Source organism: Pseudomonas sp. B34(2017), from assembly GCF_002112915.1.
GTDB classification, from domain to species: Bacteria; Pseudomonadota; Gammaproteobacteria; order Pseudomonadales; family Pseudomonadaceae; genus Aquipseudomonas; species Aquipseudomonas pharyngis.
In genome coordinates this window covers 56,245-113,042 of sequence record NZ_NEJA01000008.1, presented here as the reverse complement: position 1 = coordinate 113,042, position 56,798 = coordinate 56,245, and the positions used below count along the sequence as shown (strand labels likewise).

General features: G+C 60.6%; 52 protein-coding genes (2 of these 52 only partly in view). 31 read left to right on the top strand and 21 right to left on the bottom strand.

Annotated elements, in window-relative coordinates; genetic code table 11:
• Positions 1-125, bottom strand: partial view of a large-conductance mechanosensitive channel protein MscL gene (gene mscL, locus CAF80_RS24560; RefSeq protein ID WP_039771752.1) — the start only. 289 nt of this gene lie to the left of the window's left edge; 125 of the gene's 414 nt are visible here — the first part of the coding sequence; its start codon is at positions 123-125; its stop codon lies beyond the left edge, outside the window.
• A 285-nt stretch (positions 126-410) separates the two neighbouring features.
• Between mscL and katB the strand changes: the two genes are divergently transcribed.
• Positions 411-1,952: a catalase KatB gene (katB, locus tag CAF80_RS24555; protein ID WP_085668051.1), complete on the top strand. Its 1,542-nt coding sequence runs from the start codon at positions 411-413 to the stop codon at positions 1,950-1,952.
• Between the two features lie 143 nt (positions 1,953-2,095).
• Entirely contained in the window at positions 2,096-3,463 is a 1,368-nt protein-coding gene (radA, locus tag CAF80_RS24550; protein ID WP_007950985.1) for a DNA repair protein RadA, read from the top strand.
• On the opposite strand, the gene CAF80_RS24545 is transcribed toward radA, so the two are convergent.
• The gene (locus CAF80_RS24545) at positions 3,464-3,832 is read right to left on the bottom strand and encodes a PilZ domain-containing protein (RefSeq protein ID WP_064599557.1); all 369 of its coding nucleotides are present in this window, start codon (positions 3,830-3,832) and stop codon (positions 3,464-3,466) included.
• Between the two features lie 159 nt (positions 3,833-3,991).
• Here CAF80_RS24545 and CAF80_RS24540 point away from each other — a divergent pair, with 159 nt between their 5' ends.
• From CAF80_RS24540 to yjiA, 3 genes are all read left to right on the top strand, one after another.
• Positions 3,992-6,058: a carbon starvation CstA family protein gene (locus tag CAF80_RS24540; protein WP_039771745.1), complete on the top strand. Its 2,067-nt coding sequence runs from the start codon at positions 3,992-3,994 to the stop codon at positions 6,056-6,058.
• 15 nt (positions 6,059-6,073) lie between these two features.
• Positions 6,074-6,271: a YbdD/YjiX family protein gene (locus CAF80_RS24535; RefSeq protein ID WP_003228401.1), complete on the top strand. Its 198-nt coding sequence runs from the start codon at positions 6,074-6,076 to the stop codon at positions 6,269-6,271.
• Between the two features lie 161 nt (positions 6,272-6,432).
• The gene (yjiA, locus tag CAF80_RS24530) at positions 6,433-7,407 is read left to right on the top strand and encodes a GTPase (protein ID WP_166742305.1); all 975 of its coding nucleotides are present in this window, start codon (positions 6,433-6,435) and stop codon (positions 7,405-7,407) included.
• A gap of 13 nt (positions 7,408-7,420) precedes the next feature.
• Here yjiA and CAF80_RS24525 read toward each other — a convergent pair whose 3' ends face one another.
• The 5 genes from CAF80_RS24525 to CAF80_RS24505 all read right to left on the bottom strand — a co-directional run bounded on the left by CAF80_RS24525 (position 7,421) and on the right by CAF80_RS24505 (position 15,827).
• Positions 7,421-8,116 (bottom strand): GntR family transcriptional regulator, encoded by a 696-nt coding sequence (locus CAF80_RS24525; protein ID WP_039771743.1) that lies wholly within the window; start codon positions 8,114-8,116, stop codon positions 7,421-7,423.
• 24 nt (positions 8,117-8,140) lie between these two features.
• Positions 8,141-8,845, bottom strand: a complete 705-nt coding sequence (locus CAF80_RS24520; protein ID WP_074691500.1) for a FadR/GntR family transcriptional regulator — start codon at positions 8,843-8,845, stop codon at positions 8,141-8,143.
• A gap of 49 nt (positions 8,846-8,894) precedes the next feature.
• Positions 8,895-10,208, bottom strand: a complete 1,314-nt coding sequence (locus CAF80_RS24515; protein WP_011336023.1) for a C4-dicarboxylate transporter DctA — start codon at positions 10,206-10,208, stop codon at positions 8,895-8,897.
• A gap of 275 nt (positions 10,209-10,483) precedes the next feature.
• The gene (gene glyA, locus CAF80_RS24510; protein ID WP_085655048.1) at positions 10,484-11,737 is read right to left on the bottom strand and encodes a serine hydroxymethyltransferase; all 1,254 of its coding nucleotides are present in this window, start codon (positions 11,735-11,737) and stop codon (positions 10,484-10,486) included.
• Positions 11,738-11,978: 241 nt separating this feature from the next.
• Positions 11,979-15,827 carry an EAL domain-containing protein gene (locus CAF80_RS24505; protein WP_039771736.1) on the bottom strand — a complete coding sequence of 1,283 codons (3,849 nt, stop codon included), beginning with the start codon at positions 15,825-15,827 and terminating at the stop codon, positions 11,979-11,981.
• A gap of 286 nt (positions 15,828-16,113) precedes the next feature.
• Here CAF80_RS24505 and ettA point away from each other — a divergent pair, with 286 nt between their 5' ends.
• Both ettA and gdhA read left to right on the top strand, forming a co-directional pair.
• Positions 16,114-17,778 carry an energy-dependent translational throttle protein EttA gene (gene ettA / locus CAF80_RS24500; RefSeq protein ID WP_007950976.1) on the top strand — a complete coding sequence of 555 codons (1,665 nt, stop codon included), beginning with the start codon at positions 16,114-16,116 and terminating at the stop codon, positions 17,776-17,778.
• Positions 17,779-17,971: 193 nt separating this feature from the next.
• Positions 17,972-19,309 (top strand): NADP-specific glutamate dehydrogenase, encoded by a 1,338-nt coding sequence (gdhA, locus tag CAF80_RS24495; protein ID WP_085668050.1) that lies wholly within the window; start codon positions 17,972-17,974, stop codon positions 19,307-19,309.
• On the opposite strand, the gene CAF80_RS24490 is transcribed toward gdhA, so the two are convergent.
• The 4 genes from CAF80_RS24490 to CAF80_RS24475 form a co-directional block, all read right to left on the bottom strand.
• Positions 19,306-19,800 carry a GreA/GreB family elongation factor gene (locus tag CAF80_RS24490; protein ID WP_085668049.1) on the bottom strand — a complete coding sequence of 165 codons (495 nt, stop codon included), beginning with the start codon at positions 19,798-19,800 and terminating at the stop codon, positions 19,306-19,308. The two genes, gdhA and CAF80_RS24490, sit on opposite strands and share 4 nt — an antisense overlap.
• Positions 19,801-19,870: 70 nt before the next feature.
• The gene (locus CAF80_RS24485) at positions 19,871-20,227 is read right to left on the bottom strand and encodes a hypothetical protein (protein ID WP_039771731.1); all 357 of its coding nucleotides are present in this window, start codon (positions 20,225-20,227) and stop codon (positions 19,871-19,873) included.
• An 84-nt stretch (positions 20,228-20,311) separates the two neighbouring features.
• Complete coding sequence (locus CAF80_RS24480; protein ID WP_085668048.1) at positions 20,312-22,165, bottom strand: DUF4105 domain-containing protein; 1,854 nt, start codon at positions 22,163-22,165, stop codon at positions 20,312-20,314.
• A gap of 92 nt (positions 22,166-22,257) precedes the next feature.
• Positions 22,258-22,746 carry a DUF3015 domain-containing protein gene (locus CAF80_RS24475; protein ID WP_007950971.1) on the bottom strand — a complete coding sequence of 163 codons (489 nt, stop codon included), beginning with the start codon at positions 22,744-22,746 and terminating at the stop codon, positions 22,258-22,260.
• Positions 22,747-23,162: 416 nt separating this feature from the next.
• On the opposite strand from CAF80_RS24475, the gene CAF80_RS24470 reads away from it, so the two are divergent.
• Positions 23,163-25,601 (top strand): Lon protease family protein, encoded by a 2,439-nt coding sequence (locus CAF80_RS24470; RefSeq protein WP_074691492.1) that lies wholly within the window; start codon positions 23,163-23,165, stop codon positions 25,599-25,601.
• A 243-nt stretch (positions 25,602-25,844) separates the two neighbouring features.
• Entirely contained in the window at positions 25,845-26,174 is a 330-nt protein-coding gene (locus CAF80_RS24465; RefSeq protein ID WP_007950969.1) for a hypothetical protein, read from the top strand.
• Positions 26,175-26,193: 19 nt separating this feature from the next.
• On the opposite strand, the gene CAF80_RS24460 is transcribed toward CAF80_RS24465, so the two are convergent.
• The gene (locus tag CAF80_RS24460; protein ID WP_085668047.1) at positions 26,194-28,023 is read right to left on the bottom strand and encodes a hypothetical protein; all 1,830 of its coding nucleotides are present in this window, start codon (positions 28,021-28,023) and stop codon (positions 26,194-26,196) included.
• Positions 28,024-28,185: 162 nt separating this feature from the next.
• Between CAF80_RS24460 and CAF80_RS24455 the strand changes: the two genes are divergently transcribed.
• From CAF80_RS24455 to CAF80_RS24445, 3 genes are all read left to right on the top strand, one after another.
• Positions 28,186-28,674, top strand: a complete 489-nt coding sequence (locus CAF80_RS24455; protein ID WP_007950967.1) for a TIGR00645 family protein — start codon at positions 28,186-28,188, stop codon at positions 28,672-28,674.
• Between the two features lie 135 nt (positions 28,675-28,809).
• Positions 28,810-29,115 (top strand): DUF6482 family protein, encoded by a 306-nt coding sequence (locus CAF80_RS24450; RefSeq protein WP_085668046.1) that lies wholly within the window; start codon positions 28,810-28,812, stop codon positions 29,113-29,115.
• Positions 29,116-29,241: 126 nt separating this feature from the next.
• Positions 29,242-29,859: an FKBP-type peptidyl-prolyl cis-trans isomerase gene (locus CAF80_RS24445; protein WP_007950965.1), complete on the top strand. Its 618-nt coding sequence runs from the start codon at positions 29,242-29,244 to the stop codon at positions 29,857-29,859.
• Between the two features lie 49 nt (positions 29,860-29,908).
• On the opposite strand, the gene CAF80_RS24440 is transcribed toward CAF80_RS24445, so the two are convergent.
• The 3 genes from CAF80_RS24440 to CAF80_RS24430 all read right to left on the bottom strand — a co-directional run bounded on the left by CAF80_RS24440 (position 29,909) and on the right by CAF80_RS24430 (position 31,808).
• A complete protein-coding gene (locus tag CAF80_RS24440) occupies positions 29,909-30,166 on the bottom strand; it encodes a hypothetical protein (protein WP_007950964.1) in 258 nt (85 codons plus the stop codon).
• 206 nt (positions 30,167-30,372) lie between these two features.
• Positions 30,373-30,714, bottom strand: a complete 342-nt coding sequence (locus CAF80_RS24435) for a zinc ribbon domain-containing protein YjdM (RefSeq protein ID WP_007950963.1) — start codon at positions 30,712-30,714, stop codon at positions 30,373-30,375.
• A gap of 125 nt (positions 30,715-30,839) precedes the next feature.
• On the bottom strand, positions 30,840-31,808 hold the full coding sequence (locus CAF80_RS24430; protein ID WP_007950962.1) for a polyprenyl synthetase family protein: 969 nt from the start codon (positions 31,806-31,808) through the stop codon (positions 30,840-30,842).
• A 241-nt stretch (positions 31,809-32,049) separates the two neighbouring features.
• On the opposite strand from CAF80_RS24430, the gene rplU reads away from it, so the two are divergent.
• The 5 genes from rplU (at position 32,050) to CAF80_RS24405 (ending at position 35,803) form a co-directional block, all read left to right on the top strand.
• Positions 32,050-32,361: a 50S ribosomal protein L21 gene (gene rplU / locus CAF80_RS24425; protein WP_003228361.1), complete on the top strand. Its 312-nt coding sequence runs from the start codon at positions 32,050-32,052 to the stop codon at positions 32,359-32,361.
• Between the two features lie 35 nt (positions 32,362-32,396).
• On the top strand, positions 32,397-32,654 hold the full coding sequence (rpmA, locus tag CAF80_RS24420; RefSeq protein WP_003228360.1) for a 50S ribosomal protein L27: 258 nt from the start codon (positions 32,397-32,399) through the stop codon (positions 32,652-32,654).
• A 193-nt stretch (positions 32,655-32,847) separates the two neighbouring features.
• Positions 32,848-34,071 (top strand): Obg family GTPase CgtA, encoded by a 1,224-nt coding sequence (gene cgtA, locus CAF80_RS24415; protein ID WP_039771717.1) that lies wholly within the window; start codon positions 32,848-32,850, stop codon positions 34,069-34,071.
• A 137-nt stretch (positions 34,072-34,208) separates the two neighbouring features.
• Positions 34,209-35,327 carry a glutamate 5-kinase gene (gene proB, locus CAF80_RS24410; RefSeq protein ID WP_039771715.1) on the top strand — a complete coding sequence of 373 codons (1,119 nt, stop codon included), beginning with the start codon at positions 34,209-34,211 and terminating at the stop codon, positions 35,325-35,327.
• Positions 35,328-35,338: 11 nt separating this feature from the next.
• Complete coding sequence (locus CAF80_RS24405; protein WP_085612612.1) at positions 35,339-35,803, top strand: CreA family protein; 465 nt, start codon at positions 35,339-35,341, stop codon at positions 35,801-35,803.
• Positions 35,804-35,916: 113 nt separating this feature from the next.
• Here CAF80_RS24405 and rpsT read toward each other — a convergent pair whose 3' ends face one another.
• Entirely contained in the window at positions 35,917-36,189 is a 273-nt protein-coding gene (gene rpsT, locus CAF80_RS24400) for a 30S ribosomal protein S20 (protein ID WP_003228351.1), read from the bottom strand.
• 252 nt (positions 36,190-36,441) lie between these two features.
• On the opposite strand from rpsT, the gene murJ reads away from it, so the two are divergent.
• From murJ to ispH, 6 genes are all read left to right on the top strand, one after another.
• Complete coding sequence (murJ, locus tag CAF80_RS24390; RefSeq protein ID WP_085668045.1) at positions 36,442-37,980, top strand: murein biosynthesis integral membrane protein MurJ; 1,539 nt, start codon at positions 36,442-36,444, stop codon at positions 37,978-37,980.
• 129 nt (positions 37,981-38,109) lie between these two features.
• Complete coding sequence (gene ribF, locus CAF80_RS24385; protein ID WP_007959537.1) at positions 38,110-39,048, top strand: bifunctional riboflavin kinase/FAD synthetase; 939 nt, start codon at positions 38,110-38,112, stop codon at positions 39,046-39,048.
• 13 nt (positions 39,049-39,061) lie between these two features.
• Positions 39,062-41,893 carry an isoleucine--tRNA ligase gene (gene ileS, locus CAF80_RS24380; protein WP_064599527.1) on the top strand — a complete coding sequence of 944 codons (2,832 nt, stop codon included), beginning with the start codon at positions 39,062-39,064 and terminating at the stop codon, positions 41,891-41,893.
• Positions 41,886-42,398 (top strand): signal peptidase II, encoded by a 513-nt coding sequence (gene lspA, locus CAF80_RS24375; protein WP_085668044.1) that lies wholly within the window; start codon positions 41,886-41,888, stop codon positions 42,396-42,398. The genes ileS and lspA overlap by 8 nt, the downstream gene beginning before the upstream one ends.
• A 7-nt stretch (positions 42,399-42,405) precedes the next feature.
• Positions 42,406-42,843 (top strand): FKBP-type peptidyl-prolyl cis-trans isomerase, encoded by a 438-nt coding sequence (fkpB, locus tag CAF80_RS24370; protein WP_170928297.1) that lies wholly within the window; start codon positions 42,406-42,408, stop codon positions 42,841-42,843.
• Between the two features lie 155 nt (positions 42,844-42,998).
• Positions 42,999-43,943, top strand: a complete 945-nt coding sequence (ispH, locus tag CAF80_RS24365) for a 4-hydroxy-3-methylbut-2-enyl diphosphate reductase (RefSeq protein WP_064599525.1) — start codon at positions 42,999-43,001, stop codon at positions 43,941-43,943.
• Here the strand turns inward: ispH and CAF80_RS24360 are convergent.
• Positions 43,915-44,469, bottom strand: a complete 555-nt coding sequence (locus CAF80_RS24360; RefSeq protein WP_085668043.1) for a GspH/FimT family protein — start codon at positions 44,467-44,469, stop codon at positions 43,915-43,917. The genes ispH and CAF80_RS24360 overlap by 29 nt on opposite strands.
• Positions 44,470-44,596: 127 nt before the next feature.
• Here CAF80_RS24360 and CAF80_RS24355 point away from each other — a divergent pair, with 127 nt between their 5' ends.
• From CAF80_RS24355 to thiO, 7 genes are read left to right on the top strand one after another with little or no spacing between them, the layout of a single operon-like run.
• The gene (locus CAF80_RS24355; RefSeq protein WP_039771701.1) at positions 44,597-45,070 is read left to right on the top strand and encodes a GspH/FimT family pseudopilin; all 474 of its coding nucleotides are present in this window, start codon (positions 44,597-44,599) and stop codon (positions 45,068-45,070) included.
• Positions 45,067-45,516, top strand: coding sequence for a type IV pilus modification protein PilV (gene pilV, locus CAF80_RS24350; protein ID WP_039771699.1), 450 nt, complete (start codon positions 45,067-45,069; stop codon positions 45,514-45,516). Before CAF80_RS24355 ends, pilV begins: the two co-directional genes overlap by 4 nt.
• Entirely contained in the window at positions 45,513-46,226 is a 714-nt protein-coding gene (locus CAF80_RS24345) for a PilW family protein (RefSeq protein ID WP_085668042.1), read from the top strand. Before pilV ends, CAF80_RS24345 begins: the two co-directional genes overlap by 4 nt.
• Before the next feature lie 10 nt (positions 46,227-46,236).
• Positions 46,237-46,716 carry a PilX N-terminal domain-containing pilus assembly protein gene (locus CAF80_RS24340; RefSeq protein ID WP_085668041.1) on the top strand — a complete coding sequence of 160 codons (480 nt, stop codon included), beginning with the start codon at positions 46,237-46,239 and terminating at the stop codon, positions 46,714-46,716.
• Positions 46,703-49,795 (top strand): pilus assembly protein, encoded by a 3,093-nt coding sequence (locus CAF80_RS24335; RefSeq protein ID WP_085668040.1) that lies wholly within the window; start codon positions 46,703-46,705, stop codon positions 49,793-49,795. Before CAF80_RS24340 ends, CAF80_RS24335 begins: the two co-directional genes overlap by 14 nt.
• A gap of 15 nt (positions 49,796-49,810) precedes the next feature.
• Positions 49,811-50,212: a type IV pilin protein gene (locus CAF80_RS24330; RefSeq protein WP_085668039.1), complete on the top strand. Its 402-nt coding sequence runs from the start codon at positions 49,811-49,813 to the stop codon at positions 50,210-50,212.
• Positions 50,213-50,269: 57 nt separating this feature from the next.
• Entirely contained in the window at positions 50,270-51,370 is a 1,101-nt protein-coding gene (gene thiO / locus CAF80_RS24325) for a glycine oxidase ThiO (RefSeq protein WP_085668038.1), read from the top strand.
• Positions 51,371-51,429: 59 nt separating this feature from the next.
• Here thiO and CAF80_RS24320 read toward each other — a convergent pair whose 3' ends face one another.
• The 4 genes from CAF80_RS24320 to CAF80_RS24305 form a co-directional block, all read right to left on the bottom strand.
• On the bottom strand, positions 51,430-52,776 hold the full coding sequence (locus tag CAF80_RS24320; RefSeq protein WP_039771687.1) for a sigma-54 dependent transcriptional regulator: 1,347 nt from the start codon (positions 52,774-52,776) through the stop codon (positions 51,430-51,432).
• The gene (locus CAF80_RS24315; RefSeq protein WP_039771685.1) at positions 52,773-54,362 is read right to left on the bottom strand and encodes an ATP-binding protein; all 1,590 of its coding nucleotides are present in this window, start codon (positions 54,360-54,362) and stop codon (positions 52,773-52,775) included. Before CAF80_RS24315 ends, CAF80_RS24320 begins: the two co-directional genes overlap by 4 nt.
• On the bottom strand, positions 54,352-54,585 hold the full coding sequence (locus CAF80_RS24310) for a PP0621 family protein (RefSeq protein WP_039771683.1): 234 nt from the start codon (positions 54,583-54,585) through the stop codon (positions 54,352-54,354). The genes CAF80_RS24315 and CAF80_RS24310 overlap by 11 nt, the downstream gene beginning before the upstream one ends.
• A 125-nt stretch (positions 54,586-54,710) precedes the next feature.
• Entirely contained in the window at positions 54,711-55,727 is a 1,017-nt protein-coding gene (locus CAF80_RS24305) for an outer membrane protein assembly factor BamD (protein WP_007959566.1), read from the bottom strand.
• A gap of 152 nt (positions 55,728-55,879) precedes the next feature.
• Between CAF80_RS24305 and rluD the strand changes: the two genes are divergently transcribed.
• On the top strand, positions 55,880-56,798 hold the 5' portion of the coding sequence (gene rluD, locus CAF80_RS24300) for a 23S rRNA pseudouridine(1911/1915/1917) synthase RluD (protein WP_011335991.1). 44 nt of this gene lie beyond the right edge of the window; the window shows 919 of its 963 coding nt (coding positions 1-919); its start codon is at positions 55,880-55,882; its stop codon lies off the right edge, out of view.

Here is a 56,798-nt window from a genome sequence, read left to right as displayed (position 1 = left end):
ATGATCACATCGCCGACAAACGATGAAACGATCTTGCCGAAGGCCGCGCCGATGATGATACCGACGGCCATGTCGACCACATTGCCTTTGACCGCGAAGGCCTTGAACTCGCTGAGCACGCCCATAGTTATTTCCTTGTTACAGATGAGTTTGGTGTACGCAGTGTAAATCAGCATAACGCGTCCTGCGCGAAACACCTTCTTACAAAGCCCGCTTTTATCGACACACCATTTCGCAATTAGTTTGCAAAGTGCCACTAATCGCGCGCGAAATACGCTGCAACGTCCTGATCTTCAAGAAAAAACGCTCAATCATCGCGTTACGAACTTTCTATTTATGTTTGGCAAGCCGAGCTTCTAGCCTCTGTCTGGCGCACCTGGATGCGCCTCAAAAAAACAGAGGAGCCTGAAATGAATTCCATGCCTGGCCTGGGGGGCTTTCCCCTTCGTCGTACCTTCGGTTTATTGACTGCCGGCCTACTGACCCTTTCTGCGAATGCGGCGCCCTTGACCCGAGATAACGGTGCCGCGGTCGGCGACAACCAGAACTCGCAAACCGCCGGCGCCAACGGTCCGGTGCTGTTGCAGGACGTGCAACTGATCCAGAAGCTGCAACGCTTCGACCGCGAACGCATTCCCGAACGCGTCGTGCATGCCCGAGGCACCGGTGCCCATGGCACGTTCACCGCGACCAACGATCTGAGCGATCTGAGCAAGGCCAAGGTATTCGCTGTCGGCCAGGTCACGCCGGTGTTCGTGCGTTTCTCGGCGGTCGTTCACGGCAATCACTCTCCGGAAACCCTGCGTGACCCACGGGGTTTCGCGACCAAGTTCTACACCGCCGATGGCAACTGGGATCTGGTGGGCAACAACTTCCCGACGTTCTTCATCCGCGATGCGATCAAGTTCCCGGACATGGTGCATGCCTTCAAGCCCGATCCACGTACCAACCTCGACGATGATTCACGTCGCTTCGACTTCTTCTCCCATGTACCGGAAGCTACCCGCACATTGACCGAGTTGTATTCCAACTCGGGAACTCCGGCCAGTTATCGGGAGATGGACGGTAATAGTGTGCATGCCTATAAGTTGGTCAATGCCAAAGGCGAAATCCACTATGTGAAGTTTCATTGGAAAAGTTTGCAGGGGATAAAAAATCTCGATCCAAAACAGGTCGTGCAAGTTCAGGGCCGTGACTACAGTCATATGACCAATGACTTGGTAACAAATATTTACAATGGCAACTTTCCAAAGTGGGACTTGTACATTCAGGTCTTGAATCCGCAAGACTTGTCCAAGTTTGATTTCGATCCTCTTGATGCAACCAAGATCTGGCCAGGTATTCCAGAGCGAAAAGTTGGACAAATGGTCTTGAATCGCAATCCTGCGAATGTCTTCCAGGAAACCGAACAAGTGGCCATGGCTCCCTCAAATGTTGTTCCGGGCATCGAGCCCTCGGAAGACCGTCTGCTGCAAGGCCGGATATTTGCCTATGCCGATACGCAAATGTATCGACTCGGCGCCAATGCCCTGCAATTGCCGATCAATGCTGCCAAAACTGCAGTCAACAATGGCAATCAGGATGGCGCGATGAATGCCGGTGCGAGCACCTCGGGGGTCAACTATCAGCCAAGCCGTCTGCAACCGCGTGAAGAGACGCCGGGTGCGCGATACAGCCAGACCGCACTGCAGGGCAGTACGCAACAGGCGAAGATCCAGCGCGAGCAGAACTTCAAGCAGGCCGGTGATCTGTATCGCTCGTTCAGCAAGAAGGAGCGCCAGGATCTGATCGAGAGCTTCGGCGGTTCGCTGGCCGGCGCCGATGACGAGAGCAAGCACATCATGCTGTCCTTCCTCTATAAGGCGGATCCGGAATACGGCGCCGGTGTGACCAAAGTGGCCAAGGGTGACCTGGATCGGGTCAAGGTCCTGGCGGCCAAACTGGTCGACTGACAGCGGCCCTCTCAAGCCCCGGCAACTGTCGGGGATTGACCGGCAGCAGCGCCGCGCGTCCGGCCAGCGGAGAAATCCGTCCCGGCGCGGCGCGCTGATCGACGATGGCTGCGTTATCATCGCGGTTTTTGCCGGGGGTTCAGATGGCCAAGGCCAAGCGCATGTACGGCTGCACCGAGTGCGGCGCAACCTTTCCCAAGTGGGCCGGGCAATGCGGCGAATGCGGCGCCTGGAACACCCTGACCGAAACCATGGTCGAGAGCGGCGGTGCCGCCGCCCCGAGCGGGCGCACTGGCTGGGCCGGACAGCAGGCCCAGATCAAGACCCTGGCCGAAGTCAGCATCGAAGAGATTCCACGTTTCTCCACAGCCTCCGGCGAACTGGACCGAGTGCTCGGCGGTGGTCTGGTGGACGGCTCGGTGGTACTGATCGGTGGCGACCCCGGCATCGGCAAATCAACGATCCTTTTGCAGACCCTGTGCAACCTCGCCAAGAGCATGCCGGCGTTGTACGTCACTGGCGAAGAGTCCCAGCAACAGGTCGCCATGCGCGCGCGCCGCCTGGGCCTGCCGCAGGATCAATTGCGGGTCATGACCGAAACCTGTATCGAAACCATCATTGCCACCGCCCGTCAGGAAAAACCCAAGGTGATGGTGATCGACTCGATCCAGACGATTTTCACCGAACAACTGCAATCGGCACCGGGCGGGGTGTCCCAGGTACGCGAAAGTGCGGCGTTGCTGGTGCGTTACGCCAAGCAAAGCGGCACGGCGATTTTCCTGGTCGGCCACGTGACCAAGGAAGGCGCGCTCGCAGGGCCGCGGGTTCTGGAGCACATGGTCGATACCGTGCTGTATTTCGAAGGCGAGTCCGATGGCCGGTTGCGTTTGCTGCGAGCGGTGAAAAACCGTTTCGGCGCGGTCAACGAGCTGGGCGTGTTCGGCATGACCGACAAGGGCCTGAAAGAAGTCTCCAACCCTTCGGCGATTTTTCTCACACGTGCTCAGGAAGAAGTCCCGGGCAGCGTGGTCATGGCAACGTGGGAAGGCACCCGGCCGATGCTGGTGGAAGTCCAGGCGCTGGTGGATGACAGTCATCTGGCCAACCCGCGTCGGGTCACCCTGGGTCTGGACCAGAATCGTCTGGCGATGCTGTTGGCGGTGCTGCACCGGCATGGCGGCATTCCGACCCACGATCAGGATGTGTTTCTCAACGTGGTCGGCGGGGTGAAGGTGCTGGAAACCGCGTCCGACCTGGCGTTGATGGCCGCTGTCATGTCGAGTCTGCGCAACCGTCCGCTGCCTCATGATCTGCTGGTGTTCGGAGAAGTCGGTCTGTCCGGCGAAGTGCGCCCGGTGCCGAGCGGCCAGGAGCGTTTGAAGGAAGCCGCCAAGCACGGCTTCAAGCGCGCAATCGTGCCCAAGGGCAATGCGCCGAAGGAAGCCCCGCCAGGCTTGCAGATCATTGCGGTGACACGACTGGAGCAGGCGCTGGACTCGTTGTTCGAGTGATCAGACGTCGATCAGCGCCCCGAGCTCGCGTTCCAGTTCGGTTTCGTCGGCCAGATTGAGTTCGATCAAGCGACGCAGGCGCTGAATCGACTCCAGGCTGATGTGCCGGCACACGAAACCGAGCTGGCCGTGATCTTCATGAGCCAGTTGCACATCCATCTCGATGTGCACGTCTTCGCTCAGATGAATGTCGACGAAAAAGTCCTGCTCGGGATTGCCCAGCCAGGGCTCGGGCCGCTCGATCAGCAGCCCCTTGAGCGAGAGGTCGATCAGCTTCACCGGCCAGATGTATTCGCCCTGGCTCAATTCGGTTCTGGCATCGAACGCGATACGTTTGAAGCGGCGACGCTCGGACGGGTGCTCGCTCATGGCGCAATCCTCAGGAAGGTCAGCTGACTATAGACCCGACCGGCGGGGTGATGCCAACGAATGGACTGTCTAGACCAATGTCGGGGTATGGCCTTTGCCGCCAACAGCGCTAAACTCGGGGTGGCTGTCTTTCTTGTCCACCCTGGCTGGAATAATAAAATGAAAAATAATAATAGCCTGCTACGCCACTTACCCTGGCTGCTGCTGGCAATCGTAGGAGCGTGCGCCCTGGGCGTAGTGGCATTGCGCCGAGGCGAGGCGATCAACGCCTTGTGGATTGTGGTCGCCGCCGTGGCCATCTATCTGGTTGCGTACCGTTACTACAGTCTGTTCATCGCTAACAATGTGATGCAACTCGATCCGCGTCGGGCCACCCCCGCCGTGCTCAACAACGACGGTCTGGACTACGTTCCGACCAACAAACACATTCTCTTCGGTCACCACTTCGCGGCTATTGCCGGCGCGGGGCCGCTGGTCGGTCCGGTGCTGGCGGCGCAGATGGGCTATCTGCCCGGTACGCTGTGGCTGATCGCCGGCGTGGTGCTGGCGGGCGCGGTGCAGGACTTCATGGTCCTGTTCATGTCCACCCGCCGCAACGGCCGTTCCTTGGGCGATATGGTGCGTGAAGAAATGGGCCGCATCCCCGGCACCATCGCTCTGTTCGGCTGCTTCCTGATCATGATCATCATCCTCGCGGTGCTGGCGCTGATCGTGGTCAAAGCCCTGGCTGAGAGCCCGTGGGGCATCTTCACCGTGATGGCGACCATCCCGATCGCGATGTTCATGGGCATCTACATGCGCTACATCCGTCCGGGCCGCATCGGCGAGATCTCGGTCATCGGCGTGTTGCTGCTGCTCGGTTCGATCTGGCTGGGCGGGCAGATTGCCGCCGATCCGGTCTGGGCCAAGGCCTTCAGCTTCACCGGTGTGCAAATCACCTGGATGTTGATCGGTTATGGCTTTGTCGCCGCCGTGCTCCCGGTGTGGCTGATCCTTGCACCGCGTGACTACCTCTCCACCTTCCTCAAGATCGGTACCATCGTCGCCCTGGCGATCGGCATCCTGGTGACCATGCCCGAGCTGAAAATGCCGGCCCTGACCCAGTTCGTCGACGGCACCGGCCCGGTGTGGAAGGGCGGTCTGTTCCCGTTCCTGTTCATCACCATCGCCTGCGGTGCGGTATCGGGCTTCCACGCGCTGATCTCCTCCGGCACCACGCCGAAGTTGCTGGATAACGAAACCAACGCCCGTTACATCGGTTACGGCGGCATGCTGATGGAATCGTTCGTGGCCATCATGGCCATGGTCGCTGCCTCGGTGATCGAGCCGGGCGTGTACTTCGCCATGAACAGCCCGGCTGCCGTGGTCGGCGGTGATGTGGTGGCTGTGGCAACCGCGGTCAGCAACTGGGGCTTTGCCATTACCCCGGAAGCCTTGCAAGCCGTGGCGCATGACATCGGCGAAACCACCATCCTGGCCCGTGCCGGTGGTGCGCCGACCCTGGCGGTCGGTATCGCGCAGATCCTGCACAGCGTCCTGCCGGGTGAAAACACCATGGCGTTCTGGTACCACTTCGCGATCCTGTTCGAGGCGCTGTTCATCCTGACCGCTGTGGACGCCGGCACCCGTGCCGGGCGCTTCATGCTGCAGGACCTGCTCGGCTCCTTCGTACCGGCACTGAAACGTACCGAATCCTGGACCGCCAACCTGATCGCTACCGCCGGTTGTGTGGCGATGTGGGGCTGGTTGCTGTATCAGGGCGTGATCGATCCGCTGGGTGGTATCAACACCCTGTGGCCGCTGTTCGGCATCTCCAACCAGATGCTGGCCGGTATCGCACTGATGCTCGGCACCGTGGTCCTGATCAAGATGAAGCGCCAGCGCTACATCTGGGTCACCCTGTTGCCGGCCACCTGGCTGCTGATCTGCACCACGACCGCAGGCTTCATCAAGCTGTTCGACGCCAATCCGGCGATCGGCTTCCTGTCGCTGGCCAAGAAATACAACGACGCACTGGCCGCGGGTCAGGTGCTCGCTCCGGCCAAGAACGTCGAGCAGATGCAGCACGTGATCTTCAACGCCTACACCAACGCCACATTGACCGCGCTGTTCCTGTTCGTGGTATTCAGCATCCTGTTCTATGCGCTCAAGGTCGGCATCGCCGCCTGGGGCAAAAAAGAGCGTACGGACAAAGAATCGCCATTCCAGGCCCTGCCGGACGCGTAACCAGAGGATTGCAGCATGTTCAATGACCTGAGTCGCCTCGGTAAATACCTCGGTCAGGCCGCGCGCCTGATGGTCGGCATGCCCGACTACGACACCTACGTCGAGCATATGCAGACCAAGCACCCGGACAAACCGGTGATGAGCTACGAGATGTTCTTTCGCGAACGTCAGGAAGCCCGTTACGGTGGCAAGGGTGGGCCGAAGTGCTGTTGATCTGACAGCCTTCGGTTGATGCAGTCCCCAGCTGTGGGAGCGGGCTTGCTCGCGAAAGCGGTGTGTCATTGAGCAATGATGTCGACTGACACGACCCCTTCGCGAGCAAGCCCGCTCCCACATTTGTTTTGTGTTGTTCATCAATTTTGCGAAGGGGATCGATGTTGTCTTCTCCAATACCTGTAACGGTACTCAGCGGTTTCCTCGGCGCCGGCAAGACCACCTTGCTGCGCCATCTGTTGAAAGCCGAGCACGGCCTGAAAATCGCCGTGATCGAAAACGAATTCAGCGACGCCGGTATCGATACCCAATTGCTGGGCGACGAGCCGGTGCAAGTCATGACCCTGGCCAACGGCTGCGTCTGCTGCACCATTCACACCGACCTGACCAAGGCCCTGTATCTGCTGCTCGAACGGCTGGACAGCGGCGAAATCGCTTTCGATCGACTGGTCATCGAATGCACCGGTCTGGCCGACCCGGCCCCGGTGGCACAGACCTTTTTCATCGACGAAGAACTGCGCGAGCGTTACCTGCTCGACGGCATCATCACCCTCGTCGACGCGGCCCACGCCGAACAGCACCTGACCCAGACCATCGCCCAGGCGCAGATCGGTTTTGCCGACCGCCTGCTGGTGAGCAAGACCGATCTGGTGGACGAGGCTGCGTTCACGGCGCTCAGCGAGCGCCTGACCCGCATCAACCGCCGTGCACCGATCCGCGTGGTCGAACACGGCAATATCGATCTGGCTGAATTGCTCGATGTGCGCGGTTTCAACCTGAACGCCGATCTCGGTGGCGGGGTGAGTCTGCGGCCGGTGAGCAAGGCGCCATCCATCGACCGGATTTCCAGTCTGGTGCTGCGTACCGACCAGCCGCTGGATATCGATCAGCTCAGCGAGTTCATGAATGAATTGCTGGAAGAGCACGGCAAGCAATTGCTGCGCTACAAAGGCGTGTTGAACATCGCGGGCGAAGACCGGCGGCTGGTGTTCCAGGGCGTGCTGAAACTCTATGGCTTCGACTGGGACACCGAGTGGGCGGAAGGCGAGGCGCGGGAAAGCGTGATCGTGTTTATCGCCGACGATTTGCCGGAAGAGAAAATCCGGTTGGGGTTTGCCAGGGTGGCGGCGAACTGAGTCCGCCGCGCTTTCAGTGCGTGGAACCGCTGAGAATCGTCTGCTCCAGGTGATCCAGATGACGGTTCATCAGCGACACCGCCTCGACGGCGTCATCACGCTCGATCGCCTCGACGATCCGGGCGTGATCCTGCCAGCCGCAACAGCTGTGCGTGGTCTCAGTGCATCGCGCAATCGCCAGTGAGGTCAGCGGCACCAACGTGCCGAGAAAATGCGCCAACGGTGCATTCCGCGCCATTTTCGCCACCTGCAAATGAAACTCCCCGGACAGGCGAATCGCCGCCCCGCGCCGATCTTTATCCACAGCCTGACGCTCCCGTTCGATCAACGCTCGCAGGCGCTTCAGATCTTCAGCCTGTGCGTGCTGGCAAGCCAATCGAACCAGCGTGTTCTCGGCCAGACGCCGGGCGTGCAGGGTCTGACGTGTCTGCTCGGCATCCGGCGCGGCCACTCGTGGTCGATGGTTGGCCCGCAGTACGATGATCTGTTCGTGGGACAGCTGGGTCAGCACCCGACGCACATCGGCGCGGCTGACCCCGAACATCTGCTTGAGACTTTCTTCGGTGAAACGGCTGGCAGCATCGATGCGCTGTTCGAGGATTGCGTCGAACAGGCGCGGATACAGATCCTCCACCGGCGCGTGCAGGCGGGAGAAGGGCAGGGCCGTCGAGATCGGGCGAGGGTGCGACGGCGTGGCAAGACTGTTCATGGCCGGTCTCCAGTGTGAGGCGTTTCAGTGGCTCAGGTTGTCATCCGGAATATTCAGCTCGATGCCCATCCGCTGGCCTTCACGCAGGATGTGCCGACGCATTTCGGCACTGGCCTGGGCGCTGTTCTTGCTGCGGATCGCGCGCACCACGGCTTCGTTTTCTTCAAGGCGTTCGGCCAGGTGCTCCGGCGAATTGCGCAGCACCTCGGCGCTTTGCTTGAGGGCGTTGCTGGTCTGTTGCACCACACTCTGGAAAATCGGATTCGAGGTCAGGGTGAACAGCTCCTCGTGGAACGCGACGTAGGCGCTGACCCCGGCCTCGCTGTCGCCCGCTTCGAGGGCTTCGCGCATGTCCATCAGGGTCAGGCGCAGCTGGCCGACTTCCTTGCTGCTGATCGACTGCGCCACCAGCCCGACGATGAACGGTTCGAGGGTGTAGCGCAGTTGCAGCACGTCTTCGAGGCTGGCGCCGGCCACTGCGCTGTCGTGGCTCTGACTGTCACTGGCCTGGGCGTCGAGCACCACCACGCCTTTGCCGGGCATCGAGCGCACCAGGCCGAGGGTTTCCAGCACGATCACTGCTTCACGCAGGCTCGGGCGGCTGATGCCCAGTTGTTCGGCCAGTTCGCGCTGGCCCGGCAGCATCTCGCCGGAGCGCCACTGACCACGGGCCAGCGCAGCCCGAAGTTTTTCTACCACTGAGTTGACGACGGTTGATGAAGTAATCATGGGTTCGCTCCATGTGCCGTGCCTGCATTGGCGCAGGCACGGCGGTCATTCAGAATTCTTTGGCCGCCGCTTGAGCGACGGTTTTTCTCGGCTGAAAGTTATAGCCCTGCTCGCCGTTGAGCACCTTGTTCGCCCGTTGCACGTCGATGTCCTTTTCCCAACGGGCGATGGCCACGGTGGCAACGCAGTTGCCGATCAGATTGGTCAGTGCCCGGCCGATGCCCATGAACCAGTCCACGGCCAGCACCAGCACCAGACCGACCACCGGAATCGCCGGGATGGCCGTCAGCGTCGCCGCGAGAATCACCAGCGCCGACCCCGGAATGCCGTGGGCACCTTTGGAGGTAATCAGCGATACCAGCAAAATCGTCAGCAGATCGGTCATGGCCAGTGGCGTGCCGGTGGCGTTGGCGATGAACACGATGGCCAGGGTCAGGTAGATCGAAAAACCGTCGAGGTTGAACGAGTAACCGGTAGGAATCACCAGCCCGACGGTCGAGCTGCCGATGCCCAGATGTTCCAGCTTGCGCATGATCTGCGGCAGCACGGCATCGGAAGAGGCGGTGCCCATGACGATCAGCAGTTCTTCACGCAGGTACTTGAGCAGCGGCCACATGCGCAGGCCGGAGAGGCGCATCACCAGACCGAGAATCAGCGCGACGAAGGCGATGCAGGTCAGGTAGAACAAGCCGACGAGGCTGCCCAGATGTTGCAGCGAATCCAGGCCGTATTTGCTGGTGGTGAAGGCGATGGCGCCGAACACGCCGATCGGTGCCAGACGCACGATCATGCCCATGATGCGGAAGATCACGTGGCTCAGTTCGTTGATCAGCCGCGAGATTCCGGAAGCGGCTTCGCCCACCAGATTCAACGCACTGCCGAACAGCACCGAGAACAGCAGCACCTGGAGGATATTGTTATCGGCGAAGGCGCCGAGTACCGAGGTCGGGATCAGGTCCATCAGGAACTGAGTGGTGGTGTGCATATGCTGGCCGCGTTCGGCGATGTCGCCCATGTCGGCGGCGGACAGTTGCTCCAGATGGATGTTGGCGCCGCTGCCGATTCCGGTGGTGAAGGCGAACACGAGACCGATCACCAGGGCGATGGTGGTCAGCACTTCGAAGTAGATCACCGACTTGAGGCCGATGCGCCCGACCTTCTTCAGATCGCCCGCGCCGCTGATGCCGCTGACCACCACGCAGAACACGATCAGGCCGATGAGCATCTTGATCAGTTTGATGAAACCGTCGCCGAGCGGTTTGAGCTGGGCCGAGTATTCGGGAAGGGTCAGCCCGCAGACGATGCCGAGCATCAGTCCGAGAACCACTTGGAGGAAGATTGAACGCGAGCACCATCTGAGCATGGGAGGAATCCTGGTCGGTGTCCTGGCTGCCGTGCGCGGGGCGCATCAGATTCAGGACTTAATTATTGTGGTCTTACCGGTATGTCCAGTGCGGGTGCAGTCTAGGCGCTGTTTTTTACGGATCGCAAGTGAAAAATGACGAATTGGCATTACCGGTCTGACCAGTTGAGCGGCAAGTCCCATTCTTGAGCGATTCAGCTGTTTGAAAAAATCCGGGCGAAAAAAAACCGGCCAATCACTTGGCCGGTTTTCTTGCTGCGGGTTTAACGTCGCAATTAAGCGCCGTATACCGGCAGTTTCTTGCAGATGGCTTTGACTTTCTCACGAACGGCGTCGATCACCGCTTCGTTGTTCAGATCAGCCAGGATGTCGCAGATCCAGCCCGCCAGCTCTTTGCACTCTGCCTCTTTGAAGCCGCGAGTGGTCACGGCCGGAGTACCGAAGCGCAGGCCGGAGGTGACGAACGGGGAGCGTGGGTCGTTTGGCACGGAGTTCTTGTTCACGGTGATGAACGCTTTGCCCAGAGCGGCGTCGGCGTCTTTACCGGAGATTTCCTGCTTGATCAGCGACAGCAGGAACAGGTGGTTTTCAGTACCGCCGGAAACCACGTCGAAACCGCGTTCGATGAACACGCCGGCCATGGCCTGGGCGTTTTTCACCACTTGTTGCTGGTAAGCCTTGAACTCAGGCTGCAGTGCTTCCTTGAAGCAGATCGCTTTGGCGGCGATCACGTGCTCCAGCGGGCCACCCTGGGCACCCGGGAATACGGCGGAGTTCAGCTTCTTCTCGATGTCGGCGTTGGCGCGAGCCAGGATCAGGCCACCCCGTGGACCGCGCAGGGTCTTGTGGGTGGTGGTGGTCACAACGTCAGCGAACGGAACCGGGTTCGGGTAGACGCCAGCGGCGACCAGACCGGCCACGTGAGCCATGTCGACGAACAGGTAGGCGCCAACCTTGTCGGCGATGGCGCGGAAGCGTGGGAAGTCGAGGATCTGCGAGTAGGCAGAGAAACCGGCCACGATCATTTTCGGCTTGTGTTCAACAGCCAGGCGCTCGACTTCGTCGTAGTCGATCAGACCGTTGGCGTCGATGCCGTACTGGATGGCGTTGTACAGCTTGCCGGAGGAGGAAACGCTGGCGCCGTGGGTCAGGTGACCGCCGTGAGCCAGGCTCATGCCCAGGATGGTGTCACCGGCCGACAGCAGGGCCAGGTAAACAGCGGCGTTGGCCTGGGAACCGGCGTGCGGCTGAACGTTGGCGTAGTCGGCGCCGAACAGCTCTTTGGCGCGGTCGATAGCCAGTTGCTCGACAACGTCGACGTACTCGCAACCACCGTAGTAGCGCTTGCCCGGGTAGCCTTCGGCGTACTTGTTGGTCAGTACCGAGCCTTGAGCTTCCATCACCGCTGGGCTGGTGTAGTTCTCCGAAGCGATCAGCTCGATGTGTTCTTCCTGGCGCTGGGCTTCTTGCTCCATGGCGGCAAAAAGATCGGCGTCGTACTTGGCAATAGTCAAATCACGGCTGAACATGGCGGTCCTCAAGGATCGGGGGGCAGAAAAGGGGGGCATTCTAACCCAACGGGTTTTGGATGGCATATGAAACGACATCATGTCGCAGACAAGTGGCGTTCATGACCAGATGTGTGGCGTCCGTGCCGGCCTTTTCGCTGACCAGCCGGTTTGCACAATAACCGAGGCCGCCCCGCGATTTTGTGATCGACATCAATCCCTGTGGAAACGAGCTTGCTCGCGAAGAACGCGCCGCCGATCTTCAGTCGAACATGAACAGCGCATCATTGCTGAACTGCGCTTCGAACCGGCCCGCCGGCATCGGCCGCCCGAACAGATAACCCTGAACCTCGTCGCAGCCATGCTCGCGCAGGAAGTCCAGTTGCTCATGGGTTTCCACGCCCTCGGCGATTACCGCCAGATTCAGGCTGTGGGCCATGGCGATGATTGCCCGGGCGATCTGCGCGTCCTGCTCGCCGGACGGCAGGCCGTCGACGAAGGTGCGGTCGATCTTCAGCACGTCGATCGGGAATTGCTTGAGGTAGTTCAGCGACGAGTAGCCGGTGCCGAAGTCGTCGACTGCAATGCTCAGGCCGAGGTTCTTCAGACCGGCAAGAATTTGCATCGCCTCGCTGACTTCGCGCATCAGGATACTTTCCGTCAGTTCCAGCTCCAGGCAAGCCGGCGGCAGGCCGGTCTCGCGCAGGATCGTGGCGATCCGCGTGCCGAGCTGGCCGTCGGAGAACTGCCGCGCCGAGATGTTCACCGAGACCTTCGGTACGCGCACACGGTTCTGGTGCCAGGTCTTGAGCTGACGGCAAGCCTCGCTGATCACCCAGTCGCCGACGTCCACCACCAGCCCGAGTTCCTCGAGCACCGGTATAAAATCCCCCGGTGGCACCAGCCCGCGACGGGGATGACGCCAGCGCAGCAGGGCTTCGGTGCCGGTCAGGCGTTTGCCGTCGCCGCTGAACTGCGGCTGGTAATAGAGCACGAATTCATTCTGCTCCAGGGCGTGGCGCAGGTCGCTTTCCAGTTCCAGACGTTCCAGCGCACTGGCGTTCATGTCGGCCTGATAGAACTGGAAGTTGTTCTTGCCGCGCTCCTTGGCGTGGTACATCGCGGTGTCGGCGTTTTTCATCAACTGGCTGAGTTCATTGCCGTCCTGCGGGCTCAGGGCGATACCGATACTGGCGGTGACGAAGAACTCGCGCCCCTCCAGCACGAACGGTCGCACCAGACTGCCAAGAATCTGTTCGGCCACGTGGATCGCACGGTTCAGCGCCATTTCGCGGCTGGAGCGGTGTTGCAGCAGCAGGGTGAATTCGTCGCCGCCCATCCGCGCCACGGTGTCGTCATCATCGACGCAGGCCAGCAAGCGCGTGGCCATGTCCTTGAGCATGCGGTCGCCGGCGGCGTGGCCGAGGGAGTCGTTGATCGGTTTGAAACGGTCGAGGTCGAGGAACATCAGCACCACCCACGACTTCTGCCGTTCGGCCGATTGCAGTGCGGTGTGCAGGCGATCCTGGAACAGTGTGCGGTTCGGCAGGTGAGTCAGGGCGTCGTAGTAGGCGAGGCGGTGAATCCGCTGCTCGCTGGCCTTGCGCTCGCTGATGTCGCTGAAGAAGCACACGTAACTGGCGAGGTCACCCTCGTCATCGAGCACGGCGGTGATGCCGACCCATGCCGGGTAGTGCTCGCCGTTGCGACGCTTGAGCCAGACTTCACCTTCCCAGGTGCTGTGCTGGTGCAACTGCTTGAGCACGTAGCGCAGGTGTGCGTCCTGCTGTTCGTCGACGGTCAGCATGTTCGGCAGCTGGTCGAGCACTTCACCCACCGCGTAACCGCTGACCCGGCTGAACGCCTCGTTGGCCTGCACGATGTAACCGGCCGGGTCGGTGATCAGGATTGCCGAGGTCGAGTGTTCGAATACCGTGGCCGCCATGCGCAGGTCTTTCTCGGCGCGGCGCTGCTGACTGATGTCGCGACCGACCCCGAGCACGCCTTCGAAGGCGCCATGCTCGTCCCACACCAGCACCAGACGCAGTTCGATCGGGATCTTGCGGCCGTCGGCGCGTAGGCAGTCGAACAGGAACAGCTGGGTCTGCACCTGGCTGCGCAAAATCACCAGTTGTTCGGGTTTGCCCAGGGCTTTGCTGACGCGATCCATCAGGTGATAGATGCCGCTCAGCTGCTGCGGGTTGGCGATGGTCGATTGCCAGCCGTTCTGGAAAATCCATTCGGCGTCATAGCCCAGCACGGCTTGCACCGACGGGCTGACGTAGTTCAGCGAGAGCTTGCTGTCGGTGGAGAAAATCACGTCGCTGATGCTTTCGGCGAGCATCCGGTAGCGCTGTTCGCTGTCACGCAGGGATTCGCTGGCTTCGATCTGCTCGGTGATGTCCTTGGCCACGCCGATGATCCGCGTGACCTGATCGTGCTTGTCCCGGGCCAGCGCCTGTTCGCGAATGTCGAAGCGCCGCCACTCGCCGTCGCGATGACGGAAGCGCAGCTGACATTGCAACAACTGGCTGTAACCGGCGTGACGCTGCATCTGCCGTGAGCGGTGGTAATAGTCGGCGTCTTCCGGGTGCAGGAGAATTTCCCAGAAGTACTCGCCCATCTGATGCAGTTCGGTGCGGTTGTAACCGAGGGTCTGGCCGAGGTGATGATTGCTGAAGATCATCCGCTGGCTGATCACGTCCTGCACATACAGATGATCCGGCACGGTGCGCACCACGTCCGACCAGAAACCTTCGCGCTCCAGCAGCGACAGTTCGATCAGCTTGCGGCTGGTGATGTCGTTGATGCTCAGGATCACGGCCTTGTAGTCGTGCTGTTCCTGAGGCAGTCGCAGCACCAGCCACAGGTGCTGGTCGCGGCCATTGATGTCCGGCAGTCTGATTTCCAGTTCCAGCTGCTTTTGCTGCTGCAGCACCGCGTCGAGCACCTGATTGCCGATGGCGCACTGACTGTGCGGCTGACCGTCGATCAACAGTTGCCAGGCGTGGTCGCAGGAATTGACGTTGAGCAGTTGCAGCGCGACCTGGTTGACCTCGGTCACCCGCAGTTCGTGGAGCAATTGCTGGCGCTGTGCCGGCTGGTCGAGCCAGGCCTTGAGCTGGTCGCTGGTCTGGATCTGGGCCCTTTCGAAAACCTGTTTGAGCCCCGAAAGATCCAGCACGCACAACGCCACGCCGGTGCCTTCGAAAATATCCTGATAACGCCGACGCCCCTCATGCACCTGACGCTGACGGCGACGCATGTTGAGCAGGGCGATAAACGGCAGCAGCGACAGCGCCAGGCCCAACAGGCATTTGCCGATGAACGCCGGCAGCAGTTGTTCGAGCACATGCTGGCGGTCGAACAGGCCACGCAGTTGCCAGTCGCTGCTGCTCAGCGGCACTGTCAGCACGCTGTTGGCGAGATCGTCCGGGGTCAGGACGCTGGTGCTGCCGACGGGCATCGCTTCGTCGCGGCTGATGATCTGATGGTTGATGCGGTTTTCCACCAGCCACAGAGGACGGATGCCTGTTTCGCCTTGTTTGGTCAGTGCTTTAAAGAAGGTGGGTGTCAGCCGCAGCGCCCAGTAACCGCGAGTGCTGCCACTGGCCTGATGCAGCAGCAGATGCACCACCGAACCGTCTTCGTCGTTGCTGAAGTAATGCGCCTGAGCGCGACTGCGGCGCACCAGATCGCTGAGGTAATCGGCGTCATGGCTGTCGGCGGCGCTGTCGCTGAGGATCTTTCCGGAAGGGCTGAGCAGGGCCAGGCTGCGCAGGTCGGGCAGTGATTTCTGAAGTTTGCGCAGGAGTGCCTGCTGTTCGTCGGCCGACTGCGGTTGTTCGACGATCGGTAGCAGGTTGAGGGCGATCTGCGCGTTCAACGCCATGTTCAGGCTGACCTGAGCGGCGAGGTCGGCGGTGTAGTCGATGGTGTACTGACGCTGGTTTTTCTGGGTTTCACGCAGTTGATCGAGCAGTTGCCAGAACAGCAGCGCCAGCAGCAAAAGCACCAGCGTCGCCAGCGCGCCTTTCAAGGTTCCGCGCAGGGACGAGCCGGGCGCCGGTTGGGTGCTGCTCACAGAGGCTGGCGGAGTGACGTTGGACAAGCTGTAATCCTGCGGTCTGGCTGGGCTGGCGCGACGTGCACTATAAGCCGGACGCCCAAGAGGCGGCTAGCATGCCTTGAGTTGTGGCGAAGTGCCAGCCCCACTCGGCTGGACTGCCTTCCGTCATTAAGGTAGCTTTGCCGGTTACGCGGGAGCGTTCCAGCTCCTAGACTCAGACTTTTTCAGCGCGCACGCATTGATGACCATCAAGTGAACGACGCGCATCGGTCTGGCCGGGCATCGCCTGCGCTCCAATCATTCATCTGTCACTGACCCAAGGTTCTCCATGGCTCAATACGTCTTCACCATGCATCGGCTGGGCAAAGTTGTTCCGCCGAAGCGGGAAATCCTGAAAAACATTTCGCTGTCTTTCTTCCCCGGCGCCAAGATCGGCGTACTCGGCCTCAACGGTTCGGGTAAATCCACGCTGCTGAAAATCATGGCCGGCGTCGACACCGAGTTCGAAGGCGAAGCGCGCCCGATGCCGGAACTGAACATCGGTTACCTGCCGCAAGAGCCGCAACTGGATCCGACCAAGACCGTGCGTGAAGTGGTCGAGGAAGCGGTCAGCGTGATCAAGGATGCGCAAGCGCGTCTGGACGAGGTCTACGCGGCCTACGCCGATCCGGATGCCGACTTCGACAAGCTGGCCGCCGAACAGGCCAAGCTCGAAGCGATTCTGCAGGCCAGCGACGGTCACAACCTGGAGCGCCAGCTGGAAGTCGCCGCCGATGCGCTGCGTCTGCCGGCCTGGGACGCCAAGGTCGAACACCTGTCCGGTGGTGAAAAACGTCGTGTGGCCCTGTGCCGTCTGCTGCTGTCCGCCCCGGACATGCTGCTGCTCGACGAACCGACCAACCACCTGGACGCCGACTCCGTTGCCTGGCTCGAACACTTCCTGCACGATTTCCCGGGCACTGTGGTCGCGATCACGCACGACCGTTACTTCCTGGACAACGTCGCCGGCTGGATTCTGGAACTCGACCGCGGCGCGGGTATTCCTTACGAGGGCAACTACTCGGGCTGGCTGGAAGCCAAGTCCGATCGTCTGGCCCAGGAATCCAAGCAGCAATCGGCCCACGAAAAAGCCATGAAGGAAGAACTGGAGTGGGTGCGCAAAGGCGCCAAGGCCCGCCAGTCGAAATCCAAGGCTCGTCTGCAACGCTTCGAAGAAATGCAGTCGCAGGAATTCCAGAAGCGTTCGGAAACCAACGAGATCTACATCCCGGCCGGTCCGCGCCTGGGTGACAAGGTCATCGAATTCAAGAACGTCACCAAGGGCTACGGCGATCGCGTACTGATCGACAACCTGTCGTTCTCGATGCCCAAAGGCGCCATCGTCGGCGTGATCGGCGGTAACGGTGCCGGTAAGTCGACCCTGTTCCGCATGCTGATGGGCAAGGAAACCCCGGACTCCGGCAGCATCGAGATCGGCGAAACCGTGCAGCTTGCCTGTGTTGACCAGAGCCGCGAAGACCTGGACGGTAGCAAGACCGTGTTCCAGCAGATCTCCGACGGTTCCGACCAGATCCGCATCGGCAACTACGAGATCCCGTCGCGTACCTACGTCGGTCGCTTCAACTTCAAGGGCGGCGATCAGCAGAAGTTCGTCAAGGACCTGTCCGGTGGTGAGCGCGGTCGTCTGCACCTGGCGTTGACCCTGAAGGAGGGCGGCAACGTCCTGCTGCTCGACGAACCGTCCAACGACCTCGACGTTGAAACCCTGCGTTCCCTGGAAGAAGCCCTGCTGGACTTCCCGGGCGCCGCCATTGTGATCTCTCACGATCGGTGGTTCCTTGACCGCGTCGCGACTCACATCCTGGCGTACGAAGACGACTCGCAAGCGGTGTTCTTCGAAGGCAACTACACCGAGTACGAAGCCGATCGCAAAAAGCGCCTCGGCGAAGCAGCGGCCCAGCCACACCGGGTACGCCACAAGAAACTGGCCTGATTACGGGTTGGTTGCATGAAAAAGCGGAGCCTTCGGGCTCCGCTTTTTTTTGCCTGCAATGCAGACTGTTTTATACCTTGTGTACTATTTGTTTTCATAAATGCGACATTTTTGTCTGTTGCTGTGTACATGTCGTTTGTTACAGTCCGGCTCAATCGCTTCCAACGACAACAAATCTGCCGAGACTTTTCCCATGATCGAATCCGTCGAATCCTTCCTCGCCCGTCTGAAAAAACGCGATCCGGATCAACCCGAATTCCACCAGGCCGTCGAAGAAGTCCTGCGCAGCCTGTGGCCGTTTCTCGAAGCCAATCCGCACTATCTGACCTCGGGGATTCTGGAGCGCATCTGCGAGCCGGAGCGGGCGGTGGTGTTCCGGGTGTCGTGGGTCGACGATCAGGGCAAGGTGCAGGTCAATCGCGGTTTCCGCATCCAGATGAACAGCGCTATCGGCCCATACAAGGGCGGTTTGCGCTTCCATCCTTCGGTGAACATGGGCGTACTGAAATTCCTCGCCTTCGAACAGACCTTCAAGAACTCCCTGACCTCATTGCCCATGGGCGGCGGCAAGGGTGGCTCGGACTTCGATCCGAAGGGCAAGAGCGACGCAGAAGTCATGCGTTTCTGCCAGGCATTCATGAGCGAGCTGTACCGGCACATCGGTGCCGACGTGGACGTGCCGGCCGGTGATATCGGTGTCGGCGCACGGGAAATCGGTTTCCTGTTCGGCCAGTACAAGCGCCTGAGCAACCAGTTCACCAGCGTGCTGACCGGCAAGGGCATGACCTACGGCGGCAGCCTGATTCGCCCCGAAGCCACCGGTTTCGGTTGCGTGTACTTCGCCGAGGAAATGCTCAAGCGCCGCGAGCAGAGCGTCGAAGGCAAGCGCGTGGCGATCTCCGGTTCCGGCAACGTCGCGCAATACGCGGCTCGCAAAGTGATGGATCTGGGCGGCAAGGTGATTTCCCTGTCCGACTCCGAAGGCACGCTGTATTGCGAGGCGGGCCTGAGCGAAGAACAGTGGCTGGCGCTGCTGGAACTGAAGAACGTCAAGCGTGGGCGGATCAGCGAATTGGCGGCGGCATTCGGCCTGGAGTTCCGCGCCGGTCAATTGCCATGGTCGTTGCCGTGCGACATCGCGCTGCCATGCGCGACCCAGAACGAGCTCGACGCGGAATCCGCCCGCACCTTGCTGCGCAACGGCTGCATCTGCGTGGCCGAAGGCGCGAACATGCCGACCACCCTCGAGGCTGTGGATATCTTTATCGAGGCCGGCATTCTGTTTGCGCCGGGCAAGGCCTCGAATGCCGGCGGCGTAGCGGTCAGTGGGCTGGAGATGTCGCAGAACGCCATGCGCCTGCTGTGGACCGGGGGCGAAGTGGACAGCAAGTTGCACGGGATCATGCAGTCGATCCACCACGCCTGCGTGCATTACGGTGAGGAAAACGGCCGGATCAACTACGTCAAAGGCGCGAACATCGCCGGCTTCGTCAAAGTCGCCGACGCGATGTTGGCGCAAGGCGTAGTTTAAGAACGCTCTATACGGATCACTTCAATCAGTTGATCGCCGGCCGGGCGCTGCCACAGCACTTCATCGTTGAGCCGCGCGCCAAGCAGCGCACGGCCCAGCGGTGAGGCCCAGTTGATCAGGCCGTTGGCCGCATCGGCCTGGTCTTCACCGACCAGTTGCACCCGGTGCTCGGTGTCGTGTTCGTCGGCGTAGGTCACCCAGCTGCCGATCTGCACTTTGTCGGTAGATGTCGGGGCCGGTGCGACCTGAGCGCTGCCGACCCGTTGATTGAAATATCGCAAATCCCGTTCGAGATCGGCCAGCCGCTGCTTGTCGGCCTGTTCGCCCTTGGCCGACTGCTCGGCATGCAGGGTTTGCAGTTCGGCGACTTTTGCCTGCAATTGGGCAAACCCTTGCGGCGTGACGTAATTGGGCTGGGTGCTGACCTGCCGTTCGACCGGCTGATCGGCTTGCGCAGCGGCATTGTCTTCGTTGACGAAAGCGCGACTCATGGTGGGCTCCTGTTATAGCCGTTGGGCCATGGTCGCAGGCAAAAGGTTTCGCTGGATGTCTGGAAGCGACCTACGGCGAACGATAAGCCCGCGCGGCGCCCTGATCCTTCTCCTGCTGCCAGGCGCGCTCGCGTTCGTCCCAGTGTTCGTTGCGATACTGTTCGCGGTCCTTGTTTTCCAGCATCGCCTGACACTGGCGGAAGCCGTCGCTCCAGCCTTCGGCGTATTGCTTGTCCTTGAGATAACGCGGCACATTCTTGCGAAATTCGCCGCTGATCGAACCGGCGGCCTGACGACCGCTGATGCACCCGTCATCGAAACCGTCGGCGAACGCCGGTGGATAACCCTTGGCAATCAAGTCTTCGTGGGTGCTCTGACAGCCACCCAGCAACAGCAACACGCCCGCAAACACCGCACACCGCCACATCACACTCTCCCGGGCCGTCATACGGCTGATAGGGAAAGTCTAGAAGCGGATTCGTCGATGGGGCGTGAAAGAAAGATCAAAACCTCAGTAGTGATACCACTTCACTTCCAGCATCACTTCGGTCTCCGGTGTTGCCAGATGGCTGAACTCGCGCTGCGCACTCAGGCGCAGGCCGAGGTTGCGCGACAGTTCCCACTGTTGGTTCAGACTCAGGCTACGGCGCACTTCACCGTTGAAGAAGTAATCGCCTTTGGCCTCCAGGCTGAGATTGCCCAACGGGTTTTTCCACAGTACGCCGGTATTGAAACCGCCTGCGGGGGAAACGAACTCGGCGAAATCATTGTTGTGTTCAACGCGCACCGTGCCGAGGGCAAAACCCAGCACATCGTCGCCCAATGCCCAAGTACCGCCACCGCCGCCGTTGACATGGCTGACCAATGTCTCGTCATCGTGCTTGCCCGGCACACGCTCAAGACCGCCGGTGACTTGCCAAGACAGCGGCTGCAACAGCGCATTGCGCGGCGTCAGTGAGCGGATGGTCGCCAGATCCAGTTGCTGGAATTGCCAGTGATTACCTTCGTACTGGCGCAGCTTCATCTGCAGGATTTCGATCTGCGCGCCGAGGGGGAAACTCTCGGCGTTGTCGTTGAGGTCGTGATAGGCCATGCGCAAGCCGTACTCACCGAAAGCACGGTCACCGCGAGTGCCGAGACCGGCCTGCCAGGTGCGCGATTCATGGCCGTCTTCGGGCAGGCCTGGTTGTGGAATTTGCAGCTCTGGCGCCGGGTTCTTGTTGATCGCTCGTAGCAGTTCGAAGCTGCGCTGGGCTCGCTGTGGATCACGTTCCTGGCCGTTGGCGCGGTAGCGCTCCAGCCGATACGCCGCGTCAACAATCAGCGCCTGGCGATCCCGGGGCAGGGCCTGGAAGGCTGGATCCTGCAATTGCTGCTGGTCGGCGCTGACTTTCAGCACCCAGTCCTGTTCTTCGCCGCTCAGGGGCTCGGCGCGGCTGAGCAATTCGCGCTCGCGGGACGGACGGTATTCGATGTGCTCGACCAGTCCGGCCTCCTTCACTGCTTTGACGGTATCGGTCGGGATCGCGGTCAGCGGGAATTGCTCGGTCAGGCGCAGGCTCGGACGGGCGACTTGCAGCAGTTCAAGCAGGCGATAGGAGCAGTTTTCATCGAAGAAAAAATAGTCGAACTGGATCTGCTTCAGCTCCCACACATGCTCGACCATGCGCGCGGTTTCGGCTTGCGTCAGGTTGAGCCGGTACTCCCACAGGTCGCGGTTTTCCAGGCTGCGGTATTCCGAGAGTTTTTCCTGATAAGGCACGAGTGCGAACAGTCCCGGATAACCACCCATCAGGCCTTTCCAGGCGTAAAGAATGCTGTTGTCCGAACCTTCGATGTAGGCGCCGAAGTTGATCGCGTAACTGAGCAGCGAAGTCTTGTCGCTCTGCACGTCGGCCTGGTCGATGCGCAGCAGGGTATGGCCGAACATCGACGACGGGCTGTTGAGGTAGGCCGCCGGGAAAATCATCACCGCGCTGTGGGGCGAGACGTCCTTGAACCATTTCTTGAATTCGGCGCAGTCCGGCGTCGGCAGGTCGGTCAGGTTGAGTTGATCTTTCAACCAGCGGGTGCGTGCCGGGTAAACGCATTGGGCGTGTTGTTCACCGAGACTGGCCGGAGCGTACAACGCCTGCACGGTGGCGGCCAGTTCATGGTCGGGGTGTTCGTTGCCGTCGGGGGCGAGGAAGAATTTTTTGTCGCTGACGTAGCTGCGCCAGCCACCGAGTTTGGCGGTTTCGTAATGACCGAGGGAAATCCAGAAGCGGTCGTTGGCCAGTTGCTGCAAACGTTGAGGGTCGATGTGAGGCGCGGCGGACAGCGGGGCGCAGACACACAGCGCCAGCCAGGCAAGGCGTTTGAGCATAAATGGCAACTTAAGTCGAAAGAAACAAAGACCCAAGGCGGGCGGGCCGAAAAAATAAAACCCGCTTCCCGAAGGAAGCGGGTGGGTCGAGCTTAAGCCTGAGTCGCGTACTTGGCCAGACGTGGGTCTGCCTTCAGAACGGCCAGGGTGTTGGTATGCACGTCTTCAGCGGTCACGTCAGCCTTGCTGAAGATCTGCTGGAAGTGCTCGTGAGTGACGGCGGCGAAGTGCGCACGGTCTTCCGGCGCCACGCCCAGTACCACGGCATAGGTCGTCAGCGCTTCGCCGTTGCCTTTTGCCATGTCTTCGGACAGCTCGTTCATCATGCCATTCATGGCAAACCAGGATTTGCCGCCATAGGTCAGCGAAGCGTTGGTGGAGCAGCCGTTGGTGCCGGACGTCATGCCGAACGTCGCGTTGCCGGAGGTGCCGTTGGTGGTGGATGCCAGGAAGTGTGCCGGGGTGCCACGCTGACCTTCGAACAGCATGTTGCCCCAACCGCAATCCGGGCCGCCTGGAGCTTGCGCCATTGCGTTGATGGATACAGCGGTGAAGAGAGTACCGAGAAGAATCCGTTTCATAGCTTTGTTCTCTTTGTGTGCATACCAATGGACAGGGTTCTGGCCGGCTCTAAACGTAAGCTGCCTGCGCGACGATCATGCTGCGTTGAAAACAGGCTCGGAATGCTCATGTAGGACCCTACACTCCGCTTCCTCGCCTGTTTTCGCCTTGCCTGATCGCCGCTCGGCGAGCTTACGTTCAGAGCCAAACGAAGCCAGTGGGCCGGTATTAGTTCCAGCCGCGCAGTTTGGAGTTTAGGCACGTTCCGAGGGTTCCGTGAGTTTTTGCACAATATTTGGAATAAACCCCGGTTTCACGAGGCGGCGCCGCGTGCAGGGCGGTTGTCTATGCTTTGTCGTGTGGCGCGCCTTGCCAGTGGGGCTCGGGCAGCGCCAGAATGCCGCTATCTGCCCCGCCTGATTGTTAAGGAAGCCCGATGCCTGATCCTGTTGCTGCCAGCTTGCGTCTAGCGCCCGAAGCGCTGACCCGTCCGTTTTCCGCTGAACAGTTCAGCTTCACTACCACCAATGATCTGGAGCCCTTTCGCGGTGTGCTCGGCCAGGAACGTGCGGTCGAAGCCTTGCAGTTCGGTGTGGCCATGCCACGCCCCGGTTACAACGTATTTGTCATGGGCGAGCCCGGCACCGGCCGTTTCTCGTTCGTCAAACGCTACCTGAAGGCCGAAGGCAAACGCCTGCAGACCCCGGCGGACTGGGTCTACGTCAACAATTTCGATGAGCCGCGCGAACCCCGCGCTTTGGAGCTGCCATCGGGCAGCGCCGCTGCTTTCATCGGCGACATCAACGGCCTCATCGACAACCTGCTGGCGACCTTTCCTGCGGTGTTCGAGCACCCGTCCTACCAGCAGAAAAAAAGCGCCATCGACCGCGCCTTCAACCAGCGCTACGACAAGGCGCTGGACGTCATCGAACGTCTGGCCCTTGAAAAAGACGTCGCCCTGTACCGCGACAGCAGCAACATCGCCTTCACCCCGATGCTTGAAGGCAAGGCGCTGGACGAAGCCGAGTTCGCCCAGTTGCCGGAGGCCGAACGCGAGCGTTTTCATGACGACATCTCCGGCCTCGAAGAGCGCCTGAACGAAGAGCTCGCCAGCCTGCCGCAATGGAAGCGCGAGTCGAGCAACCAGCTGCGTCAGCTCAACGAAGAAACCATCACCCTGGCCTTGCAGCCCTTGCTCGCACCGCTGTCGGAAAAGTACGCGGAAAATGCGGCCGTCTGCGGTTACCTGCAAGCGATGCAGGTCTATCTGCTGAAAACCGTGGTCGAGCAACTGGTCGATGACAGCAAGACCGACGCCGTCGCGCGCAAACTGCTGGAAGAGCAATATGCGCCGAGCCTGGTGGTCGGCCATCCGGCCAGCGGCGGTGCGCCGGTGGTGTTCGAACCGCATCCGACCTACGAAAACCTGTTCGGCCGCATCGAGTACACCACCGATCAGGGCGCGCTCTACACCACCTATCGCCAGTTGCGTCCGGGTGCGTTGCACCGCGCCAACGGTGGTTTCCTGATTCTTGAAGCGGAAAAAATGCTCGGCGAGCCGTTCGTATGGGATGCGCTCAAGCGCGCTCTGCAATCGCGCAAGCTGAAGATGGAATCGCCGCTGGGCGAGATGGGCCGTTTCGCCACCGTGACGCTCAACCCGCAGCACATTCCGTTGCAGGTCAAAGTGATCATCATCGGCGCGCGTCAGTTGTATTACACGCTGCAGGACCTTGATCCGGACTTCCAGGAGATGTTCCGTGTTCTGGTGGACTTCGACGAAGACATCCCGATGGTCGACGAAAGCCTGGAACAGTTCGCCCAGTTGCTGAAGACCCGCACTTCGGAAGAAGGCATGGCGCCATTGACCGCCGACGCGGTGGCGCGTCTGGCGACTTACAGTGCGCGTCTGGCCGAACACCAGGGGCGTTTGTCGGCGCGGATCGGCGATCTGTTCCAGTTGGTCAGCGAGGCGGATTTCATCCGGCATCTGGCCAACGATGAAATGACCGACGCCGGCCACATCGAGCGTGCCCTGAAGGCCAAGGCCACCCGCACCGGCCGGGTGTCGGCGCGGATTCTCGACGACATGCTGGCGGGGATCATCCTGATCGACACCGACGGCGCCGCAGTCGGAAAGTGCAACGGCCTGACCGTGCTCGAAGTCGGCGACTCGGCGTTCGGCGTGCCGGCGCGAATTTCCGCCACGGTGTACCCGGGCGGCAGCGGCATCGTCGACATCGAGCGCGAGGTCAATCTCGGTCAGCCAATCCACTCCAAGGGCGTGATGATCCTCACCGGGTATCTGGGCAGCCGTTACGCCCAGGAATTCCCGCTGGCGATTTCCGCGAGCATCGCGCTGGAGCAATCCTACGGCTACGTCGATGGCGACAGTGCGTCGCTGGGCGAGGCGTGCACGCTGATTTCGGCGTTGTCGAAAACCCCGCTCAAGCAGTGCTTCGCGATTACCGGTTCGATCAACCAGTTCGGCGAAGTGCAGGCGGTGGGCGGGGTCAACGAGAAGATCGAAGGCTTCTTCCGTCTCTGCGAAGCGCGCGGGCTGACGGGCGAGCAGGGCGCGATCATTCCCCAGGCCAACGTCGCAACGTTGATGCTCGATGAGAAAGTACTGGCGGCGGTGCGTGCCGGGCAGTTCCACGTTTACGCGGTGCGTCAGGCCGACGAAGCGTTGAGCCTGCTGGTGGGCGAGCCGGCCGGTGAGCCGAACGAAGAGGGCGAATTCCCGGAAGGCAGCGTTAACGCGCGGGTAGTGGAGCGTCTGCGGGTGATTGCCGAGATGATCAGCGAAGAGGATCTGAAAGAAGCCGAGAAGGAACTGGCGCAGGAAGCGCTGGCGGAGGCCAAACCGGCGTAAGCCAGGCAGCCTTCAAAAAACGGGAGCCTAGTGTTCCCGTTTTTGTTTTGTCGCGAACGTCGGCAAAAGTGCCATCACTCTGGCGTCAATATTCACACAATGACCATTCGGCGCCTTCTGGTTCTGTGCGGCTTGCGCGGCGGACTTTTCTTCTATTCTCTGCTCAAGGACATCGACAGTATCACTGGATCGAAACAGCTCTTCAGCAAGGGCTGAACACCGGCTTTACCGAGGGTCGCCGCCATGTCGCGCAACCTCTGCCTCACCCGTCAGTGCCTGGGTCTCGTGACCCGTATCGAATGCGCCATCAAGCCGTTGGCGGGCGATAACGGCATGTGGACGTTGCTCTTCGCCGCCGGCATGGCCGGTGAACAACCTTCCGCCATCAAGGCCCAGGGCCCGTTCCACGGACCGATCGCCGCCGAGTCGATTCTCGACACCATCGTTGAAAGCCTGACGATGCACGGCTATGAGCTGGCCAATGATCCACAGATCTGGTCGTTGCATCTGCAGGCGCAGTTGCGGCAGATCAACGGTGGACGCGGACGCAGCATCGGCACCTTCGACCATTAGCGCCGATCATCAGCGCCGATCAGGGCGCAGCGCCCTGGGTCTGCGGCTTGTCGAGTTTGACCTCAAAGCCGTATTGCACGGTGGCGAGGTCGGTTCGCTGGTAGGTTTCAACGTGCGTCGGACGGCCGTAGAAATAATGCACGCCGAATAACGCCGGCCCTTCCGTGCTCGCGTCGTGGCTGACCGACAGAATCCGCTTCAGATAATGACCGCTGTCGTCCTTGACGAAGAATCGCCATTCGTTGGCGGGGAATCGCTTCAAATCCACCACCAACGCGTTGTTCCTGATTTCCAGACCTTTAGGCAGGGCCTTGGCTTCATAAGCCTGTTTGTCCACCGTGGCCAGGAACAACGGCATCGAGCCGACGGCAATCGCCGGGGTTTCCGGGAACAGGTTCAGGTCATAAGTGATGGTCGCCTGCAGCGGGTCGACCTGATACGCCTCGGGCGGCAGTTCGATCGGCTCGTCGAGTTTGCCATTGTGTTTTTCAGTGAAGAACGTCACCGGGCTTTCGCCGGGGCTGAAGTCGTCGCCGAGCATTTCATCGTTGAAGGTTTTGCGGTGGTCGAACTCGATCCGCGCGGCGCTCGGCTCTTCAACAGACTGGCGGATATGGACGCCGCTTTTCAGCTGTTCTTCAGTCAGGGACGCGCCTTTGAGCCATTCGGGCGCCTGATCGTCGTAGACAGTGATCGGCAGGTCGAGCGGCTGCACGGTTTTTTCCGTGGTGTGCGGATCGAATTCGCGCACGGGCAAGTCCAGCGCCTTGCGGGTGACGGTTGCTTCGGAAAAATCCAGCAGGCTGACTTCGAGGGTGTCGATCGGGCCGTTGAAGTACACCTTGTTGTAGTGGCGCGGATGCTGTTGTTCAAAGGCCTGTTGTTCATCGTCCAGCTTTTTTTCCAGGACGTCGCTCCAGGCTTTTTGCTGTTGCAGGTAGGCCAGCTGCTTTTGATAGAACGCCACCTGCTCGGGGTTTTCATTGATGGCGCCGGCGCGCACCAGAAACTGGCCCGTCGAGTCGCGGGCCTGGACGATCAACGGATTGAGCCGGGTATTGGCGACTTCCGGGGCGAGCGGCAGTTGGTTGCTGAACTCGAGTTCGGCGTAGTGTGTGTCCAGTTTCAGCAAGGTCACGCTGAGGTTGCCATCGGAGCGGGTCTGGCCGACGTCCTTTTTATCCAGATTGAAACTGTGCAGGCGTTTCGGGGCGATGACTTCCACCTGTCCTTGCAGGCTGACCGGGCGCGGCAGGTTCTTCTTGTCGACATTCAACCCTTCGATGAACGGGTAGGTGACGGTCAGGTCGTCGGGGTTGGTGACGTTGGAGCTGGACGGACTCAACTGAATACCCGGATCGGTTTCCGACCATTCCGGCTGATAGGCGATCACCCGTTTGTTGCTCAGGGTCACCGAGTGCCACTCCACGCCATGGGGGAACAGAAAGCCGCCGGGGATGTTGAGATTGAAGGGGAACACCGGTTGCAGATCGGTGAGGTAATCGGAACTGGAATCCTTGTGCAGCACGAACAGGCCATTGATGAAGGTATCGACCAGCGTCTGTGGCGTGGGGTAGTGCCTGAGCACGCCGAGGGCGTCTTCGCCGTATTCGGTAATGGACGGTTTGTTGTCGAGCTTCTGTTGCGCGCGCTCGAGCAACAGCAGCGAACCGCCGAGTTCGGTCACGGCGTCCTTGAGTTTGGGGTCGGTGATGGCGTCCAGCGACTGCTCGAACTGCGCAGTCTTTTCTTCAAGACTGACGGCAGGCTTTTCATCGCCGGGCGAACACCCGCCAAGCAACAGGGCAAAGCAAATTCCGGCAGTCGTTATCGGCAATCGCACATCCATTTCCCGTCTTCCTGTGCACTGTCGCTGGGCTGTCAATGGTTTGGACACTAGCAGAAAAACTTTGACACACACACGCAGGTGGCGGATTTCCGGGCGGTTTCTGGCTGTCATGGGCGGCTGGTATACTCGCCGCCGATTTCAACCCTTCTTGTGTGAGAGTCAATGGAACGCTTTATCGAAAATGCAATGTACGCCACGCGCTGGCTGCTGGCGCCGATCTACATCGGGCTGTCCCTCGGGCTGCTGGCGCTGGCATTGAAATTCTTCCAGGAAGTGTTTCATGTCATTCCCAACGTTTTCTCCATGGCCGAGTCCGAGCTGATTCTGGTGCTGCTGTCGCTGATCGACATGGCGCTGGTCGGCGGCTTGCTGGTGATGGTGATGATTTCCGGCTACGAGAACTTCGTCTCCGAGCTGAACATCGATGAAGGCAAGGAAAAGCTCAGCTGGCTGGGCACCATGGACTCCTCGTCGCTGAAGATGAAAGTGGCGGCGTCGATCGTTGCAATCTCTTCGATCCATCTGCTGCGGATTTTCATGGATGCCAAGAACGTCGATCCCGAGCACCTGATGTGGTACGTGATCATCCACATGACCTTCGTGATCTCGGCGTTTGCCATGGGTTATCTGGACAAGCTCACCAAGCACTGATGAGCTGACGATTGCTGTAACAAAACCGCCCGTCTGTTGCGAAACAGACGGGCGGTGTCGTTTGTGGCTTGTACTTTGATCCGCCGAGGCATATCCCTGTAGGTCTCAAGGCTCGTCACCGCGTGAGGTGCGTTCATGAACCTGCAAGAGTTGAATGCGTTTGCCGTCGCCAGAAAGGTCGACGAACTGAACCTGATCTCCATGGAAGGCGGGATCTATCTGCTTGAAGCCCGGATGCATGGCGCAGCGTACCCGCTGAGCGACCCGCAAGGGAAAATGCTGACGCTGCGTTCGGTCGAGCATGCCCGGGATCTACTGCATAACTTTCCGGTGCTGCCGTTCAACCTGGTACACACCTCGGTGCACGATGAAATGTGCGGTCTTGGCGCCAGTGCCGAAGAGAGCCTGAAGGTGCCGCTGGCCTGGCGATCCGCGCTGTAGGCGCTGGGGCCTGATCACTGCCGGAACATCTGTGCTAGTCTGCTCGCCCTTTTGGTTCCGGGCGCGCCGGGACGCGCTGTGTACGCACGGCAGGTCCTGAGGCCGTCCGCACAGCGGAGCAGTGTCATGTCCGAAGTAAATCTGTCCACCGACGAAACCCGCGTCAGCTACGGTATCGGCCGTCAGCTGGGTGACCAGCTGCGCGACAACCCGCCACCGGGTGTCAGCCTGGACGCCATCCTGGCCGGCCTGACCGACGCATTCGCCGGTAAGGAAAGCCGTGTAAGCCAGGAAGCCATGTCCGCCAGCTTCAAGGTGATCCGCGAGATCATGCAAGCCGAAGCCGCTGCCAAAGCTGAAGCCGCTGCTGGCGAAGGCCTGGCATTCCTGGCTGAAAACGCCAAGAAAGAAGGCATCACCACCCTGGCCTCCGGCCTGCAGTTCGAAGTACTGACTCAAGGTGAAGGCGCCAAGCCATCCCGTGAAGACACCGTGCGTACTCACTACCACGGCACGCTGATCGACGGCACTGTGTTCGACAGCTCCTACGAGCGTGGCCAGCCGGCTGAATTCCCGGTTGGCGGCGTTATCGCTGGCTGGACCGAAGCCCTGCAACTGATGAATGCCGGCAGCAAATGGCGTCTGTACGTGCCGAGCGAACTGGCTTACGGCGCTCAAGGCGTTGGCAGCATCCCGCCGCACAGCGTTCTGGTGTTCGACGTCGAGCTGCTCGACGTTCTGTAATCCCGTTACCCTGCACAAGCGTGGCTTGTGCAGGGTTTCTCCGCCGTTCTCATACTTCGATCTTGTTGTGCAGTTCACTGGTCGGGCGCAAGGCCCGGGCATAGCAGAACAGGAACAGATTGCGCACCAGCTCCTTGAGCACCAATGGCTCGCTGGAACTCAGGCCGCTGACATCCAGATCCCCTTGATCCTGCAGTTCATGCAGGGCTTCTTCTTCCAGTACGGCACAGACTTCACCGGTTTCCCGATGCAGGATCCTGAGGTACGGATGCGGGCGATCCAGCCAGGCGTCGATCAAATAAGTCATGGGTCTCATCTCCATTGAAAGGTTTCAATGAGAATAATTCTTATTCGTCAAATAGCAAGCGCCTATTGGCGGTTTGTGATTTTTTGCGGGTAAAGATTGCGTAAGGTCAAAACGGCTGGCGTTTGGCTATTGCGTGGATTGACTGGGGATTGCGGGGGAGGGCGAAGCTCCATCCCACGGCGGGCGCGGGATGGAAGACAGCAGACTCAGACTTTTCTGACGAACTCGGATTTGAGTTTCATCGGGCCGATGCCGTCGATCTTGCAGTCGATGTCATGATCACCATCGCACAGGCGGATGTTCTTGACCTTGGTGCCGACCTTGACCACCAGCGAGGTGCCCTTGACCTTCAGGTCCTTGATCACGGTAATGGTGTCGCCGTCCTGCAGGACGTTACCGACCGAATCTTTCTTCACGGCATCATCGGACGCCACTTCGGCTTCACCGCCGGCAGACCATTCGTGGGCGCACTCCGGGCACACCAGTTGGGTGCCGTCTTCGTAGGTGTATTCGGAATTGCATTTCGGGCAGGGTGGCAACGTGCTCACTAAGGCTCCTTGGAAAGGGGATCGCTAAAAGTCGCACATTGTATAGGGTTTTAGCCGCCGATGGCAGGCAACAAAAAACCGCAGGCTCCGACGGGGGCTGCGGTTTTTTGATGATGCGGCGTTGATCAGTGCGTGCGGGCGACCGCGAACTCGCTCAGCTCGACCAGCGCATCGCGGTATTCGCTGGCCGGCAGCGCGTCGAGGCACTTGATCGCACGGGCCACGTAATCACGGGCCAGTTGCGCTGTGTATTCCAGCGAACCGGAGGCTTCCACGGCGATGCGGATGCTTTCCAGGTCTTCGATCCCGCCTTTCTGGATCGCCTGGCGTACCAGTGCGGCTTGCTCTGGCGTGCCTTCGCGCATGGTGTAGATCAGCGGCAGGGTCGGCTTGCCTTCGGCCAGATCGTCACCGACGTTCTTGCCCAGGGTTTCGGCGTCGCCCTTGTAGTCGAGCAGGTCGTCGACCAGTTGGAACGCCACGCCCAGGTGATCGCCGAAAGTGCGCAGGGCTTCGCTCTGCTCGGCAGTGGCACCGGCCAGCGCCGCGGCACTGTGGGTCGAAGCCTCGAACAGCATCGCGGTCTTGCCGCGGATGACTTCCATGTAGGTTTCTTCGGTGGTGCTGGCGTCGCGGACCTTGGACAGTTGCAGCACTTCGCCTTCGGCGATGATGCGCGTGGCCTGGGACAGGATCTTCATCACCGGCATCGAGCCCAGTTCGACCATCATCTCGAACGAGCGCGAGTACAGAAAGTCGCCCACCAGTACGCTCGGGGCGTTGCCCCACATGGCGTTGGCGGTGGAGCGGCCACGGCGCATGCCGGACATGTCGACCACGTCGTCATGCAGCAGGGTGGCGGTGTGCAGGAATTCGATGGTGGCGGCCAGCAGGCGCATGTCGTCGCCTTCGCGACCCAGGGCCTTGCCACACAGCAGCACCAATAAAGGACGCAGGCGTTTGCCACCGGCCGACGTGATGTAATCGCCGATTTTCGATACCAGCGGCACTCGGGAAGTCAGCTGCTTCTTGATGATGCCGTCGACGGCGCTAAAATCGTCCGCCACCGCGCGGTAGAAAGCTTGGGGTTGCATCAGCGACAGGTGCTCCAGAAGGGTTGCGCGGCATGCTAGGACCCACGTCCGGGCCTGTCAAGGCGCGATGGACGGCCCCTTGCATGACTTCGAAGGCTTGCGTACAATCGCGCACCCTGAACTTCCTGGGCAGCACCTGCCTTACGCAATTGCACTTGGGCCGTTCCAGCCCCATGCAGCCATGCCAGCCAATACCTCTTCTTATAAAGAGCTGGGTGAGCAGGATTATCGGAGAAATACCATGTACGCAGTAATCGTTACCGGCGGTAAGCAATACAAGGTCGCTGAAGGTGAATACCTGAAGATCGAAAAACTGGAAGTCGCCACTGGCGAATCCGTGACTTTTGACCGCGTTCTGTTGGTCGCCAACGGCGACGACGTGAACATCGGCGCACCTGTTGTTGCTGGCGCAACCGTCAAGGCTGAAGTGATCTCCCAAGGTCGTCACGATAAAGTCCGCATCATCAAGTTCCGTCGCCGTAAGCACCACATGAAGCGTATGGGCCACCGCCAGTGGTTCACCGAGATCAAAATCACCGGTATTCAGGCTTAATTACAGCCTAATTCCTCACTAGGAGAATTGAACTCATGGCACACAAAAAAGCTGGTGGTAGTACCCGTAACGGTCGCGACTCAGAAGCCAAACGCCTTGGCGTGAAGATGTATGGCGGCCAGGTCATCAAGGCCGGCAACATCATCGTGCGTCAGCGCGGCACCCAATTCCACGCTGGCTACGGCGTTGGCATGGGTAAGGATCACACCCTCTTCGCGAAAATCGAAGGCGTGATCAAGTTTGAAGTAAAAGGCGCCTTCGGTCGTCGTTACGTGAGCGTTGTCGCAGCCTAACTGCGAGAGTGCTGGAGAAGCCCTGTCTTGCGACGGGGCTTTTTCGTTTGTGGGGTGAGTCTCTTGCAAAGCTGTTTGTATGGGCTGCCGGCGTGCGATGCAGGTCGTGGATTGGGGTCGCTGCGCTCATTTTTGCAAGAGTCTTATGTCTTGATTGTTTTTCGGCTCGTCCGTGCGGCGAGAGGCGTTGGTTATGAAGTTTGTTGATGAAGTATCGATCCGCGTAAAGGCTGGCGACGGCGGCAATGGCTGCATGAGTTTCCGTCGGGAAAAATTCATTGAAAACGGCGGCCCGAACGGTGGTGATGGCGGTGACGGCGGTTCCATCTACATGATGGCCGACGAAAACCTGAACACCCTGGTGGACTACCGTTACACCCGGCACTTCGATGCCGAGCGTGGCTCCAACGGCGGCAGCACCGACTGCACCGGCAAAAAGGGTGAAGACCTGATCCTGCGCGTGCCGGTCGGCACCACCGTGATTGACTCCGCCACCCAGGAAGTCATCGGCGACCTGACCAAGGCCGGTCAGAAACTGATGGTGGTGCAGGGCGGCTGGCACGGTCTGGGCAACACCCGTTTCAAATCCAGTACCAACCGTGCGCCGCGCCAGACCACGCCGGGCAAGCCGGGCGAGCAGCGCGACCTGAAGCTGGAAATGAAAGTGCTGGCCGACGTCGGTCTGCTGGGTCTGCCGAACGCCGGTAAAAGTACCTTTATCCGCTCGGTGTCGGCTGCCAAGCCGAAAGTTGCCGATTACCCGTTTACCACTCTGGTGCCGAACCTGGGTGTGGTCAGCGTTGATCGCTGGAAAAGCTTCGTCATCGCCGACATTCCGGGTCTGATCGAAGGCGCTTCCGACGGTGCCGGTCTGGGTATTCGTTTCCTCAAGCACCTGGCGCGTACCCGTCTGTTGCTGCACCTTGTCGACATGGCGCCACTGGATGAAAGCAGCGCTCCGGACGCCGCTGAAGTGATCGTCAACGAGCTGATCAAGTTCAGCCCGTCGCTGGCCGAGCGTGACCGCTGGCTGGTGCTGAACAAGTGCGACCAGATCCTCGAAGAAGAGCACGAAGCGCGGGTCAAGGAAATCGTCGATCGTCTGGAGTGGACCGGTCCGGTCTACGTGATCTCGGCCATCGCCAAAGAAGGCACCGAGCGCCTGACGCGCGACATCATGCGTTATCTGGAAGATCGAGCCGATCGACTGGCCAATGACCCGGCCTACAAGGAAGAGCTGGCCGATCTGGATCAGCGCATCGAAGACGAAGCCCGTGCGCAGTTGCAGGCGCTGGATGACAAGCGTGCCCTGCGTCGCAGTGGCGTGAAGTCGGTCCATGACATCGGCGACGATGACTGGGACGAAGAAGATGTGGATGACGAAGACGGTCCGGAAATCATTTACGTGCGTGACTGATTCGTTGCAGTAAACTTAAGCGCCGCTCAATCGAGCGGCGTTTTAGTATCTGGAAATCGATTGTTGGTCACGAAGAACCACGAATAACGTCACGGGCAGTGCCAGGTCGCGCTGCCCTCAAGCTAAGGTTGAAGATGATGCGGAGCAAGGTGACAGGTGCGCAGCGTTGGGTCGTGAAGATCGGCAGCGCTTTGCTGACAGCGGATGGCAAAGGGCTGGATCGCGCGGCAATGAGTGTCTGGGTCGAGCAGATGGTGGCTTTGCACGAGGCCGGCGTCGAGCTGGTGCTGGTGTCCTCCGGGGCAGTGGCGGCGGGCATGAGTCGCCTCGGCTGGACCGCGCGACCCAGTGCGATGCACGAGCTTCAGGCCGCCGCTGCAATCGGTCAGATGGGCTTGGTGCAGGCTTGGGAATCGAGCTTTGCCGAGCATGGCCGGCATACTGCGCAGATTCTCCTGACCCACGACGACCTGTCTGACCGCAAGCGCTACCTGAATGCCCGCAGCACCTTGCGTGCGTTGGTCGAGCTGAAAGTCATCCCGGTGATCAACGAGAACGACACCGTGGTTACCGACGAAATCCGCTTCGGTGACAACGACACGCTCGCGGCGCTGGTTGCCAATCTGGTCGAGGCCGATCTGCTGGTGATCCTGACGGATCGCGACGGTATGTTCGACGCCGATCCGCGCAATAACCCTGACGCCCAGCTGATTTACGAAGCGCGCGCCGATGATCCGACGCTGGATGCGGTGGCGGGCGGTACCGGTGGTGCGCTGGGGCGTGGCGGCATGCAGACCAAGCTGCGCGCGGCGCGGCTGGCGGCGCGTTCCGGGGCGCATACCATCATTGTCGGCGGGCGTCTGGAGCGCGTGCTCGATCGTCTGAAGGCGGGTGAGCGTATCGGTACGCTGCTGTCGCCTGAGCGCGGCATGCTCGCGGCGCGCAAGCAGTGGCTGGCCGGTCATCTGCAAACCCGTGGCACGCTGGTGCTGGATGATGGTGCGGTTTCCGCGTTGTCCCAAGGCAACAAAAGTTTGCTGCCGGTCGGCGTCAAGCTGGTTCAGGGCAGTTTCCGTCGTGGCGAAATGGTAGTTTGCGTGGCGCCGGACGGTCGTGAGATCGCCCGTGGTCTGGCCAACTACAGTGCACTGGAAGCACAAAAAATCATCGGTCAGTCGTCGGATGCGATTGTCGGTTTGCTGGGTTACATGGCTGAGCCGGAACTGGTTCACCGTGACAACCTGATTCTGGTGTAAGGAAAAACGCGATGCGTATGGCAAAAGGATTGTTGGGCTTGCTGGTGGCGTTGCCATTGCTGGCCTCGGCCGAGGAAATCGGCCAGGTGTCGACGGTGTTCAAGTTTGTCGGGCCGAACGACCGGATCGTGGTCGAGGCATTCGATGATCCGAAGGTTGAAGGTGTGACCTGCTACCTGTCGCGCGCCAAGACCGGTGGTGTGAAGGGTGGGTTGGGTCTGGCCGAGGATCGTGCCGAGGCGTCCATTGCTTGCCGCCAGGTCGGGCCGATCAACTTCAGGGGCGAGTTGAAGGATGGCGAAGAGGTGTTCAAGGAGCGCACCTCGCTGGTGTTCAAGACCATGCAGGTGGTGCGCTTCCTCGACAAGAAGCGCAATACGCTGGTCTATCTGGTCTACAGTGATCGTCTGATCGAGGGTAGCCCGCAGAATGCGGTGACGGCGATCCCGATTCTGCCGTGGGCGTCAGCTCATTAATCACGCGTAAAAAAGAGGAGCCGATTGGCTCCTCTTTTTTTTGGCCTTGATTTCAGCAAATCGCAGGTAATAAAAAACCGACCCTGAGGTCGGTTTTTTAATGACTACGTCGCTTAGGCAGCTTCTTTCAGTGCCTTGACGTGGCCATTCAGACGGCTCTTATGGCGAGCAGCCTTGTTCTTGTGGATGATGCCTTTATCGGCCATACGGTCGATAACTGGCACAGCCAGAACGTATGCAGCTTGAGCTTTTTCAGCGTCTTTTGCGTCGATGGCTTTAACTACATTCTTGATGTAGGTACGAACCATGGAACGCAGGCTGGCGTTGTGGCTGCGACGCTTCTCAGCCTGTTTTGCACGTTTTTTGGCGGAAGGTGAGTTGGCCACCGTCGAGCTCCTCGAAAGACTTTTTAGGAAATAGCAAACAAAATAGGCCGCGAATCATGCCGATGAGTTGAAGTCTTGTCAAGGGCGCTTGAAACGTTCCGCTAAGTGGTAGGCGTGGTGCGACGGGATATTTCTTTCCGGCGTGTGACCTGTAAACTCGCGAGCTTTGGCTCTGTGCTGTTGCGGCGCGGAGTATCGCACAAGTGGGCGCGTTATTCGCCTGCTGTTTATCGACAGGCACACATTCCTTCAATGAATCTGCTCAAATCGTTGGCCGCCGTCAGCTCTATCACGATGCTTTCCCGGATTCTCGGGTTTGTTCGCGACACGCTCATCGCCCGCACCTTCGGCGCCGGAATGGCGACCGACGCCTTCTTCATCGCCTTCAAACTGCCCAACCTGCTGCGCAGGATTTTCGCCGAGGGCGCATTTTCCCAGGCTTTTGTGCCGATCCTGGCCGAATATAAAAGCCAGAAGGGCGAAGAGGCGACCCGCACCTTTATTGCCTACGTTTCCGGTCTGCTGACGCTGGTGCTGGCGCTGGTCACCGCGCTGGGCATGATTGCCGCGCCCTGGGTGATCTGGGCCACGGCGCCGGGTTTCACCGATACCCCGGAAAAATTCCAGCTGACCTCCGACCTGTTGCGAGTGACCTTCCCTTATATATTGCTGATCTCCCTGTCTTCCCTGGCGGGGGCGATCCTCAATACCTGGAACCGTTTCTCGGTGCCGGCATTCGTGCCGACGCTGCTCAACGTCAGCATGATCGTGTTTTCGCTGTTCCTGACGCCGTATTTCGATCCGCCGGTCATGGCCCTCGGCTGGGCGGTGCTTGTCGGTGGTCTGGCGCAATTGCTTTATCAACTGCCGCACTTGAAAAAGATCGGCATGCTGGTGCTGCCGCGCCTGAATCTGCGCGATACCGGTGTCTGGCGGGTCATGAAGCAGATGTTGCCGGCGATCATCGGCGTCTCGGTCAGTCAGATTTCCCTGATCATCAACACTATTTTCGCCTCGTTCCTGGTCGCGGGCTCAGTGTCCTGGATGTACTACGCCGACCGTTTGATGGAGCTGCCATCCGGCGTGCTCGGTGTTGCATTGGGCACGATCCTGCTGCCGACATTGGCCAAGACCTATGCGAGCAAGGATCGCCACGAGTATTCGCGGATTCTCGACTGGGGTCTGCGCCTGTGCTTCGTGCTGGTGCTGCCATGCGCGCTGGCGCTGGGTATCCTGGCCGAGCCGTTGACGGTTTCGTTGTTCCAGTACGGCCAGTTCAGCGGGTTTGATGCGGAAATGACGCAGCGGGCATTGATTGCCTATTCTGTCGGTCTGCTCGGCATTATCGTGATCAAAGTGTTGGCGCCTGGCTTTTATGCGCAACAGAACATCCGGACACCGGTAAAAATCGCAATCTTCACCCTGGTGGTGACGCAGCTGTTCAACCTGGTGTTGATCGGTCCGCTGGCCCACGCCGGTCTGGCGTTGGCGATCAGCGCCGGTGCCTGCCTGAACGCCGGACTGCTGTTCTATCAACTGCGCAAGCAGCAGATGTATCAACCGCAGCCGGGCTGGCTGAAGTTCGGTTTCAAGCTGTTGGTCGCGGTGGCGGTGATGTCGGCCGTGCTGTTGATCGGCATGCATTTCATGCCCGCGTGGGATCAGGGCCACATGCTTGAGCGCTTCCTGCGCCTGGGCGCGTTGGTGATTGCTGGCGTGGTCGCCTATTTCGGCATGTTGCTGCTGCTCGGTTTCCGCCTGCGCGACTTCAATCGCAAGGCGTTGAGCTGAGGTTTCACCCCTGAAAGACGGGCGCGAGCCGGCAGTTTTGTCGGCTCGATCACTTTGGGTTACGGTGTTGCCTGTCGTCGGCCGTCGGGTGTGGTTATAATCGGCCACTTTATGAGCAAGAAGCGCGTTATGCAGCTGGTTCGAGGCCTCCACAATCTGCGCCCCCAGCATCGGGGCTGCGTCGCCACTATTGGCAACTTTGACGGTGTTCACCGTGGTCACCAGGCCATCCTGGCCCGACTGCGTGAGCGTGCGCTCGAGTTGGGCGTACCCAGCTGCGTGGTGATTTTCGAGCCGCAGCCACGGGAATTCTTTGCCCCGGAGACCGCGCCGGCGCGTCTGGCCCGGTTGCGCGACAAGCTGCAACTGCTGGCCGCCGAAGGCGTCGACCGGGTCTTGTGTCTGGCCTTCAACCAGCGCTTGAGCAAGCTCAGCGCCAGCGAGTTCGTCGATACCATCCTGGTTGATGGCCTCGGCGTGCAGCATCTGGAGGTCGGTGATGATTTCCGCTTCGGTTGCGACCGCCTCGGCGATTTCGATTTCCTGTTGCAGGCCGGGCAGGTCCACGGCTTTACCGTGGAAGCCGCGCAAACCGTCGAGCTGGACGGCATTCGTGTCAGCAGCACTCAGGTGCGCAACGCGTTGGCCGCCGCCGATTTTGCTTTGGCTGAGCGTCTGCTCGGCCGCCCGTACCGGATTGCCGGTCGCGTGCTGCATGGCCAGAAACTGGCCCGGCAGTTGGGTACGCCCACGGCGAACATTCAACTGAAACGCCGTCGCGTGCCGTTCACCGGGGTTTACCTGGTCGACGTCGACATCGACGGCAAGACCTGGCCCGGCGTCGCCAATATCGGCGTGCGGCCCACGGTCCAAGGTGATGGCAAGGCCCACCTTGAAGTCCATCTTTTAGATTTTGCCGGCGATCTGTATGACCGGCGTTTGACGGTGGTTTTCCACCAGAAGCTGCGTGAAGAGCAGCGTTTCGCCTCCCTGGAGGCATTGAAAACGGCGATCAGCGCGGATGTCGCCGCCGCCCGTGCACTAGCCGCACCTAGCGCCCATCGCTAATGAAGAGCCTTAAATGACCGACTATAAAGCCACGCTAAACCTTCCGGACACCGCCTTCCCAATGAAGGCCGGCCTGCCACAGCGCGAACCGCAGATCCTGCAGCGCTGGGACAGTATTGGCCTGTACGGAAAGTTGCGCGAGATTGGCAAGGATCGTCCGAAGTTCGTCCTGCACGACGGCCCTCCGTACGCCAACGGTACGATTCACATCGGTCACGCACTGAACAAGATTCTCAAGGACATGATCATCCGCTCGAAGACCCTGTCGGGCTTCGACGCGCCGTATGTCCCGGGCTGGGACTGCCACGGCCTGCCGATCGAGCACAAGGTCGAAGTGACCCACGGCAAGAACCTGGGCGCGGACAAGACCCGCGAACTGTGCCGTGCCTACGCCACCGAGCAGATCGAAGGGCAGAAGACCGAGTTCATCCGCCTCGGCGTCCTGGGCGACTTCGCCAATCCGTACAAGACCATGAACTTCAAGAACGAGGCCGGTGAAATCCGCGCCCTCGCCGAAATCGTCAAGGGCGGTTTCGTGTTCAAGGGCTTGAAACCGGTGAACTGGTGCTTCGATTGCGGTTCGGCCCTGGCCGAAGCGGAAGTCGAGTACGAGAACAAGAAGTCCTCGACCATCGACGTAGCGTTCCCGATCGCTGACGAGGCCAAACTGGCCGCCGCATTCGGTCTGCCGTCCCTGGGCAAACCGGCCTCGATCGTGATCTGGACCACCACCCCGTGGACCATCCCGGCCAACCAGGCGCTCAACGTTCATCCGGAATTCACCTACGCCCTGGTCGACATCGGCGACAAGCTGCTGGTGCTGGCTGAAGAACTGGTCGAATCCTGCCTGACCCGTTACGGCGTCGAAGGCACCGTATTGGCCACCGCACCGGGTTCGGCGCTGGAACTGATCAATTTCCGTCACCCGTTCTATGACCGTCTGTCGCCAGTGTATCTGGCCGACTACGTGGAACTGGGCGCCGGCACCGGCGTGGTTCACTCCGCGCCGGCCTACGGCGTGGACGACTTCGTGACCTGCAAGAAATACGGCATGGTCAACGACGACATCCTCAACCCGGTACAAAGCAATGGCGTCTACGTGCCGTCGCTGGAGTTCTTCGGCGGCCAGTTCATCTGGAAGGCCAACCCGGCCATCGTCGAAAAACTGACCGAAGTCGGTGCGCTGCTGCACACCACCGTCATCGAACACAGCTACATGCACTGCTGGCGCCACAAGACCCCGCTGATCTACCGCGCCACCGCGCAGTGGTTCATCGGCATGGACAAAGAGCCGGTCAGCGGCGACACCCTGCGCGTACGCTCGCTCAAAGCCATCGAAGACACCAAGTTCGTCCCGGCCTGGGGCCAGGCGCGCCTGCACTCGATGATCGCCAACCGTCCGGACTGGTGCATCTCCCGTCAGCGCAACTGGGGCGTGCCGATCCCGTTCTTCCTGAACAAGGAAAGCGGCGAGCTGCACCCACGCACCGTCGAGCTGATGGAAGAAGTCGCCAAGCGCGTTGAAGTCGAAGGCATCGAAGCCTGGTTCAAACTCGACGCGGCCGAACTGCTGGGCGATGAAGCGCCGCAGTACGACAAGATCAGCGACACCCTCGATGTCTGGTTCGACTCGGGCACCACCCACTGGCACGTCCTGCGCGGTTCGCACCCGATGGGCCACGAGACCGGTCCGCGTGCCGACCTGTACCTGGAAGGTTCGGACCAGCACCGTGGCTGGTTCCATTCGTCCTTGCTGACCGGTTGCGCCATCGACAACCACGCGCCGTACCGCGAGCTGCTGACCCACGGCTTCACCGTGGACGAGTCCGGCCGCAAGATGTCCAAGTCCCTGGGCAACGTGATCGCGCCGCAGAAAGTCAACGACACCCTGGGCGCCGACATCATGCGTCTGTGGGTTGCGTCGACCGACTACTCTGGCGAAATGGCCGTGTCCGAGCAGATCCTGCAGCGCAGCGCGGACGCCTATCGTCGTATTCGTAACACCGCGCGTTTCCTGCTTTCCAACCTGACCGGCTTCGACCCGGCCACCGATCTGCTGCCGGCCGAAGACATGCTGGCGCTGGATCGCTGGGCGGTGGACCGTACGCTGCTGCTGCAACGCGAGTTGCAAGAGCACTACGGCGAATACCGTTTCTGGAACGTCTACTCGAAGATCCACAACTTCTGCGTGCAGGAGCTGGGTGGTTTCTACCTGGACATCATCAAGGACCGCCAGTACACCACCGGCGCCGACAGCAAGGCCCGTCGTTCGTGCCAGACCGCGCTGTTCCACATCTCCGAAGCGCTGGTGCGCTGGATCGCGCCGATCCTGGCGTTCACCGCCGACGAGCTGTGGCAATACCTGCCGGGCGAGCGCAACGAATCGGTGATGCTCAACACCTGGTACGAAGGCCTGACCGAGTTGCCGGAAGGCTTCGAGCTGGGTCGCGAGTACTGGGATCGCATCATGGAAGTGAAGGTGGCGGTCAACAAAGAGATGGAAATCCAGCGCGCGGCCAAGGCCGTCGGTGGCAATCTGCAAGCCGAAGTGACGCTGTTTGCCGAAGACGCGCTGACTGCCGACCTGGCCAAACTGAGCAACGAGCTGCGCTTTGTCCTGATCACCTCGACTGCCACTGTTGCGCCGTTCGTGCAGGCTCCGGCCGACGCCGTGGCCACCGAAGTCAGCGGCCTGAAGCTGAAGATCGTCAAATCCGCCTTCCCGAAATGTGCCCGTTGCTGGCACTGCCGCGAAGACGTCGGCGTGAACCCGGAGCATCCGGAAATCTGCGGCCGTTGCGTGGACAACATCGATGGCGCCGGCGAGGTTCGTCACTATGCCTAATGCCGTTGGCCGTTTCGGACGGCTGAGCTGGCTCTGGTTGAGCTTGCTGGTTCTGGTCATTGACCAGGCCAGCAAGTTCTACTTCGAAGGCAAGCTCGAGATGTTCCAGCAGATCGTGATCATCCCTGATTACTTCAGCTGGACCCTGGCCTACAACACCGGCGCTGCCTTCAGCTTCCTCGCGGACAGCTCCGGCTGGCAGCGCTGGCTGTTCGCCCTGATCGCGATTGTGGTCAGTGCGGTGCTGGTGGTCTGGCTCAAGCGTCTGGGGCGCAACGAAACCTGGCTGGCCATCGCGCTGGCGCTGGTTCTTGGCGGCGCACTGGGCAACCTTTATGACCGCATTGCCCTGGGCCATGTGATCGACTTCATTCTGGTGCACTGGCAGAACCGCTGGTACTTCCCGGCGTTCAACTTCGCCGACAGCGCCATCACCGTTGGCGCGGTGATGCTGGCACTGGACATGTTCAAAACCAAGAAATCCGGAGAAACCGTTCATGACTGAACAGGTATTGGCTGAGCAACGCATCGGCCAGAACACGGAAGTCACCTTGCACTTTGCATTGCGCCTGGAGAACGGCGACACGGTCGACAGCACTTTCGACAAAGCCCCTGCGACCTTCAAGGTCGGCGACGGCAACCTGCTGCCGGGTTTCGAGGCTGCGCTGTTCGGCTTCAAGGCCGGCGACAAGCGTACCCTGACCGTCGAGCCGGAAAACGCCTTCGGCCAGCCGAACCCGCAAAACGTACAGATCATCCCGCGTTCGCAGTTTGCGGACATGGAACTGTCGCCGGGGCTGCTGGTGATCTTCAACGATGCGGCCAATACTGAGCTACCGGGTGTGGTGAAAGAGTTCGACGACGCGCAAGTGACCGTTGACTTCAACCACCCGCTGGCTGGCAAGACGCTGACCTTTGACGTGGAAATCTTCTCCGTCAAAGCGCTCTGAGTAACACAGCAGAACCCCTGTGGGAGCGGGCTCGCTCGCGAATGCTGACTGACATTCAACATAAAAGTTGTCTGACACACCGCTTTCGCGAGCAAGCCCGCTCCCACAGGGATTGCAATGATCCATTTTCTTGCGCGCAAGACACGAGGCACAGCATGCAAATCAAACTCGCCAACCCCCGTGGCTTCTGCGCCGGCGTGGACCGGGCGATCGAAATCGTCAACCGCGCCCTGGAAGTCTTCGGCCCGCCGATCTATGTGCGTCATGAAGTGGTGCACAACAAGTTCGTGGTCGAAGACCTGCGCAGTCGTGGCGCGATCTTCGTCGAAGAGCTGGATCAGGTGCCGGACGATGTCATCGTGATCTTCAGTGCCCACGGCGTCTCGCAAGCCGTGCGTAGCGAAGCCGCCGGCCGTGGCCTGAAAGTGTTCGACGCCACCTGCCCGCTGGTGACCAAGGTGCACATCGAAGTCGCGAAATACAGCCGCGACGGCCGTGAATGCATCCTGATCGGCCACGCCGGTCACCCGGAAGTCGAAGGCACCATGGGCCAGTACGACGCCAGCAATGGCGGCGCGATCTACCTTGTCGAAGACGAGAAGGATGTCGCCGAGCTGCAGGTGCGCAACCCCGACAAGCTCGCCTTTGTCACCCAGACCACGTTGTCCATGGATGACACCAGCCGTGTCATCGATGCGCTGCGTACGCGTTTCCCGGCCATTGGCGGGCCGCGCAAGGACGATATCTGCTACGCCACACAAAACCGTCAGGACGCGGTCAAGCAACTGGCCGACGAATGCGACGTGGTGTTGGTGGTAGGCAGTCCGAACAGTTCCAACTCCAACCGCCTGCGTGAGCTGGCCGAACGCATGTCCACGCCGGCTTATTTGATCGACGGCGCCGAAGACCTGCAGAAGAGCTGGTTCGACGGAGTCGAGCGTATCGGCATCACCGCCGGTGCCTCCGCTCCGGAAGTTCTGGTGCGTGGCGTGATCCAGCAGTTGCAGGCCTGGGGCGCCACCGGCGCCGACGAACTGGCCGGGCGTGAGGAGAACATCACGTTCTCGATGCCTAAAGAGCTGCGCGTTCGCTCGATCTGATCGCTTTATCCTTTCGGCAAAGCGCCTGTTCAGCCTTTTGGCTGGTCAGGCGTACGCGACCGGTTGCCGCCAGCACCACCTGGAGCTGGCTGACCGGTTCACGAACCGAACATAGATGTATCGTCCCCGCCTGAAACTTGCGGTCCGGCACCAGTGGCTGGCCCAGGCTGCTGAAGCGTATGTACCGGCTCACCAGCCAGTTGCCGACAATCGGTATCTTTCCGTCACTCGCCTGCTCGATCAGCAATGGATTACCCGCATCCGCCGCCCCCTTTCCATTGAGATCCAGGATGATCCGCCAGCCCTGACCCCAGTCACCGTTGATGCCATGAATCACCACGCTCTGGTTGCGCGTGATGGCCATGGTCCGGGCATTGCGAATCCCGTCGAGCAAAGACTGCGCGGCCTGCTGCCGCCGGTTTGATTCGGTGAAGTCCGCCAGCGCCGGACCGACCAGCGACAGAACAATTGCGCCGATCGCCAGTCCCATAAGCAGTTCGACCAGACTGAAACCCTGTTGCGGCATGTGCGCCTCCTCCCTGGATTGTGCACGGCGGCGCAATCCGTGCGCCGCACGCGGTAAATCAACCGGCGCATGCCGGTCGAATGTTCTAGGTTTGTACAGGTATAGCCGACGGCAACGGAGGGCATCGATGGATCATCGTACAAAAGGTTTCACGCTGATCGAGCTGTTGGTGGCGGTCGCGGTGTTTGTGATCCTGATCACGATGGCGGTGCCGGCATTCACCCGTTCGGTGCAGGGCAGCAAGGCCGACACCGAGGTCGGCGACCTGCAACGGGCCCTCAATTACGCCAGGCTCGAGGCGATCAACCGGGGCGTCACCACTCGCTTGCGGCCGAGCGCCGGCGGCAGTGTCTGGACCGGCGAGTTGTCGGTCTACGACAGTACTGGCACTCCGGCCAATGTATTGCGGGTTGTTCCAGCGATGAGCAGCGGCGCGACTCTGACGCTACCCTCTGGAGTGACCGCGCTGGATTTCAACAACCTGGGCGGGCTGGCGGCACCGTCCACAGCGGTGGCCATCAGTTACACGCTGGGCACGCAAAGCAGGACGCTGAACGTGTGTCTGAACGGACGAATTCAATTGGGTGGAAGTTGCGGATGAGGGCAGGGAGCAAGTACGCACAGGAGGGCATGACGCTGATCGAAGTGCTGGTCGCGTTGTTGATTCTGACGGTCGGGTTGCTGGGCGCGGCGGCGGTTCAGCTCAATGCGCTGAAGTACACCGACAGCTCGCGGATGACCAGCCAGGCGAGTTTCATCGCCTACGACATGATGGACCGGATTCGCGCCAATTCCGGCGCCGACTACACCGTCACTCCGCCGACCACGGGCAACCTGAGTGTCGCCCGGGATCAGGATCTCTACGACTTCAGCACCAACATCGTCAATTTCGGCGGCCCGACCGCCACCGGCAGCATCACCCTCAATCAACGCGTGTACACCATCACCATCACCTGGAGTGACGCGCGCGCCGCCAATACGACCGGTGCAACCCGCAGTTTTGTCCTGACCAGCCGCGCCGCGGTCGATCCGGTGGCCACACCATGAAGCGTCATAACCTGGGTTTCGGCCTGATCGAAATGCTGGTCGCTCTGGCGCTGGGGCTGATCGTGGTGCTCGGCGTGGTGCAGATCTTCCTGGCGGCGAAGAACACTTATGTCAGTCAGAACAGTGCGGCCGCCATGCAGGAGGACGCGCGGTTCGTGTTGAGCAAGATGATTCAGGAACTGCGCATGGTGGGCATGTTCGGCTGCCTGGGCACGATTACCGATTCCAGCTCGGCGGGAGATTTCACAGCGGCCCAGATCACGCCGATCAGCTGGGACAACGCCAATCTAAAACTGACCCTGGTCACCGCCGATGTCGGCAGCGCGGGCGGGACGCCGACCTGGACCGTGGTCTCCGATTGCCGCAACAGCGCCACGGCTTATACCGGTGCGCGGGTGGCGGCGACAGGACAGATCGCGTTTCCGATCCGTCGGCTGGTCTACAGCTTCAGCAACAACCAGATTCTGATGGGCACCGGCAGCGGCAACCCCGCCCAGCAGGTGCTGGTGAACAATGTCAGTGCGTTCACCGTGATGTTTGGTCTGGCGAGTTCCGCGACCGATGTTGCGGCGTCCACCTACAGCGCCAACCCCGGTGATCCGGCGCGGATTCGCAGCGTACGCCTGAGCCTGACCCTCACTGATCCGAATAATCGGGTCCGCAATCAAACCTTCAACGTGGTTGCCGCCTTGCGCAACCGCTTGCAGTGAGGGGCGAGCGATGAACGTTTCTCTCCATCGGCGACGGTCCCAGGGCGGCATGGTGTTGCTGGTCAGTCTGGTGTTTCTGTTGCTTCTGACGGTGATCGGCCTGTCATCGATGCAAAGCGCCAACCTGCAGGAAAAAATGGCCGGCAGCGTGAGTTTGCGCAATCAATCGTTCCAGACGGCCGAGGCGGCGTTGCGCATCGGCGAAAGCGCGGTGCAACTGGATGGCTACGCGCTGGCGGTGTGCGCCAGCCCTACCCAATGCGCGCCGCCGGCGGAGTCCTCGGTGGTCAGTGCGGCCGGGTTCAACTCCACGTCGGGGGTCACCTGGATCGCCGCCGGCAGCGGGTTCTACGGGGTGCAGAACATCGGCACGACCCTGACGGCGGTGAACGTGCCGAGCAATACCTCGGCGACGTTGTACCGGGTCACGGCCATCGGCATCGCCGGCACTTCGCGCAGTGTGGTGGAGAGTGTCTATGCGAAGTACTGAGCGACGCTTCAAATGGTTGTCGCTGCTGCTCGGCGTGTTGACCGGGCTCTATCTGGCGGCACCGGCGTACGCTTTCACGCCGTCCGATTCGCCGCTGTTGAGCGCGGCCGCCGTGCCACCGAACGTGATGTTGATGATCGACGACTCGGGCAGCATGAACAGCATCATCTATGCAGCAGGGTTCGATCCGACCGTGGATCGCACGCCGGCCCGCCAGTGCAACGCGGTCATCGGCCTGTGCCTGAGCTCAACTGCCATTACCGGCGATACGATCTTTCTCTCGAGCCTGCCAACCTCCGGCTGCTCCGGCGGTGCCTATGCGTTCTACAACAACAGCCTGACGCCGCTCTGCCTGAAGCTGCCGGATCCGGTGGGCAGCGGCAACACTCGCTATTCGGCGGATTACATTTCCTATGTGGTGAGTCTGGCGATCAACAACGGCACACGCGACTTCACCACCGGGGCAATTCCCAACGATTACCGGATCAACGTAGCGCGCAACGTTTCCACCGCACTGGTCACCAGCAACCGCAACCTGCGCATGGGCCTGGCCACCTTCAATCCGGCCACCAGCAACAACCCTGGCAACGGCGGTTTCATCGCGCGCTCCATCAGCGACCTGTCACCGGTCAGCGGCAGCGTGACCCAGGCCCAGGCCGACACCAACTACAACGCACTGATTTCCTCGATCAACGGCCTGAGCGCGGTGGCCAACACGCCACTGGCCGAGACCTACTACGAGATCACCCGCTATATGCGCGGGATGGCGCCGTACTACAACACCACGCCGAGCACTTACACCAGCCCGATCCAGTATCGCTGCCAGAAAAACTACGGCGTGGTCATCACCGACGGTTTGCCGACCTACGACCGCACCTTTCCGAGCAACGACCCGCTGGGCGGCAGCCGCCTGCCGAACTGGGACGGCATCAACAATGACGGGAACAACCTCAACGGGGACGGGGAGGGCGATACGCTGTACCTGGACGATATCGCCAAGTTCGCCTTCGACATCGACATGCGTTCCACCGGCACCGATGCAGCGGGCAAGAGCTGGAACGCGGTGGATTTCCCCAGGCAGAACATGAACACCTACACCGTGGGTTTCACCGCTTCCAACGACATGCTCTCGGATGCCGCCGATTACGGACAGGGCCGCTACTACCAGGCGACCGACAGCGCCGGTCTGAATGCCGCGCTGTCTTCGGCGTTGAGCGACATCACCTCGAAGGCCGGTTCCGGCGGCAGCGGTGTCGCCAGCGGGACGACGCTGGCGAGCGGCACCAGTTATTTCCAGACCAGTTATGACCCCAAGGACTGGCGCGGCACGATCAAGTCCTTTGGGTTCAACTCGGCCGGGGCGGTCAATACTTCGGCGGTGCTGTGGACCACCGATACGGCCATCGTGCCCGGAGCCACTGCGCCGACCTACCAGTCGTGGAACTCCCTGAACAACGCGGCGGTGACGCTGGCTTACGGCAACTTCTCCCCGGCCCAGCAGACCGTTCTCAGCCAGGGTTTGCCCACCGGCATCAGCGGCATCGATCTGGTCGAGTGGAGCAAGGGCACCAACAAGGCCGGGCTCAAAGTGCGCAGCGTATTGCTCGGGGACATCATCAACTCGCCGCTGGTGCTGGCCTCGCCCACGGAAAAAACCGCCTCCGATCTGGCCGGTGACACCACCTACAGCACCTACCTGACCACCAAGGCTTCGAACATGAATGCCAGCCTGGTGGTGAACGCCAACGACGGTTTTGTCAGCGTCATCAACTCGGCCAACGGTACCCGGCGCTATGCCTACATGCCGTCCAGCGTATTGCCCTCGCTGCGCCTGATTGCCGATCCGAACTACGTCAACGGCGTCAGCCACAAGTTTCTGGTGGATGGTCAGATCGGTGTGTTCGACGCGCAATTCGGCACGGCGTGGAAAACCCTGGCCATCGGCGGGACGGGGGCCGGGGACAAGACGTTCTACGGACTCCAGCTGTTCGACGCCTCGGCAGGCAACGTCATCCGTGCCTTGTGGGAGGTCAGCGCGCCGACGACCGCCAGTACTTCAAACGCTTTTAATGATCTGGGTTACGCCTATGCCCGCCCGGAGGTGGCACGCTTGGCCGATGGTCGCTGGGCGGCATTCATTGCCAACGGTTACGGCAGCAACTCCGGGGTGGCGGCGCTATATGTGCTGGATGTGCGTGACGGCTCGCTGATCAAGAAAATCGTCATCGACAGTACGGAAACCACCAACGGTTTGTCCTCGGTGAAGCTGCGGGTCAATTCGCAGAACGTGGTGCAGGCCGCATATGGCGGTGACTTGAAGGGGCGGTTGTGGAAATTCGACCTGAGCGCCACGTCCTCCGACAGCTGGGGCGTAGCGTTTTCCGGCAAGCCGTTATTTACCACGGCTGGCGGGGCGACTCAGCCGATCACCGCGCAACCGTTGCTGGCGGACAACGCTCTGGGTGGCAAACAGATTTTCGTCGGCACCGGCAAATTCAACGAAGCCGCTGACAAGACCAACAAGGATTTGCAGGCGTTCTATTCGGTGTGGGATGCCGATGGCGGGTCGGGCCAGATCACGGTCAGCAGTTTGCAGGCGCAGGCGATTACCGGGGTGTTCTCCGGCAGTACCGGACAGTTCGTCACCACCAGCCAGAACGACACGACGTATCCGGCGGAGAAGGGCTGGTACCTGCCGCTGGTGTACAACAACGCATTGACCGGCGAACGGGTGATCAACCAGGCCAGTCTGGTGCTGGGACGAATCGTGTTCACCACGGCCAGTGTCGATACCACCGACCCGTGTTCCAGTTTCGGTACCGGCAAACTGATCGAACTCGATGCGTTCAGCGGTAAGATGCTCAACTACGCGGTGCTCGATACCAACGCCGATGGCGTGGTCGACAGCAACGACACGATTTCCAGCGGCGTGGTGTTCACCGGCGGTATCCCGACCCTGAACGCCATCGTCAACGGTGCATCACGCAAGGTCGTGAACGATTCCAGTGGCGGTATCACCACCCTGGTGGAAAAATCCGGCGGCGGCAGCCGTCGTATCATGTGGCGGCAAATTCAGTAAGCGAGAGTTCGAGGCATGCGCAGATCCAACCGAGGTTTCACCCTGATCGAAATCATGATCGTGATTGCGATCATCGGGATCATGCTCACAATTGGCCTTCCAAGTTACAACGAATATGTGAAAAAGGGGCGCCGTGCCGACGTGGTCAGCACTTTGTCGGAACAGGCACAGATCCTCGAACGCTTCTATTCGAAGAACAACGTCTACACCGGTGTCACCGGGTTGAGCACCGGCAACGATTTCTACACCATCACGCCGACGCTCACCGATCAGACCTTCCTGCTGACCGCGACCCGCAAGACCGGCACGGCCATGGCCACCGACAAGTGCGGGGATTTCACCCTCACCAACACCGGTGTCAGAAGCATGAACAACGCGACCACCGGGCTGACCACCAAGGATTGCTGGGGCCGCTGAGCCGCATTATTTCGGGTGCCTTTTGCGCCCACTGTCTTTTTTACGGTTGGATCAAACATGACCAGGCAACAGCAAGTGGTGATTGTCGGTGGCGGGGTGATTGGCCTGCTCACTGCGTACAACCTCGCCTCCGAGGTCGGCAGCGTGGTGCTGCTCGATCGTTCGAACGTCGGCCAGGAATCGTCCTGGGCCGGCGGCGGTATCGTGTCTCCGCTGTACCCGTGGCGCTACAGCCCGGCCGTCACCGCGCTGGCGCACTGGTCGCAGGATTTTTATCCACAACTGGGTGAGCGCCTTTTTGCCGATACCGGGGTCGACCCCGAAGTGCACACCACCGGCCTGTACTGGCTGGACCTGGATGACGAAGCCGAAGCGCTGGCGTGGGCTGCGCGGGAAAACCGTCCGCTGCGGGCTGTGGATATCTCGGCGGCGCATGATGCGGTACCGGTGCTCGGTGGCGGTTTTTCCCGGGCGATCTACATGGCCGATGTCGCCAACGTGCGCAATCCACGGCTGGTGAAGTCTTTGAAAGCGGCGTTGCAGGCGCTGCCGAACGTGACGATTCACGAGCAGTGTGAAGTCAGCGGATTTGTCCGTGAGGGTGAGCGGGTGGTGGGCGTGCAGACCTCCACGGGTGTGATCACCGGTGATCAGGTCGTGCTGACGGCGGGCGCGTGGAGCGGCGAATTGCTCAAGACTTTGGACCTTTCGCTGCCGGTGGAGCCGGTCAAGGGCCAGATGATTCTCTACAAGTGCGCGGCGGATTTCCTGCCGAGCATGGTGCTGGCCAAGGGGCGCTACGCGATTCCGCGCCGTGACGGGCACATTCTGATCGGCAGTACGTTGGAACACGAAGGCTTCGACAAGACCCCGACGGACAACGCACTGGAAAGCCTCAAGGCCTCGGCAGTCGAGTTGTTACCGGCGCTGGCCGATGCCGAAGTGGTGGGGCACTGGGCCGGGCTGCGACCGGGTTCGCCCGAGGGCATCCCTTACATTGGCCGGGTTCCGGGTTTTGACGGTCTGTGGCTGAACTGCGGGCATTACCGCAATGGGCTGGTGCTGGCGCCGGCATCCTGTCAGTTGTTTGCCGATGTGATGCTGGGGCGTGCGCCGATCATTGATCCGGCGCCGTATGCACCGGCCGGACGGATCTAGTCAGTTTTTCTTTCGGTGACTGACAAATCGCTTTCGCGGGCAAGCCCGCGAAAGAGGCGTTAATCCAGACCCAGTTTCTTCAGCCTGTAGCGCATCGAGCGAAACGAAAGACTCAACCGCTGCGCTGCCGCCGTGCGATTCCAGCGGGTTTCTTCCAGCGCCTGCAAAATCAGTTTGCGCTCGACGCTTTCCAGATAGTCTTCCAGGTTGTCGATCTGCGTGAGATCGGCAATGCCGCCTTCAGCAGTGCCGTTTCCTTCACTCAGACGTAAATCCTCTGCCTCGATCGTGCGGTTTTCACACAGGGTGTGCGCCCGCTCGAGCACGTTCTCCAGCTCCCGCACGTTGCCCGGGAAGCGGTAGTTTTTCAGTGCCTCGAGGGCATGGGGATGAAGGCGTGCCGCCGGTTGCCCGGTGCCATTGGCCAGGCGTTTGAGCATGTGGCCGGCCAGTGCTTCGATGTCCTCACGACGTTCGCGCAGGGACGGCACACGCAGTTCGATCACGTTCAACCGGTAATACAGATCCTGACGAAAGCGCTCGGCAGCCACTTCCGCGTCGAGGTCCTTGTGCGTCGCGCAGAGGATGCGCACATCGACCACGGTTTCCTGTTGCCCGCCGACGCTGCGCACGGCTTTTTCCTGGATCGCCCGTAGCAGCTTGACCTGCATCGGCAGCGGCAGATCCGCCACTTCATCGAGAAACAGTGTGCCGCCATGGGCCGCCTGAAACAGTCCTGGTTTATCCTCCACTGCACCGCTGAAACTGCCTTTGCGGTGGCCGAAGAACTCGCTCTCCATCAACTCTGAAGGAATCGCCCCGCAGTTCACCGGCACGAACGGCTGATTGGCGCGGGGGCCTTGTTCATGAATCAATCGGGCCACCAGCTCCTTGCCGCTGCCGGACTCGCCGCTGATGTACACCGGTGCCTGGCTGCGGGCCAGTTTGTCGATCTGCTTGCGCAGGTTGCGCATCGGCGGTGAATCGCCGAGCAGCCGCCGGTCGATCGAAGTGCAGACATTGCCCGGCGCCGGCATGCGCAACGCCGAGCCGACCAGCTCGCGCAGGCGTGTCAGGTCCACCGGTTTGGTCAGGAAGTCGAAAGCCCCGGCCTTGAGGGCGTTGATTGCTGTTTCCAGGCTGCCGTACGCGGTGATCATCGCCACCGGCAGTTGTGGATAACGTTGCTGAATGTGCTGCACCAGTTCCAGGCCGGTGCCGTCGGGCAGGCGCATGTCGGTCAGGCACAGATCGAAGCTCTCGCGGCGCAGCAGCGCCTGGGCTTCATTGAGATTGCGTGCGCTGAAGGTGTCGAGTTTCATCCGTCCCAGGGTGATTTCCAGGAGTTCGCGGATATCCGGCTCGTCGTCGACGATGAGGATTTTTTGCCGTGGGCTCGTGTTCAACTTTGTTTCCGTCCGTGAGCAAAGGTGATGCGAAAGCAGCCGCCGCCTTGGCGTGATTTGAAGTCTAGGCGCGCTTGATTGCTTTCGCACAGCTCACGGGACAGATAAAGCCCAAGGCCGGTGCCTTGGCTGCTGGTGGTAAAGAACGGTTCGAACAGATGAGCCTGTTGATCGAGCGGCACGCCGGGGCCGTTGTCTTGCACTTCGAGCACGGCCAGCGTGCTCTCGGGGTCGATGGACAGCGTCAGCCAGACCTCGGCCGGATCGTGCAACAGGGCACTGTGGCGCCAACCATTGCGTAACAGATTGTCGAGAATCTGTGTGAGCTGGCCCGGATCCATCAGGGTGCGAAAATCCCCCGGGCCGATGTGCAGATGAATGTGCTGGCGCTCGCCGGCCTGTTCGCGGCTCTCGTCGACGAACTGCTCCAGCCACGGTTTGAGGTCGAGCCGTTGCGGTGCGCTCTGCTGGCGGCGGGACAGTTGCAGGACGTTTTCGATGACTCGGTTCATGCGCTGGGAGTGGTCTTGAATGATCTGCGTCAGACGCCGATCCGCGCCGTCGAGTTCCTCGGATTCCTGCAACAGCTGCGCGGCATGACTGATGGCCCCCAGCGGATTGCGGATTTCATGGGCGATACCGGCAGTCAGCCGGCCCAGCGCGGCCAGTTTCAATTGTTGCGCCTGCTGGGCGATCTGGGCGAGGTCTTCGAGAAACACCAGGGTCTGGCGGTTCGGGCTCTGTTCCAGGGCGATGAAACTCGGCTGCAGCTCCAGGCCATTGCCGGCGATTTTCAGGCTTTGCGGGCGCAGGGTCGGGTTGTTCAGCCACAGTTGCAGGCGTTCGACCAATGCGCTCGAGTGCTCATCGATCAAGTCGCCTTCAAGGTGTGTTTGGCCCAGGAGGGTCTTGGCGCTGTGATTGGCCAGTTGCACCCGGCGCTGTTCGTCGAGCACCAGAATGCCGGTGCGCATGCGTTGCAGGATCAGCGCGTTGAGGGCTTCGAGCCCCACCACTTCGCTGGCGCGCAGCTCGGCCAGGTTCTCGCTGACTTCGAGACGGCGCATCAATCCCTGCACCAGCAGCGAGGCGGCGAAGCACAAGGCGCCGAGGGTGCCGGCCTGCAGATAGTCGTTGGCGCTCAGGGAATGGCTGAAACTCAGCAGAAAGCTGAGCCCGACAATGCCCAGGGTGGCGATGGCGGCGATCAGCAAGCCGATACGTCGTCGCAGCAAGGTGTTGCTGATGGCCACCGAAACGATCAGCAAGTTGCCAATCGCACTGGCCACACCGCCCGCTGCGTAGAACACGCCGCACAGCAGCAGAATGTCGACCAGTGCCAGAGCGAACAACTGGGCCGGGCGGCGGATGTTCTCGAGGAACACCACCAGCAGGATGTTCAGCACCAGGTACAACCAGCTGCCATTGCGCAGCCACTCGTCGTTGGCCGAGGTCAGCAGGCGGTTGTCCATGTTGCTGGAGATCAGCAACACCAGGGTGATGCCGACACTTAAACGGTACAGATGATAGAGACGCAGCAGTCGCTGGGCCTGTTTGCTGTCGGCGTTGTCAGCCTCAGCGATCACTGGAACCGGGGCCTTGCTCAAGGTGAGCCTGGCTGCAATACCACTGTTGTTGAAGGTTCAGCGCGCGGTCGCGGGGCAGGTGCACGCCGCAATGGGCGCAGCGCACCATCGGCGCGGCATCCTGTTCGCGAGGCGATCGGGTGGACGAGGCGGGGGCCTTGAATTTGCGCCACAACCAGACAGCAGCGGCGATCAAGGCAATCCAGAACAGTAAACGAAGCATGATGGGCGGCTTTTCGGCTAATGATTCGGCAGTTTAGCCAAGGACCCGACAGGCGCACAGCCCAATCACACGCCGCAATAAAAAGGGAGATCCGAAGATCTCCCTTTTTGGCATCACCGCAGTGATCAGTCGAACAGACCGAAGGTCATGTAGCTGAAGATGGAACGGTCGCTGTCGCTCGACTCCGGTTCCGGCTCTTCGATCACGTCGCCGTTTTCGTCTTTCGGCTTGAGCTCGTTCGGGATCGCGTCTTTCGCGTCCTGGAACTGCTTCTGCACGTCCTGGTTGGCGCGGGTCTCTCCCGGCGGCAGCGGCGGACGGGATTCGATCAGACCCAGGGTGGCCTTGCTCAGGAACGAACGGTTGTCGGCTTCGGCAACGCGAGGCACGAACTGACCGTCCTGCAGGCTCGGGTGGTTCGGGTAGTTGAGCTTCAGGGTTTCCAGACTGGTGGCCGCCAGTTCGTCCAGATGCAGGCGCTGGTAGGCTTCGGTCATCACCGCCAGGCCGTCACCGACCGATGGGGTTTCCTGGAAGTTTTCCACTACATAACGACCACGGTTGGCAGCGGCGACATAGGCCTGACGGGTCAGGTAGTAGTCGGCCACGTGGATTTCGTACGCGGCCAGCAGGTTGCGCAGGTAGATCATGCGCTGCTTGGCGTCCGGCGCGTAGCGGCTGTTCGGGTAGCGGCTGGTCAGTTGGGCGAACTCATTGTAGGAGTCGCGGGCGGCACCCGGGTCACGCTTGGTCATGTCCAGCGGCAGGAAGCGCGCCAGCAGGCCGACGTCCTGGTCGAACGAGGTCAGGCCCTTGAGGTAGTAGGCGTAATCGACGTTCGGGTGCTGCGGGTGCAGACGAATGAAACGCTCGGCAGCGGATTTTGCAGCTTCCGGCTCGGCGTTCTTGTAGTTGGCATAGATCAGTTCCAGCTGCGCCTGATCGGCATAGCGACCGAACGGATAACGCGACTCCAGAGCCTTCAGCTTGGCTGTGGCGCTGGTGTAGCTGTTGTTGTCCAGGTCCTGTTGAGCCTGCTGGTACAGCTCGGCTTCACTCAGGTTTTCGTCTACGACTTCCTTCGATGAGCAAGCAGCGGTCAATGCGAGGATGGCGATCAGCAGCAGGTGTTTCACTTGCATGGCGGCTTGCGTCCCTATGACGGCCGCTGTCTTGGGCGGGGCCGTCCTGTTATGATGAGCGCCCCGTTGAAAAGCCCCGGGGCAAAAGACGCCGTATTTAACCACAAGCGCGCAGCCGAAACCAAAGGCTGTAGCCGACGCCCAGTCCGAGCATGTCCGATAAAATTGAACTTCGCGCAGAGGTGCCGTCCGAATTGGGCGGCCAACGCCTCGATCAAGTCGCCGCCCAACTCTTCGCCGAGCACTCGCGCTCGCGCCTTTCCGCCTGGATCAAAGAAGGTCGCCTGACTGTGGACGGGGCGGTCATCCGCCCGCGCGACATCGTTCATGGCGGTGCCATCCTTGAGCTGACTGCCGAGCAGGAGGCCCAGGGTGAATGGGTCGCTCAGGACATCGAACTCGACATCGTCTATGAAGACGACGACATTCTGGTGATCAACAAGCCTGCGGGCCTGGTGGTGCACCCGGCTGCCGGTCACGCTGATGGCACCTTGCTCAACGCCTTGCTGCACCACGTGCCGGACATCATCAATGTCCCGCGCGCCGGTATCGTGCATCGTCTGGACAAGGACACCACCGGTCTGATGGTGGTGGCCAAGACCATTCAGGCGCAGACCAAACTGGTCGCGCAGCTGCAAAGCCGCAGCGTCAGCCGGATCTACGAGTGCATCGTGATCGGCGTGGTGACCGCCGGCGGCAAGATCAACGCCCCGATCGGCCGCCACGGCCAGCAGCGTCAGCGCATGGCGGTGATGGAAGGCGGCAAGCCGGCCGTCAGCCACTACCGCGTGCTGGAGCGCTTCCGTTCCCACACCCACGTACGGGTGAAGCTGGAGACCGGTCGTACTCACCAGATCCGCGTGCACATGGCGCACATCAACTTCCCGTTGGTCGGCGACCCGGCGTACGGCGGTCGTTTCCGCATTCCGCCGGCCGCGAGCCAAACCATGGTCGAATCCCTCAAGCACTTCCCGCGTCAGGCCTTGCACGCGCGGTTCCTCGAGCTGGATCATCCGACCACCGGTGAGCGCATGAGCTGGGAATCGCCGCTGCCGGAAGATCTGGTGTGGC

Excerpts from the sequence above, each read along its gene's own strand:
- CAF80_RS24310 (WP_039771683.1), bottom strand. The coding sequence starts at position 54,585 with ATGCTTCGTTTACTGTTCTGGATTGCCTTGATCGCCGCTGCTGTCTGG.
- CAF80_RS24340 (WP_085668041.1), top strand. The coding sequence starts at position 46,237 with ATGAACGTTTCTCTCCATCGGCGACGGTCCCAGGGCGGCATGGTGTTG.
- CAF80_RS24460 (WP_085668047.1), bottom strand. The coding sequence starts at position 28,023 with ATGGATGTGCGATTGCCGATAACGACTGCCGGAATTTGCTTTGCCCTG.
- CAF80_RS24335 (WP_085668040.1), top strand. The coding sequence starts at position 46,703 with ATGCGAAGTACTGAGCGACGCTTCAAATGGTTGTCGCTGCTGCTCGGC.
- CAF80_RS24405 (WP_085612612.1), top strand. The coding sequence starts at position 35,339 with ATGCGTATGGCAAAAGGATTGTTGGGCTTGCTGGTGGCGTTGCCATTG.
- CAF80_RS24470 (WP_074691492.1), top strand. The coding sequence starts at position 23,163 with ATGCCTGATCCTGTTGCTGCCAGCTTGCGTCTAGCGCCCGAAGCGCTG.
- CAF80_RS24525 (WP_039771743.1), bottom strand. The coding sequence starts at position 8,116 with ATGAACAGTCTTGCCACGCCGTCGCACCCTCGCCCGATCTCGACGGCC.
- CAF80_RS24345 (WP_085668042.1), top strand. The coding sequence starts at position 45,513 with ATGAAGCGTCATAACCTGGGTTTCGGCCTGATCGAAATGCTGGTCGCT.
- CAF80_RS24355 (WP_039771701.1), top strand. The coding sequence starts at position 44,597 with ATGGATCATCGTACAAAAGGTTTCACGCTGATCGAGCTGTTGGTGGCG.
- gdhA (WP_085668050.1), top strand. The coding sequence starts at position 17,972 with ATGATCGAATCCGTCGAATCCTTCCTCGCCCGTCTGAAAAAACGCGAT.
- ettA (WP_007950976.1), top strand. The coding sequence starts at position 16,114 with ATGGCTCAATACGTCTTCACCATGCATCGGCTGGGCAAAGTTGTTCCG.
- lspA (WP_085668044.1), top strand. The coding sequence starts at position 41,886 with ATGCCTAATGCCGTTGGCCGTTTCGGACGGCTGAGCTGGCTCTGGTTG.
- cgtA (WP_039771717.1), top strand. The coding sequence starts at position 32,848 with ATGAAGTTTGTTGATGAAGTATCGATCCGCGTAAAGGCTGGCGACGGC.
- yjiA (WP_166742305.1), top strand. The coding sequence starts at position 6,433 with ATGTTGTCTTCTCCAATACCTGTAACGGTACTCAGCGGTTTCCTCGGC.
- CAF80_RS24535 (WP_003228401.1), top strand. The coding sequence starts at position 6,074 with ATGTTCAATGACCTGAGTCGCCTCGGTAAATACCTCGGTCAGGCCGCG.
- CAF80_RS24450 (WP_085668046.1), top strand. The coding sequence starts at position 28,810 with ATGAACCTGCAAGAGTTGAATGCGTTTGCCGTCGCCAGAAAGGTCGAC.
- CAF80_RS24305 (WP_007959566.1), bottom strand. The coding sequence starts at position 55,727 with ATGCAAGTGAAACACCTGCTGCTGATCGCCATCCTCGCATTGACCGCT.
- glyA (WP_085655048.1), bottom strand. The coding sequence starts at position 11,737 with ATGTTCAGCCGTGATTTGACTATTGCCAAGTACGACGCCGATCTTTTT.
- rpmA (WP_003228360.1), top strand. The coding sequence starts at position 32,397 with ATGGCACACAAAAAAGCTGGTGGTAGTACCCGTAACGGTCGCGACTCA.
- murJ (WP_085668045.1), top strand. The coding sequence starts at position 36,442 with ATGAATCTGCTCAAATCGTTGGCCGCCGTCAGCTCTATCACGATGCTT.
- CAF80_RS24360 (WP_085668043.1), bottom strand. The coding sequence starts at position 44,469 with ATGCCGCAACAGGGTTTCAGTCTGGTCGAACTGCTTATGGGACTGGCG.
- CAF80_RS24475 (WP_007950971.1), bottom strand. The coding sequence starts at position 22,746 with ATGAAACGGATTCTTCTCGGTACTCTCTTCACCGCTGTATCCATCAAC.
- thiO (WP_085668038.1), top strand. The coding sequence starts at position 50,270 with ATGACCAGGCAACAGCAAGTGGTGATTGTCGGTGGCGGGGTGATTGGC.
- CAF80_RS24540 (WP_039771745.1), top strand. The coding sequence starts at position 3,992 with ATGAAAAATAATAATAGCCTGCTACGCCACTTACCCTGGCTGCTGCTG.
- CAF80_RS24480 (WP_085668048.1), bottom strand. The coding sequence starts at position 22,165 with ATGCTCAAACGCCTTGCCTGGCTGGCGCTGTGTGTCTGCGCCCCGCTG.
- CAF80_RS24445 (WP_007950965.1), top strand. The coding sequence starts at position 29,242 with ATGTCCGAAGTAAATCTGTCCACCGACGAAACCCGCGTCAGCTACGGT.
- CAF80_RS24465 (WP_007950969.1), top strand. The coding sequence starts at position 25,845 with ATGTCGCGCAACCTCTGCCTCACCCGTCAGTGCCTGGGTCTCGTGACC.
- pilV (WP_039771699.1), top strand. The coding sequence starts at position 45,067 with ATGAGGGCAGGGAGCAAGTACGCACAGGAGGGCATGACGCTGATCGAA.
- CAF80_RS24330 (WP_085668039.1), top strand. The coding sequence starts at position 49,811 with ATGCGCAGATCCAACCGAGGTTTCACCCTGATCGAAATCATGATCGTG.
- ribF (WP_007959537.1), top strand. The coding sequence starts at position 38,110 with ATGCAGCTGGTTCGAGGCCTCCACAATCTGCGCCCCCAGCATCGGGGC.
- CAF80_RS24485 (WP_039771731.1), bottom strand. The coding sequence starts at position 20,227 with ATGTGGCGGTGTGCGGTGTTTGCGGGCGTGTTGCTGTTGCTGGGTGGC.
- proB (WP_039771715.1), top strand. The coding sequence starts at position 34,209 with ATGCGGAGCAAGGTGACAGGTGCGCAGCGTTGGGTCGTGAAGATCGGC.
- ileS (WP_064599527.1), top strand. The coding sequence starts at position 39,062 with ATGACCGACTATAAAGCCACGCTAAACCTTCCGGACACCGCCTTCCCA.
- CAF80_RS24490 (WP_085668049.1), bottom strand. The coding sequence starts at position 19,800 with ATGAGTCGCGCTTTCGTCAACGAAGACAATGCCGCTGCGCAAGCCGAT.
- CAF80_RS24430 (WP_007950962.1), bottom strand. The coding sequence starts at position 31,808 with ATGCAACCCCAAGCTTTCTACCGCGCGGTGGCGGACGATTTTAGCGCC.
- CAF80_RS24520 (WP_074691500.1), bottom strand. The coding sequence starts at position 8,845 with ATGATTACTTCATCAACCGTCGTCAACTCAGTGGTAGAAAAACTTCGG.
- CAF80_RS24440 (WP_007950964.1), bottom strand. The coding sequence starts at position 30,166 with ATGACTTATTTGATCGACGCCTGGCTGGATCGCCCGCATCCGTACCTC.
- CAF80_RS24515 (WP_011336023.1), bottom strand. The coding sequence starts at position 10,208 with ATGCTCAGATGGTGCTCGCGTTCAATCTTCCTCCAAGTGGTTCTCGGA.
- rplU (WP_003228361.1), top strand. The coding sequence starts at position 32,050 with ATGTACGCAGTAATCGTTACCGGCGGTAAGCAATACAAGGTCGCTGAA.
- CAF80_RS24455 (WP_007950967.1), top strand. The coding sequence starts at position 28,186 with ATGGAACGCTTTATCGAAAATGCAATGTACGCCACGCGCTGGCTGCTG.
- ispH (WP_064599525.1), top strand. The coding sequence starts at position 42,999 with ATGCAAATCAAACTCGCCAACCCCCGTGGCTTCTGCGCCGGCGTGGAC.
- CAF80_RS24545 (WP_064599557.1), bottom strand. The coding sequence starts at position 3,832 with ATGAGCGAGCACCCGTCCGAGCGTCGCCGCTTCAAACGTATCGCGTTC.
- katB (WP_085668051.1), top strand. The coding sequence starts at position 411 with ATGAATTCCATGCCTGGCCTGGGGGGCTTTCCCCTTCGTCGTACCTTC.
- radA (WP_007950985.1), top strand. The coding sequence starts at position 2,096 with ATGGCCAAGGCCAAGCGCATGTACGGCTGCACCGAGTGCGGCGCAACC.